This is a genomic window from Mycobacterium asiaticum, assembly GCF_001673315.1.
Classification (GTDB): Bacteria; Actinomycetota; Actinomycetes; order Mycobacteriales; family Mycobacteriaceae; genus Mycobacterium; species Mycobacterium asiaticum_B.
Genome location: NZ_LZLQ01000012.1, coordinates 1 through 57,671, shown reverse-complemented (window position 1 = coordinate 57,671; position 57,671 = coordinate 1). Strand labels below are relative to the sequence as shown.

Genomic DNA, 57,671 nt, shown 5'->3' with positions numbered 1-57,671 from the left:
CGCACCGGCAGCGGTGGCGGGAACGCGAGCCGGAGCTAGCCTCACCGAACCGGCCGCAGGCCCCGGTGGTGCCGGTCCTGTCATCGGCGGGAACCGAAACGCAGACGCCGCGGCACAACTGGGCCGCGGCAGCCGCCGGTGAGGCCTCGCACGTCGTCGTTGACGGCGCTATCGACTGCGCGATCGACCACGAGAAGGGCTCGATGAAGGGCCCCATCGAGGAATACGGCGCTCAGGCCGCGAGTGGGTCGGTGGTTGCCGCCGCAGGTGCATTGTTTGCCGGTGGAGGTGCCGCAGAGGCCGCCGAGGCAATCCTGGCCGGGGTGCCGAAAGCCGCGCATGTCGGCCGGGAGGCCTTTGCGACCACCCTCGGCCGCGGTCTGGCCAACGCCGGCCTGCTGCTGCTCGACCCGGGCGCGCTACGCCGGTTGGACCGGGTGAAGGTGGTGGTCATCGACGGTGCCGCACTGCGCGGCGACCACCGCGCGGTCTTGAATGCGTGGGGCGAAGAACCTGGCTGGGACGATGACCGCGTCTACGAGGTCGCCGACGCGTTGCTGCACGGCGAGGAGGCGCCCGAACCCGATCCAGACGAGTTGCCGGCCACCGGGGCACGGCTGAAATGGCTTCGCCCGCAAGGCCCTTCAGCGACGCCGGCGCAGGGGTTGGAGCACGCCGACCTGGTTTGTGACGGTCGGCGGGTCGGTCACGTGGACGTCGGGTGGGAGGTCGACCCGTACGCGATTCCGCTGCTGCAGACCGCCCACCGCACCGGCGCCCGAGTGGTCCTGCGCCACGTGGCCGGCACCGAAGACCTCTCCGCCAGCGTCGGTTCGACGCATCCGCCAGGCACGCCGCTACTGCAACTGGTGCGGGACTTGAGAACCGACCGTGGGCCAGTTCTGCTCATCACCGCACTGCACCGCGACTTCGCGTCGACCGACACGCTAGCCGCGCTGGCTATCGCTGACGTCGGCGTCGCCCTCGACGACCCCCGTGCGGCCACACCCTGGGCCGCCGACATCATCACCGGTACCGATCTGGCCGCCGCGGTACGAATCCTGTGCGCGCTACCGGTGGCCCGCGCGACCAGCGAATCCTCGGTTCATCTGGCCCAGGGTGGCACCACGCTGGCCGGTCTGCTCCTGGTCACCGGTGAAGACAACCGAAGCAGCAACCCGGCGACGTTCCGTCGCTGGCTCAACCCGGTCAACACCGCTGCGGCCACGGCGCTGTTGTCGGGATCCTTCTCGGCTCTCCGAGTGCTGCGGCTGCCCAGTCCAACGCCACAGCCACTTACCGCCTGGCACGCATTGGACCCCGAAATCGTCTACTCGCGGCTGGCCGGCGGCAAGCGCCCGTTGGCGGTCGAGTCGGCCACTCCGACCTGGCGGCGCCGGCTTGACGACCTGTCGTATGAACCGGTGGTAGCGCCGCTACGGGGTCCAGTGCAGGCATTGGGACGGTTGGCAGGCGCGACCCGCGTGGAGTTGCGCGATCCGCTGACGCCGATCCTTGCCGTGGGTGCGGCAGCGTCGGCGATCGTCGGCAGCAATGTGGACGCGCTGCTCGTGGCGGGGGTGATGGGCGTCAACGCACTTACTGGCGGGGTGCAACGCCTGCGCGCCGAGGCCGCGGCCGCGGAATTGTTCGCCGAGCAGGACCAGCTGGTGCGTCGCGTCGTGGTGCCGGCAGTGGCGACGACACGACGCCGACTGGACGCCGCCCGCAAAGCCACCCGCACCGCGACCGTGTCGGCCAAGAAGCTGCGGCCCGGCGATGTGATCGACCTGGCCGCGCCCGAGGTGGTGCCGGCCGATGCCCGCCTGTTGGTCGCCGAGGACCTCGAGGTGGACGAGTCGTTCCTGACTGGCGAATCGCTGCCGGTCGACAAGCAAGTCGATCCCGTCGCGGTGAACGACCACGAGCGGGCATCGATGCTGTTCGAGGGCAGCACGATCGTTGCGGGACGGGCGCGCGCCATCGTGGTGGCCACCGGGGTCGGCACCGCCGCCCAGCGGGCGATCTCGGCCGTCGCCAACGTCGAGACATCCGCCGGGGTGCAGGCCCGGCTGCGGGAGCTGACCAGCAAGGTGCTGCCCCTGACCTTGGCCGGCGGCGCGGCCGTCACCGGTCTGGCGCTGCTGCGTCGCGCCTCGCTTCGGCAGGCGGTGGCTGACGGCGTCGCGATCGCGGTCGCGGCCGTACCAGAGGGCTTGCCGCTGGTGGCGACACTGTCACAACTGGCCGCGGCACAGCGGCTGACCGCACGCGGAGTGCTGGTACGTTCCCCGCGCACCATTGAGGCCCTGGGCCGGGTGGACACCATTTGTTTCGACAAAACCGGCACCCTCACCGAGAACCGGCTGCGGGTAGTGCGGGCCGTACCCAGGGCCAACGACCCGCAGGGCCCGTTCCCCGGCCCGGCGGATCCGCCGGCCATCGCGGTGCTGCAGGCGGCCGCGCGGGCGTCGACGCAGCCCCACGACGGCGAAGGACACGCGCACGCGACCGACGAGGCAATCATCACGGCTGCGATTTCGCTTGATGCCGAAGCTGATTCGGTGTGGACGGTGCTCGCCGAGGTGCCGTTCGAGTCCAGCCGCGGGTACGCAGCGTCGATCGGTAGCGATACCACCGACACCAAGCCGGTGCTGATGGTCAAGGGCGCACCGGAGACGATCCTGCCCCGTTGTCACTTCGCCGATCCAGATGCCGAGCGGCAGCATGCCGAGTCGCTGGTGCACGCCCTTGCCGAGGAAGGGTTGCGCGTGCTTGCCGTGGCACGCCGCATTTGGGAGCAGGGCACCGCGGAAGAAGACACCGACGCCGACGCGGTTGACGCCGCCGCACACGACCTCGAACTGATCGGCTACGTGGGGTTGGCGGACACCGCGCGGGTCTCGTCGCGACCCCTGATCGAGGCGTTGGTCGAGGCCGAGCGCAACGTTGTGCTGATCACCGGCGACCACCCCGTGACGGCGCGCGCGATTGCCCGGCAACTCGGGCTACCTGAGGATGTGCGCGTGGTGACCGGTGCCGAGCTGGCCAGCCTCGACGAGGAGGGGCACGCCAAGCTCGCCGCCGACGTGCAGGTCTTCGCGCGGGTCAGCCCGGAGCAGAAGGTGCAGATCGTGGCGGCGCTGCAGCGCTGCGGGCGGGTCACCGCCATGGTGGGCGACGGTGCGAACGACGCCGCCGCCATCCGGATGGCCGATGTGGGAATTGGCGTCAGTGGCCGCGGGTCGTCTGCGGCTCGCAGCGCCGCCGACATCGTGTTGACCGACGACGACCTGGGTGTGCTCATCGACGCGCTGGTCGAGGGCCGCAACATGTGGGCGGGAGTGCGCGACGCGGTCACCATCCTGGTCGGCGGCAACGTGGGTGAAGTGCTCTTCACCATTCTTGGGACAGCCTTCGGCCAGGGTCGCGCACCGGTGGGCACCCGCCAGTTGCTGCTGGTGAACCTGCTCACCGACATGTTCCCGGCGCTGGCCGTCGCCGTTACCTCGCAGTACGACGACCCCGAAGACGACGAGGACCTGACCGGTGAAGAGGTGGACGAGGCGCGCCGGGTGCGCCAACTCGAGGTGCTGACTCAGCCGAAGCCGTCGCTGGGCGATTCGCTGATGCGTGACATCGTGAACCGCGGCGTGGTCACGGCCGCCGGTGCCACCACGGCCTGGGCCATCGGCCGGTGGACTCCCGGCACCGAACGGCGCACGGCGACAATGGGTCTGGCCGCACTGGTGACAACCCAGCTGGCCCAGACGTTGCTGACCCGCAGGCACAGCCCGCTGGTGGTCGCAACGGCGCTGGGCAGTGCGGGAGTCCTGGTCGGCATCATCCAAACACCGGTCGTGAGCCAGTTTTTCGGTTGCACACCATTGGGGCCGGTCGCCTGGACCGGCGTGGTGGGCGCAACCGCGGGAACGACGGCGATCTCGGTCTTGGCACCGCAATGGTTGACCAAGGCGGTCAGCGCCGTGACGCCTGACCCGGACGAAGAAGCCGAGGATTCCTAGCTTTTCGCTCAGCCGGAAAGTTCGCGGCGCACCACCTTGCCCGCCGGATTGCGCGGGATGCTGGCAACGATGTTGATATCTCTGGGCTGCTCGAAGCGAGAAACCTTGCCTTTCAAGTATTCTCGCAGCGTCGGCGGATCGGCTTCGCTGTCCGGACGGAGTACGACATAGGCCGCCAGTCGACGGCCGAACTGTTCGTCGTGGACACCGACGACGGCATTCTCGGCAACGTCGGGATGGCCGGCCAGAGCGTTCTCCAGTGCCCGTGGATAAACGTTCTCTCCACCGGAGACGATCATGTCGTCTTCGCGGCCGACGATGTACAACCGGCCCTCCTCGTCCAGGTAGCCCATATCCCCGGTGCTGGTCATACCGGCGATGACGGTCTTTCCGCCCCCGCCGGTGTAGCCGTCCGAGGACAGTCCCCCGCCCACGAACACGCGTCCGGTGACCCGTGGCCCGACCGGTCTGCCGTTTCGGTTGAAGATGCGTACCGGGCACCCTGCGACGGGTCTGCCCACCGTCTCGGGGAATCGACGAAGTTCCGCTGGTGTGGCGAGCGAACCGATACCGACTTCGGTGGAACCGTACAGGTTGTACAGCACGTCACCGTAGGCATCCATGAATCGCCGGGCCAGACCGGGATCCAGTCGGTCGCCACTGGATATCACAACTTGCAACGACGCCAACGGGTTTCGGGCCCGCACCCGCTGCGGCAGGTCCAGCATGCGGGCCAGCATGATCGGCACCGCACTCATCGCCTCTGCCCGGTGCAGGGACGCCTGCGCGAGCACCGCTTCGGCGTCGAAGCGCCGACGGGTCAGCACCGTCCCGCCCAGGGCGATGGCCAGCATCAGGATGCCGAATCCCAACCCGTGAAACATGGGTGCCGCCAGCGCGATTCGAGATCCCACGCGCAGTCCGGTGCGTGCCAGCAGCGTCATGCTGACCCCAATGCCCGAACTCATCCGGGGTGTCCGCGGGACACCTTTGGGGATTCCGGTGGTCCCCGAAGTCAGCAGCACCATTCGCCCCGACGGTGCGACCCGCGGCCGAGGCCGGTCTTCTCGCGGCCGCACGGATTGCGGATCGATGAGCTGCATCGGCTCGTCGGTTCGGCCGAGCTGTTCGGTGAACTCGTTGTCGCAGAAAATCGTTCGGATTTGGTGGGTACCTAGCGCTCCGGTGAGCGCGTCGGCGCGGAATTCGGTGTTGACCAATACCACGTCGGCACCCACCAACGCTGTGGCGAACACCGCGGCCACGAAATTGCGTCCGTTGCGGCACATCACGCCTACCGGCTGCCCGGCCCGTACGCCGGCCTCGAGCAATTCGCCGGCAAGCGATTCGGTCAACGCCTGCAGCTCGTGATAGCGCAGCGCGCCGTCGTCGTCGATGATGGCCGTCCGGTCCGGCCAGCGTGCCGCCGAGACGGCCAGCACCGTGAACAGATTCGTGCCGCCCCGGCAGATCTCGCGGGCCAGGCGAAGTGCCGCCGCGGGACTCGGCGGTCCCAGCAGTCCCGACGACAGCACCGCGCTGGCGGTTGTGCCGACTACACCGTCGGTCACGATCGTTTACCGCCGGATTCGGAGACCAGCTGTCTGTGCCAGAGTCGAGCGGCGCGCTCGGCCGGTCCGGCCAGCAGCACCGAGGCCAGTTCCGCCGGCCCCAGCCAGGGCGGCTCGATGGTGCGCGGGCGATTGATGATCGCCTTGGCGACTGCGTCGGCGGCCTCGTCCGGCGTCAGGGCCGGAAGCCGGTTTAACAGTGGGGTGGGCTCGATCATGCGGGTCCGAACCAGTGCGAAGTAGACCGTCGAGACGTCGATGCCGTCACCGTGCAACTCCGGTGCGACGCTGCGCAACCAGCGGTCAAACGCCCCCTTGGATGCTTGGTAGGCGCCCCACTGCGGACCCGGCGCCACACGCACGCCCACACTCGACACGTTCACCAGGTGCCCGCGGCCGGCCTCCCGCATGGTCGGGAGCAACCCGAGCAACAGCCAGATCGGGCCAAGGTAGTTGATGTCGATGGTGCGCTGGAAGTCGTGCGGGCGGTCGTACTGGTCGTGCAGGGACCGCCGCAGCGACTTGCCCGCGTTGCTCACCACGATGTCCAGCGCGCCGTGATTCTCGTTAATCTGCTTCGTCAACTCGCTGACGGCGGCCTCGTCGCTGAGATCAGCCGGGTAGACGACCGCCGCTCCCCCGCCGGCGTTGATCGAGGCTGCCACGTCGTCGAGGCGTTCAGCCGAACGGGCCACGATCAGCACCCTTGCGCCGGCCGCGGCCAACTTGCGTGCGGTCGCCTCACCGATCCCGTACGAAGCTCCGGTCACCAGCACGGTCTTGCCGGAAACGGCATTGCGCAGCTTGTCGGGGTCGGATTCGCGCGCCGGATTCACAAACCTGCTGGTAGCCGCATCAATCGCCTGCAATACCGGATTCATTGACGCGTCCTCGATTGACGGTGGGTACTGTCTGACCCTTATCTTGTACCCACGTGACCCACGGTCACAACGGTGGGTGAGATGCGCCGATGAAGTTCGGTATTCGCCCTAGGTGGATCCGCGTGAATCCGCACTGTGCTGGACCGCAACCGGGCGAAACCCCGAAAGCGGTTTACACCTGCTTCCCCTCACCGCGGTGGCCGGAGAATTCGCCGGTCGAGTCCGGCATCTCGTGGCACGGGTCCTGATGCCAGTCGCCGAATGGGTCGTCATAGCTGTTCCAGCTATTCGGATCCAACATTTCGGTGTCGGTGAGCAGGGCGTCGCGCAAAGCAGCCGTCACGTCGGCGGGGTCGGCACCGCACACCAGCACCGTCATTGCGGTGTGGCGGTCGCCGTAACGGTATTCCCACATCAGTTCGGCGAAGAGTCGCCGTTCCGGATCAGCACGATTCACCTCCACGGCAGTCATGGCTGCCAACCACTTGCCCGCTGAGGCGACCCGGAGGCCGCCGCCGGCCGATTCGAGCCACATGACCTGATCGGGCCGGTTGGCGAGCCACAACCGGCCGCGGGTTCGTACCACTCCGTCCAGCAACAGGTCCACCGCAGCATGGAGGCGCTCCGGATGAAAGGGGCGGCGCGCGTTGAACTCGACGATCTGGACGTTTCCGTCGCCCACCAGTGGGGGCAGTCCGGCTAGCAGCGGTGCGTGCGGGTGATCGCTGCGCCCTCGGCGCGAATGTTTATCCAAATTCGCCAGCGCCAGCTCGATTCGCTCAGTGCCGACCGTGATTCGCGCCCGGGGAGCCAGGCGGCGCAGGACCGCCAGCGTGACGGGCTCCGGATGGCTGAGCACCAGCAGGTCAGCGAACTCAGCCTGGCCGACGGCCGCTTGAGCCACCGTGCGGCCGTCGGCCAGGGTGCCGTCACTCAGCGCTTGGGCCAGCCATTTGGTGGAGTCCACGCACGTCACCACGCCGGTGACACGCACATCAAGAGCAGCCGGGCCGTCGGCATAGCCGGGGCCGATTCGCACCGGAACGTGATTGACCGCCCAGCAGATCGGTTCGGGTTCCAGCCACTGCGCCAAGTGCACGACGATGCGGTCCACGTTCGAGCGTCGATGCAGCTTGCGCAGCAAAACCAGTAGGTCGTTCCGGATGGTGCAGGGAATGCAGCCGCGTGCCAACTCCAGGGCGTCTTCGGCGGTTTCCAGCTCACCACGGTCCAGGGTGGTGATCGTCCGCTGCACTATGTGGCCGTCGAAGTGGTGCTTGACCACTACCGTTCCGGGCTGCCTCAACAGCAGCCGGGTCACTTCGTCGGTAGCGCCTTGACCGGACACCACGAGCACGGGAGTCGCCATCACTCACCCCTTATTGAAAATGATTGTCATTAAGCTGAGTTCAGGTTACAGTTCCGGGCAGTGGTTGTCGAAAATGATTTCCATTAAGTCAACGGGGGGTTGTCATGTCAGCGCGGTGCCAAGTCACCGGCCGCACTGTGGGATTCGGCCACGCGGTGTCCCACTCACACCACCGGACGCGGCGTAGCTGGTCACCTAACGTGCAGCGCAAGACCTATTATCTGCCGTCGGAGCATCGCCGGATCTCGTTGCGAGTGAGCGCCAAAGGCATCAAGGTCATCGACCGCGACGGAATCGAGGCCGTGGTCGCACGTTTGAGAAAAACCGGTGCGCGCATCTGATGTCCCGCAACGAGATTCGGCCCATCGTCAGGCTGCGCTCCACCGCCGGAACGGGTTACACCTACGTCACCCGCAAGAACCGTCGAAACGACCCCGACCGCCTCACACTCACCAAGTACGACCCGGTGATACGTCGGCACGTGGAGTTCCGCGAGGAGCGTTGAAGTCGTCGTTACCGCGGCCGGTTGTGCAGCCTGCGCGGGTCGACCCCGACACGCGCCCACGCGTCGGCGGCCCAACTGGCGTAGATCATCCGCACCGGCAGTCGGTTGATCAGTGGGTTCAGCGCCCTCATGAAGGCAGCGAATCGCTGGAATCGCCTTTCTCGCCTGTCATCCCATCGCAGGTCACACACCTCGCGCATCTGCGGCGGGCATGTTCCGACGATGATCAGACGGGCATAGGCGTTCAATGGGGCGGTCAGCACCCGCCAGATCGCCTTGGGGATCTTGCGCGGGCCCGGGATTCCCTTGCGGATGTAGCCGGTGCCGTAGAGCACCGTCTTGTGCGGGATGAACCGTTCGAGCATGCCGTCCCAATAGGCGACGAACTCGTCGTACGTCTGCGGTTGGCCCCGGTCACTGACGCCATAAAGGCTGTACCAGATCTTGCTCTCGGCGAAGATCTGCTCCTTCTCCGCATGTGAGAGTCGCCGGATGAACATGTCGGCGTTGTAGATGACCTGGTCGACGAATGTGGCGTGCGCCCAGTAGAACAACTCCGGGTTCAGGGCGTGATACCGCGAGCCATCGCTCACGGTGCCTTTGATCGGCCGGTGAAAGTCCCGCACCGTGCGGCCCCACTTGTGCGGATCCTTCGAGTACACGGTCTTCATCAAGGGCGGTGCGGTCCGCTTGGCCCGGCCGAGGGTGTCGCTGAAGACCACTGAGTGATCGAGCACGCCCTGCGCGAGTTGTTCGATGCAGTTCTCGGTGCCTGCGACACGCTGAAACCCGAAGAGTTGGGTGCGGTAGTCGCCGTAGAACTTCCAGATCAGCGAATCCGGACCCAGCACCGGCGCCTCGTCGGCGACCTCGTCCACCACTATCGGCGTCGCTTCCCGCACGCCGGTGTCGAAACCCAGTTCAGCCGTCATTACCAACTCCTCACAGCGCAGCCGGCCGCGTGTGAATCAGAGAAACAAAATCGTGTCTTTGTGTCATACCCTAGCATTATTGGGCGCACTGTGCCGTGGGGGTCGTGGATCGATGAAGAACCGGGAGAGCAACCCCGTCGCAGATCTCGACAGCACCATCCTGGACACCGCTCGGATGGTGTTCGAGACCTACGGAGTGCGTCGCGCCAATATCGAGGACGTAGCCGCCCGCGCCGGCGTCAGCCGCAGCACGATCTACCGGCGATTCCCGACCAAAGACGAGCTCTTCGAAGCCGTGGTGCGCCGTGAGGCCGGACTCTTCTTCACCACGTTGGCTCAGGCAACCAGCGGGCGGACCCCCGCAGAGGCCGTGGTCGAAGCGTTCACTCTGGGCGTGCGTCTCATCGAAGACTCGCCGCTGTACTCGCGGATCGCCGAAAGCGAGCCGGAACTTTTCGGCATGTTCTCCCGCTCGCACGTGTTCCCCATCGGCCAGTTCGCCGACGGTATTGCGCACACTCTGCGGCGCTGTGGTGCCGACATGGACGATGCGGATCTGGCCAACGTCGCAGACATCTTGCTCAGAGTCGCCGTCGGAATCATCGTGTTTCCCACCGAGCGTCTCGACACGTCCAATCAGCAAGCCGTCCGGGACTACGCGGCGCGCTACCTGGTCCCGATCATTGACAGCCAGTCCCCAGGTCACGCAAGTACCGTGGTCAGGACCGATGAATGACGCGTCAGCCATTGCAGAATCGATGTCGCCGCACGTGCTACGCGACTACGCGCTGCTCGCCGACGGCGAGCGGGGAGTCGTCGTCGGGCCGCGTGGCGACTATTGCTGGTTGTGCCTTCCGCGCTGGGACAGCCCGGCGGTGTTCAGTTCGTTGCTGGGCGGGCGCGGCGCTTACATCGTTTGCCCGTCAGGCACCGGATTCGTGTGGGGCGGTCATTACGAGCAGCGGTCCCTGATCTGGCGATCGCGGTGGGTGACCACTGACGGCATCGTCGAATGCCGAGAGGCGTTGGCGTTTCCCGGGGATCGGCACAAGGCGGTATTGCTGCGCCGCATCATCGCGCTGGACAAGCCGGCAGAAGTACGGGTCGCGCTGGACCTGCGGGCGGACTTCGGCGCCGAGCCGATGCGCGATCTGCACCTTGGCGACGGCATCTGGACTGGGCAGTGTGGGCCACACCGATTTCGGTGGACGGGAGCGCACGACGCGCGGCCGCGCGAAGACGGATCGCTGCACGCCACCGTGCAAGTGGTTCCGGGACAGGTCCGCGACCTGGTGCTGGAGTGCTCGGATCATGAGTTGGGCACTGAGCCAGTGCGGGCGGAAGATGCCTGGCGACAAACCGAAACGGCATGGCACGACGCGGTTCCGCCTGTCTCCGACACGCTGGCCGATGTCGATGCCGAGCTTGCGTACGCGGTGCTTCGCGGTTTGACGAGCGACGGTGGGGGGATGGTTGCGGCGGCGACGATGTCGCTGCCGGAGCGGGCGGAACAGGGTCGCAACTACGACTACCGGTATTGCTGGATCCGCGACCAGTGTTACGCCGGGCAGGCGGTGGCCGCGGCCGGTGCCTACCCGTTGCTCGACGATGCGGTTCGCTTTGTCAGCGAGCGGGTCTTGGCCGACGGACCCAGACTCGAGCCGGCCTACTCGGTGGACGGTAGCGCGGTGCCGCGGGAACAGGATCTGGAGCTGCCGGGATATCCCGGCGCCGCGGTCAAGCAGGGCAACTGGGTCACCGATCAGTTCCAGCTTGACGCGTGCGGAGAAGCACTGCTCCTGTTGGCGGCAGCAGCGCGCCTCGAGCGCCTCGACAACGATCACTGGCGCGCGGTGCAGACGCTGGTGCAGACCATCAAGGACCGCTGGCACGAGCCCGACGCGGGGATCTGGGAGTTGGACGACCAGCATTGGGCACACTCCCGATTGACGTGCGCAGCGGGATTACGCGGTATCAGCGAACTGGCACCGGCGGCTGAGAGTTCGGAATGGCAGCAGCTGGCCGACCGGCTGGTCTCCAGCACCGCTTCGGACTGTTTACATCCGCAAGGCAGATGGCAACGCGCGCCTAATGATTCGCGGGTTGACGCGGCGCTGCTCATCCCGTCGATCCGAGGCGCGGTGCCGGCCGACGATCCACGCACCGTCGGCACCCTCGAAGCGGTACGCGCCGAGTTGGGGCGGCACGGGTTCGTCTACCGCTTTCAGCCTGACGATCGGCCGTTGGGTGAGGCGGAAGGGGCGTTCCTGTTGTGCGGCTTCCTGATGTCGTTAGCCGATCACCAGCAGGGCAACACGATCCAGGCGGTGCGATGGTTCGAGCGTAATCGCACTGCGTGCGGGTCGCCGGGACTGTTCGCCGAGGAATTCGACATCACGCAGCGTCAACTTCGCGGCAACCTACCGCAGGCATTCGTCCACGCGCTGTTGTTCGAAGCGGCACATCGGCTCGCCGATGGCAAGGGCGGACCCATCGGCACCGGAACCGGCCGCACGGCGACCGCGGGGCGTTTGTCCCAGCACTCCGGAGGTATCTAGCACTCGTGGCCGGTTTGGTCGGACGACTATGGCTCCGCATTTGGCAGGGCCTGCTGTCGTCTCGATTACTCACTTTCGACGGATGGCTGGCGTTTGACCTGCCCCGGACGGTGACCACGATCGGCGAAATCCTGTTGATCGGCTTGGCCACCGTCCACGTCTACTTTCTTGCCACCGAGCCGACATTGCCCGGATACTTCGTCGGCTATGCCCTGGCACTGATCGCCGGTTGCCTGATCGCCGCAGTCGCGCTCATTGCGACATTCAATGATTCTGTGCCCCAACGTGGTTGGTACCTGGGCAGTGCCGTCTGCATCATCTTCCTCGGGCTATACCTGCTCAGCCGCCTGATCGCGCTACCCGGACTCCGTTCGTTGACCGGCCGATGGGACGTGGCACCTGCGACATTGGCGATGGCTATGGCTGCAGCCTTTGTCGCCGTCCACACCACCGTTCTCTCCGGGGTCAACGTGGCTTATCCGCGCCGGCAAGGCTGGCCTGACTGAACGGATCATTTTCGCGATGACAACTCTGGATTATCCAGCGTGGCTGCGCATCGAGCACTGGCTCAACGTGCTGTTCGTGACACTGATCATTCGCAGCGGCATCGAAATTCTTGCCACGCACCCCAAGTTGTACTGGCGCGACGACAGCAAACCCGGCACCGAGTGGGCGCGCTTCACCCGTAAGGTCATGCCCCGCGACCGCCTGTACGACACACTCGACGAAGAAGAGAGCTACCACCCACTCGTTGCGTTGCCAGGCCGCGCCCAATTGGGCATGGGCCGCCATTGGCACTTCTTCGCCGTGATCGGCTGGATCCTGCTGGGCATTTCCTATGTCGTTCTGCTCTTCGCTACCGGCCAATGGCACCGGTACTGGCCGGCGTCCTGGTCGATCTTTCCCGAGGCCTGGAACGACATCGTCACCTATTTGAGTTTCAATCTGCCGCCGCTGCTGCCGGGCGAACCACTCGACGCCATCCAGAAGCTGACGTATGCCGCGGTCATCTTCGTGCTCGCGCCGTTCCAGATCCTCACCGGCGCTGCGCAATCCCCGGCAATCGCGGCGCGATTCCCGTGGTACGTGCGAATGTGGGGCGGTCGCCAATGGGCCCGCAGTCTGCACTTTCTGGGCCTGATCGCCTTCGTCGTCTTCATCGTGATCCATCTCTCGATGGTCTTCTTCTGGGGGTGGGGGTCGCTGACCGCCTTGATGATCTTCGGCTCGGTGCGCAACACCACGATGGCCACGGCGCTTTCACTGCTTATCATCGCGGTGATCGTCGCAGTCCACGCCGCCGCGACGATGTGGAGTCTTCGCAAACCCCGGTCGGTACAGCGCGTGCTGGGTGCCGTGGTTAATGTGGCGCGGCGGATTTTGCTGCGTCCGTTGGATTCTCGGCAGGACTACGCTGTCGAGAAAATCTCCGAAACCCATCGCGTCAACGGTAAACCTCCGGCCAGCACCGAATACAAGGTGATGGCGGTCCACAATTTCGTCGATTGGCGGTTGCGGGTCGGCGGTCTGGTGGAGAACCCGGTGACCCTGGACCTGGCTGCGCTGCGTGCCCTCGCCGACCGGCAATCACAGCGAGTCATGCACCACTGTGTGCAGGGCTGGACCAGCATCGGCGAGTGGAGCGGCATTCCACTGGCGCAACTGGCGGACTTGGTGCGACCCCTGCCGCAGGCGAAATACGTTTGTTTCCTGACGATGCAGGACAACGACCGAGACGAGCCCGCATCCCATGGCGGCGGACAGTTCTATGAAGTCATGGATCTCGAACTCGTCTACAAGCCCCAGACGCTGCTGGCCTACGCGATCAACGGTCAACCCCTGCCCATCCAACACGGCGCGCCGTTGCGGCTACGGGTCGAAACACAAGTCGGTTTCAAGATGGCCAAATGGATCAACCAGATCGAGTTCGTCAACAGCTACGCCGGGATCGGCAAAGGCGCCGGGGGCTGGCGTGAGGACAACGTGTACTACGACAAGAACGTGGAGATCTGAAATGGCCACCGATGTGATGGTCCGGCCCGAACTGATCGAGATGAGCGATGTTTCCCGACAACGTGTTTCAGAGCAGATCGAGGCCAAGGGCGGTTACTGCGCAAGCTGCGGCGGTACGGAGTTCGACATCGGGCATGCGTTGTATCTTGGTTTCCTGTTCCTCAACGAGGACAGCGACGCCTACATGGTCGCGTTGACATGCCGCAACACCGCGTGCGAAAAGCCGCGCAGCGGGATCGTGCTTCATCAGGACGAGTTTCTGGCTCCCGGCGCCGGAGCCTCTGCGAGTTAAGTTGCGGCCGCGCGGATTTCGGGCTGCGCGAGGTTGAACCTGCTGATCGGCGCGGAAAGCGCGCGTAGCTCGGCACAGAGCGACTCGAACTTTCGCTGACCGACTTCGTCGAGCATGTTCAACGAGCTGAAGTGCACCAGCCGTGGCAGGCGTCCGGCGAGCGCGGTGCCCCACCTGATGCTGAAGTCGTAGATTTCGCCGTCGCTCACCGCATCACGCTGGCCAAGTCGCTTGAGCGCCTCGATCTGTTCACCGAGGAACTCCAGGTCGTCGTCGATGTTCACCGACACTTGGCTTTCCTCCTCACAGGCGCGGCTTAGCAACGCTGATCGCATATTTGGCGCCCTGCAGCGTGAGGTACACGCGGTGCGGGCCCACCGCCAAACCCGACAACGGCGCGGACTGCAACGGACCGGGCGGCAGGCCCGCACGATAGTCGGTGACATGGATTATCGGGATCGTCCGGGTGGGATAGCCGGTGAAGCTGGCCGTCTTGAGCACCACCAACTGACGATCGGTTGCGGCGTAGATGCGGGTCTCGTCAGTGCCGAGCGCACGCACCGGTGCTGGCAACCTGGTCTGAGCCAGCACTTCCAATCCCGTTCCGCCACGGCGCGAATCGATCGCATACAACACGTCGTCGTCACGGCGCGCAACGTAACTGCGGGTCACCTTGGTCCCATCCCCCGCCGAGATCGCAACGTCCATAGCCATTGAACCGCGCTCGTCGGGAGGCGACGACGAACCCTTGTAGTAACGGATTCCCGATCCGCCGTACACGTGGTAGTCGATCGAGCGTCCGCGGTTGGCGCCGTCGATGGTGTCCGCCTGAGTACTGAGGGACGCGGTGGCAAGTTTCCGGTACCCGTACTCCTCGACGGGTGTCACTGAAGACCCATCCGCGGACAGCGCGAGCAGCACGCTCATGCCGGCGTCTTCGGACAGATACGCCGGGGCCGGACCGGCATCGACGTACTCCACCGGTTGCAAACTCTGCAGATCAACGACCGCGACCTTGCCGCGCTGCGGTTGGGGCACGAAAACCTGTCCGTCGTCCTTGCGGCTGATTTGGAGGTTGCGCCCGGTTGCCAGCGGCGGGGAGAACCGTATCCGGGTGTCGTGCGAGTCAGCGGGATCCGATACCTCGACGAGTCGCTGATCGTCGGTCAGCGCAACGAGCGTGTCCCGACGGTATGACCACACGGGTGCATGCAGCACGGCTTCGGTGGGTGTCAGCACCACCTCGGGTGCCGTTTCCAGCGACTCTCCCGATGCCGAACATCCCCCGACGAGCATCCCGCTCACCGCTACACAGCACCACTGGGGCCACCGGGACCGCCGGCGCAGGCGGTTGCGCCGCGTCGCCGTGCTGGTCACGATGGCTCGGAGAATTTTGCGCGGGCTGCGGTGAACGCGCGAGTGCCCTGCAGTAGGGCTGCACGGTCCTCGTCATCCATTTGTCCCACAACGGATTTCAGCGCATTCTTACGGAGCGTGAGCAATTCCCGCAGCACCGACCGGCCGCTGGAAGTCAGTTCGAGCACGGTGGCACGGCGGTTCACCGGGGAGACTGCTCGGGTGATCCAGCCGGCCTCGGCGAGCCGATCACTGAGCCGGCTAGCCGTGGACGGGAGCAGGTCGAGGTCGTCGCCGAGTTCGGTAACCAAGCTCGGTCCCAGCCTTTCCAGCGACTGCAGCGCGTGCAGCGCTTGCAGACTGATCTTTTTCTCCATTTGCTCGAGCACCTCGACGTTCACCTCGAGAAACCCGCGCGTCGCCAATTCCAGCTCGGCAGCAAACTGGTCGAACTCCCCAGCGGCTGCGCCGATACGGTTCTTGTTCCGCGGTGAGGCCATCCCGCTCCTTTCGTAGGTGCACAATACATCCCGAATTCAGGAATTGCACTGGGAATATACTGTGTATCGCACATCGTGCGCGACGCACGAACTTGGGGTATCGTGCGGAAGATGGTGGACAACGCCGGAAAGGAGCATTCATGACGAATTCCCGCACCGTCGTGGTCACCGGAGCAAGCGCCGGCATCGGCCGGGCGAGCGCACGACTCTTCGGTGCTCATGGCGACCGGGTCGGCTTGCTGGCTCGCGGCTCAGCGGGTCTGGACGCCGCGGCCAAAGACATCCAGAACGCCGGTGGGCAAGCCTTGGCGATTCCCACCGACGTGGCCGACCACCGAGCGGTGGAAGCCGCCGCCGAGCAAGTCGAACGCACCTTCGGCCCTGTCGACGTGTGGGTCAACGTTGCGTTCACATCGGTGTTCGCGCCGTTTCATGAGATCAGGCCTGAGGAGTACCGGCGGGTGACGGAGGTGAGTTATCTCGGATTCGTGCACGGGACCATGACCGCCTTGCAGCGTATGCGCGAGCGTGACGCCGGCACGATTGTGCAAGTCGGCTCCGCGTTGGGCGCCAGGGCAATTCCGCTGCAATCGGCGTACTGCGGAGCCAAGCACGCAATCAACGGATTCACCGAGTCGGTCCGGACCGAGCTCATGCACGAAGGCAGCAACATCCACATCACTGTGGTGCAGATGCCTGCGGTCAATACTCCGCAGTTTTCGTGGGTGCTGTCTCGGCTGCCGCGTCATCCGCAGCCGGTCCCGCCGATCTACCAGCCCGAGGTCGCGGCCCGGGCAGTGGTGTTCGCCGCAAACCACCCCAAACGCAAGCAGTACTGGGTGGGCGCGAGTACCGCGGCCACGATCGTAGGCCAGCGGCTTATGCCGGCACTGCTGGATCGGTATCTGGCCAAAACTGGGTACTCCTCGCAGCAGACGGAAGAGTCGGTCAGCCCCGACCGTCCGCACAACCTCTGGGAGCCGCGTGACAACGAGGCCGGCAGCGATCATGGCGCACACGGGATCTTCGACGACAAAGCGGTCGGTCGCGCGCCGCAACTGTGGCTCTCCGAACACGCCCGGACACTGGCCGGGGCGGGTGTCGCAGCCGCCGCTGCCACCGCAGCGGTCATGTTGCGGCGGCTGCCGATGTCTTCATCGACCGCGGGGGGACCGCACGCCGGTGGAGGATCCCGGTGACAGCACCGATCAGATTTCTGGAAGTACTTCGCGGCGGCTGGGGTGCAACGCTGTTGACCGCGCCCGAATTCGTTCTGGGACGGTTGCACAGGGTTCGCGTCGACCGCAAAGCCGTCGTTGTCACCCGGATCCTGGGCGCGCGCCATCTGTTTCAGTCCGCCATGTCCGGAATCCGCCCCAGCCCCGAAGTCATCGCCGCCGGCACCTGGGTCGACGGAGTCCATGCGCTCACCGCTTTCGGTCTGGCCGCCGCCGACCGGTACCGCAGGCGGGCCGCACTGATCGACGCCGCCGTAGCCGCGGTGTGGGCGTCGCTCGGGGCACACGACCTGGTCAGCGGATCCACCCCGCCACCAGATCGCCAGCGTCGTCGCGACCAGCTCGCGGGACTGATCCTGCCGCGGTTGCCCGGCGGTCAGTACTTGTGGGCCCGTGCCGAACAGTCAAGGGGCCAGTTCGCGAATTCGAAAGTTGGTGCTTAGCAAGCCATGTCAACCGATCGTTACCCAATGATTGGCCCAGCTAGCAGGAGTGTGATGAACAGTGTCTGAAACAGTTGGGGATTTCTTGTTGTCCCGACTTCGGGAATGGGACGTCCAACAGGTATTCGGGTTTCCCGGCGACGGCATCAACGGTCTGCTGGCCGCGTGGGAGCGGGCCGGGGACAAACCGCAGTTCGTGCAGGCCCGGCACGAGGAGATGGCCGCATTTCAGGCGGTCGGCTTCGCCAAGTTCTCCGGCGGCTTCGGGGTGTGCGTGGCCACCAGCGGCCCGGGGGCAGTACACCTGCTCAACGGTCTCTACGACGCCAAGCTCGACCACGTGCCGGTGGTCGCGATCGTCGGACAGACCGAACAGTCGGCGATGGGCGGCTCCTATCAGCAGGAAATAGACCTGATCAGCCTGTTCAAGGATGTATGCAGTGAGTACATCCAAATGTGCACGGTGCCAAAACAATTGCCGAACCTGATCGACCGGGCCATTCGGATCGCGTTGAGCGAGGGGTGCCCCACCTGCATCATCATCCCCTCCGACGTGTTCGAGATGAAGTACGAACCGCCAGAACACGCCTTCAAGCAGGTCCCCTCCAGCCTGGGGCTCAGCCCCGCGCGGATGGCACCCGACGACACTGCGGTCCGTGCGGCGGCCGATCTGCTCAACGCCGGTGAGCGGGTCGCGATGCTGGTGGGTCAGGGTGCCCGTGGATGTGTCGAGGAACTGACACAGGTCGCCGACCTGCTCGGTGCTGGCGCGGCAAAGGCGTTGCTGGGTAAAGACGTCCTGCCCGATGACCTGCCATGGGTGACCGGATCGATCGGACTGCTGGGCACGACAGCCAGCTGGCACCTGATGATGGAGTGCGACACGCTGCTCACCGTCGGATCCAATTTCCCCTACACCCAGTTCCTGCCGAAACTCGACCAGGCTCGCGCAGTGCAGATAGACAAGTCCGGCAAGTGGATCGGTATGCGGTACCCATACGAACTCAACGTGGTCGGGGACGCTAAAGCCACCCTGCAGGCCCTCATTCCGCTGCTGCAGCGCAAGTCCGACCGTAGCTGGCGGGAGAAGATCGAGAAGCATGTCGAGAAGTGGTGGAACACCGCGCAGCGGCGAGCGATGACCGATGCCGATCCACTCAACCCGATGCGGATCTTCTACGAACTGTCGACGCGGATGCCCGCCAACGCGATCATCGCCGCCGACTCGGGCTCAGCGGCGAACTGGTATGCCCGGCACCTGAAATTCACTGCGGGCGTGCGGGGCTCACTGTCGGGCACACTAGCCACCATGGGGCCCGGGGTGCCATACGTAATCGGCGCGAAATGGGCCCACCCCGACCGTCCCAGTATCGCCTTCGTCGGTGACGGAGCGATGCAGATGAACGGCATGGCCGAACTGATCACCATCTCCAGGTACTGGCGGCAGTGGACCGATCCGAGGCTGATCATCGCCGTCCTGCACAACAACGACCTCAACCAGGTCACCTGGGAGATGCGGGCGATGGAGAACTCACCCAAATTCACGGCGTCCCAATCGCTTCCGGACGTGGATTACGCGGGGTTTGCCCGCAGCTTGAGTCTGCACGGCGAAAACATCGACCAGGCGGGGCAATTGGGCCCTGCGTGGGAGCGCGCCCTGGCGGCCGACCGTCCGACCGTACTGGATGTTCGTTGCGATCCCGACGTCCCGCCCATCCCGCCGCATGCCACCTTCGAACAGGCCAAGTCGCTGGCCAAATCGGTGCTGGGTGGCGACGAGGATGCGGCGGGGTTCATCAAACAGGGAGTCAAGCAGAAAGTGCAGCAGTATCTACCCGGCGAGAAGAAGGATCGATCATGAACGTGATTGACACTGCGCTGCACGACATTCGGACCGGCCGTTTCGAGCGCACCCTCTCGGCGCTCACCGCGGCGGGTGCGGCGGTCACTGCGGGCGAGATCTACCTGTCCCACGACGGCGCCAGCTTCGGCAACAAGATGATGTGGTGGCCGGTCTTCGTGCTGCCGACCGCGATACCGGCCGGCGTAGCCGGGTTCTTCTCGCGTCGGGCGGCCAGAACCGTGCTGCCGGCAACGAGCGCGGCGATCGTGGTGAACGGCGTCCAGGGCACCTATCTGCACTGGCGTGGCATCGCGCAACGTCCCGGCGGCCTCACGAAGTACAACATGGAGTCCGGTCCGCCGGCGTTCGCACCGTTGTTGGCCTCGCTTGTAGGCGCGATGGGACTGCTGGCGGCCCTGTTGCGGCGGGAGGACCTTCCGCTGCCGGGCCAAGGGAGTCGTTGATGCCGTTCCGTCCTCCCAATCAGCATGCGATCACCCCGCAGGGACAAGGCCGGTTCCCCGGCTTCGACGTGCTTGACCAAGCTCACGTATGGGACGACGTGACGGCGGGCGTCGTGTTGGCGCGCCTGGCGCTGCCGAACATGTTGGCGTTCTTCACCGCACACGAAGTCGGCATCGCCGCACCGATGCTGGATCTGCTGCTCGGTCAGGACTGCGATCCGCGGGTGCCGGTACTGGCGCTCATCGACACTCGCCTGGCGACCGCGGAAACCGACGGCTGGCACTACGACGACATGCCCGAAGACGGGCAGGCCTGGCGCGAAACGCTCGCTCACCTCGACGAGGGCGCACACACTCGACACGGCGCGGGGTATGCCGAACTCGGCGAGTCGGATCAGGCCCGGCTACTGCAGGATGTGCAGGACCTGTCCGACCGGGGCGAATCATGGCACGGGTTCGTCGCCAAGCACGCGTGGAGTCTCTGGACGAGATATGCCACCACCGCGTTCTATTCCCACCCCTGGGCGTGGAACGAGATCGGGTTCAGCGGACCGGCGTACCCGCGCGGCTATCTGAACCCCGGGATCAATACGCGGGAAAAGTGGGAGGTCGCCGATCACCACGAGGCCGACCCGGTGCCATTCGCCGAACGCGTGGAACGGGCCCGCAAAGCCGACGACGATCTGTCCGGCAGGAACAACGGTGAGTGACTACCGCGCTATCCGATCGCGCAACGAATCCGCCTGGCTCATCCCCAACGACGGCTCGCGGACCAATCACCGGCTGCGCGCCGATATGCGGCGCTACCCCGAAGACGATGAGGTCGACGTCGTCATCGTGGGAGCCGGAGCCGGGGGCGGTACCCTGGCGCAGCGGTTGGCCCGAAAGGGTTGGCGCACTGTTGTATTGGACGCCGGCCCGTTCTGGGATCCCGACACCGACTGGGTCAGCGACGAGCGCGGTTCGCACGTGCTGTTCTGGTCCGAACCGCGCCAGATCGGCGGTGAGGATCCAGTTCCATTGGGTTCCAACAACTCCGGGCGCGGGGTTGGCGGCTCGATGGTGCACTTTGCCGGCTATACCCCGCGGTTCCACCCCTCGGACTTCCGCACCTTCAGCAGTGACGGCGTAGGGGCTGACTGGCCCATCGATTACGCCACCCTGCGTCCCTACTACGAACAGATCGAAGCAGAACTGCCGGTCGCGGGAGAGGACTGGCCGTGGGGGGACCCGCACACGTACCCGCACCGGCCCCACCCGGTCAGCGGCAACGGCCGGGTCTTCCTCAAAGGCGCGACCGCGCTGGGCATCCCGATGCGGGTGGGTCCGGTCGCAATTCCCAACGGCCGGTTCGGGAATCGGCCGCACTGCATCTACCGGGGATTCTGCTTGCAGGGCTGCAAGGTCAATGCCAAAGCAAGCCCGCTGATCACCCACATTCCCGATGCACTCGCCCACGGAGCCGAGATCCGGCCCGACTGCCATGTGTCGCGGGTACTGGTCGACGATCGCACCGGCCGGGCCACTGGCGTCGAGTACTTCCACGCCGGGGTCGTCCGTCGACAACGAGCCGCCGCCGTCGTCGTCGCCGGCTATTCGATCGAAACCCCACGGCTGCTGCTACTTTCGGCCACCAACCGCTACCAGCAGGGACTGGGCAACGAGCACGATCAACTCGGCCGTTACTTGATGGTACAGGGGGCGCCCCAGGTCGCAGGGCGCTTCAACGACGAGATCCGAATGTACAAAGCCCCGCCTCCCGAGGCCAGCACCGAGGAGTTCTACGAGACCGACCCGACCAAGCCATATAAGCGCGGGTGGTCCATTCAAACCGTCAGCCCGTTGCCGATCACCTGGTCTGAGCACGTCGCCGCCCAGGGGCATTGGGGCACCACACTGCGCGAATACATGCGCGACTACGTCCACTGGGCCACCCTGGGGGCACTGTGTGAACTGTTGCCGCAGGCTCGCAATCGGGTCACGCTCGCCGATGAAACCGATCGCCACGGTCTTTCGGTGGCGCATTTCTCCTATTCACAATGCGACAACGACAAACAACTCATCAAGGCTGCCGCTTCGGTCATGGAGGACATCCTGCGTGCGGCCGGAGCAGAGGAAGTCATCACCATCGAACGCCACGCGCACCTGGTCGGCGGAGCCCGGATGGCCGCGCGCGCCGAGGACGGGGTGGTCGACGCGCAGCACCGGGTGTTCGGCGTCGAGCGTCTCTATGTCGTCGACGGCAGCACCATGCCCACTCAGGGCTCTGCCAACCCGGCGTTGACCATCATGGCGCTGGCCGCGCGTGCCGCCGATCTGATGAATGAGCATGCCCGGGGGCGGGCGGAGCGGCACGAAAGATCACTCGCATGAGCCGACCGACCGCCACCGTCGAGCGCATCGACGTCGAGGTCTACACGGTCGACACCGAGACGCCCGAGGCCGACGGCACGTTCGAGTGGGACGCCACCACGGCCGTCGTCGTGCACGCGCATTCCGGTCACACCGCCGGGCTGGGCTGGACCTACAGTTCACCGGTTGCCGCGGACCTCATCTCCGAACACCTCGCCACAGTGGTCACTGGCGGCGATATCGACGACATCACCGGCGCCTGGGAGGCGATGCGCCGCAGTTGCCGCAACTTCGGCACCCGCGGCCTGGTGATGCAGGCCATCAGCGCGGTCGATATGGCGCTTTGGGATCTCAAGGCCCGGCTGCGCGCCGAACCGCTTTCCGCGCTGCTGGGACAGGCCCGCCCAGATGTCCCGGTCTACGGCTCCGGCGGCTTCACCACCCTGGACGAGGCCCAACTCGGTGAACAGGTGCGGGATTGGCATTCGGCCGGATGCACCGCGATGAAGATCAAGATCGGTCAGGACTGGGGATCCGACGTCACCCGCGATCTACAACGAGTACGGCAGCTGCGTGACCTCGCCGGTGACGGGGTCGCGTTGATGGTCGATGCCAACGGTGGCTACACCGTCGGGCAGGCTCGCCGCGTCGGCGCCGCACTCGACGATCTCGGCGTTGTCTGGTTCGAGGAGCCGGTCAGCAGCGACGACATCGAGGGGCTCGGCATCCTGCGACACGCCATGGGCTGCGATGTGGCGGCCGGCGAGTACGTGTCCGACCTGTACGAAGCCCGTCATCTCGCACCCGTGGTGGACTGCCTGCAGCTAGATGCCACCCGGTGCGGTGGCTATACCGGTTGGCTGGCCGCCGCGGGGATCGCCGCTTCCTACAACCTGCAGGTCTCCGGCCACTGCGCGCCGGCACTGCACGCTCCCGTGGCAGCGGCAGTCCCCAACCTGCGCCACATCGAATACTTCGTCGACCATGTCCGTCTCGAGCAGACGCTGTTCGACGGAGTGCCGGCCGCGACGAAGGGGGTGCTGATCCCGAACAACACCTCCCCCGGCAACGGCGTCACAGTCGCCGCCCGCGCCGCACAGTACCGAAAGCACGCGCTATCGGGGTCGCATCACTAATCTGTAGCCGTGGCGCAGGTGCCCTGGAACATCCGGACCCGCTATGCCACCTGCGGCGAGATCGACATCGCCTACCAGGTGTTCGGCGATGGTCCGATCGACCTATTGGTGCTACCCGGACCATCCATCCCGATCGATACCGTCGACTCCGAACCGTCGATGTACCGCTTCCACCGGCGGTTGGCGTCCTTCGCCCGGGTGATTCGGTACGACCAGCGAGGTATCGGTCTCTCCTCTCGCGTTTCGCTGGACTCGATCGGCCCGCGGGTCTGGGCCAGGGACGCGATCGCCGTGATGAATGCCGTCGGGTGTGAGCGGGCGACCATCCTGGCTCCCGGGTTCACCTCGATGACCGCTCTGGTGGTGGCGGCGGACTACCCGGAGCGGGTGGCCAGCCTCGTCATCGTCAACGGCGCCGCACGCACGTTGCGTGCGCCGGACTACCCGATCGGTCACGAGGTCGGCGAAGCCGATCCGTACACCACCATCGCGATCGAACCGGACGCGGTCGAGCGGGGCTTCGACATTCTGAGCATCATCGCTCCGACCGTCGCGAACGACAACGCGTTCCGCACCTGGTGGGATATGGCCGGGAACCGGGCGGCGTCGCCGAGCATGGCCCGCGCGATCATCGGCGCCGTACGAACGGCCGACGTACGCGACACCTTGGCCCGGGTCAGCGCGCCGACCCTGATCCTGCATCGCGACAACCGCAGGTTCAGCCCGCTTGCACACGGCCAGTACCTCGCCGAGCACATCGCCGGATCACGGTTGGTCGAACTGCCGGGCGAGGACACGTTGTACTGGGTGGGCGACACCGGCCCGATGCTGGATGAGATCGAAGAATTCGTCACCGGCGTGCGCGGCGGCGGAGACGCCGAGCGGGTGCTCACCACCATTGTGTTCACCGACATCGTCGGCTCGACCGAGCGGGCTGCCCAGCTTGGTGACCACCGGTGGCGGGACCTGCTGGACAACCACGACGCCATCGTTCGGCACGAAATCCAGCGCTTCGGTGGTCGCGAGGTCAACACCGCCGGCGACGGCTTCGTGGCCACATTTTCCAGTCCGAGCGCCTCGCTCGCCTGCAGCGACGCACTCATCGACGCGATCCGCGCGCTGGGCATCGAAATCCGGATCGGCATCCACGCGGGCGAGGTCGAGGTGCGCGGAACCGACGTTGCGGGGATGGCCGTGCACATCGCCGCGCGCGTCGCGGCACTCGCCGCTGCCAGCGAGGTGCTGGTTTCCTCGACGGTGCGCGACATCGTCACCGGCTCCCGGCACCGTTTCACCAGTCGCGGCGAATGCGACCTCAAGGGTGTTCCCGGGCAGTGGCAGCTCTGCGCGCTGGTGCGGGAGCACGCCACCGTGCGGTCCTAGCCGGCAGCCGGGTCGAACACCGCTTGTACGCTGGCAGTATCCGATCTGCTGACCTGAGGAGGGCTGTGGCGACTCCGCTTGTGGAGGAATCAGACCTCGGCTCCGTTCGGCGGGTCCGGCTGGACGTATCCGGCATGTCGTGTGCCGCGTGCGCGAGCCGGGTCGAGACCAAGCTCAACAAGGTGCCCGGGGTACGGGCGTCGGTGAACTTCGCCACCCGCGTCGCAACCATCGACGCCGTCGGCGTCGCCGACGACGAACTGTGCGATGCGGTGGCAAACGCCGGATATCAGGCGTCCCCGCACAGCGAATCGAACGCCGCGGCAACACAGGCCCGAGACCCCGATGCGCAGTACGCCCGCAGCCTGCTGCGGCGCCTGCTGGTCGCGGCGGTGCTTTTCGTGCCCCTGGCGGACCTGTCCAGCATGTTGGCGATCGTGCCCAGCGCCAGGTTCCCGGGCTGGGGCTATGTGTTGGCCGCGCTCGCGGCGCCTATCGTGACCTGGGCCGCCTGGCCCTTCCACTCGGTCGCGTTACGCAATGCGCGCCACCGCACAGCCTCCATGGAGACCCTGATATCGGTCGGCATCGTGGCCGCCACCGGCTGGTCGTTGGCGACGGTCTTCAGGCCGGAACAACCGCGCGAAACCACCGGAGTCTGGCAGGCGATCCTGCACAGCGACGCGATCTATCTCGAGGTCGCGGCCGGCGTCACCGTCTTCGTCCTGGCCGGTCGTTACTTTGAAGCCCGCGCCAAGTCCAAGGCCGGCGGAGCGCTGCGCGCCCTGGCGGCACTCGGCGCGAAAAGCGTGACCGTCCTGCTGCCCGACGGGACGGAGCTGGTGCTACCCGCCGGTGAGCTGAAGAAGCGTCAGCGCTTCGTCACCCGGCCCGGCGAAACCATTGCCGCCGACGGGGTCGTCATCGAAGGAACCGCAGCCGTCGACACCAGCACCATGACCGGCGAGGTCAAGCCGGTGCGTGCTCATCCCGACACAGCCGTCGTCGGTGGCACGGTGGTGTTGGACGGCCGCCTCGTCATCGAGGCAACCGCGGTCGGCGCCGACACCCAATTCGCCGGCATGGTCCGGCTGGTCGAAGAAGCCCAGGCGCAGAAAGCCCGGGCCCAGCGCCTCGCCGACCGTATCTCGGCGGTGTTCGTACCGACCGTCTTCGCCATCGCGCTGCTCGCCGGGGCAGCCTGGCTGATCGGCGGCGCCGACGCGGATCGTGCCTTCTCGGTGACGCTCGGAGTGTTGGTGATCGCCTGCCCCTGCGCCCTGGGCCTCGCCACTCCGACCGCAATGATGGTGGCGTCCGGGCGGGGGGCGCAGCTGGGCATTTTCATCAAGGGTTACCGCGCGCTGGAGACCGTGCATGGCATCGACACCGTGGTGTTCGACAAGACCGGTACCTTGACCGTCGGGCAACTGACGGTCAGCGCGGTGACGACGACCGACGGACGCGCCCGCGACGAAGTCCTGGCACTGGCCTCCGCCGTCGAAGCCGCTTCCGAACATGCGGTCGCGACGGCGATCGTGGCCGCGTCGCCAGACCCTGCCCCGGTCGACGAGTTTGTGGCGGTAGCGGGCTGCGGTGTCTCCGGCGTCGTCAACGGGCACCAGGTCGAGGTCGGCAAGCCGTCCTGGGTCACCCGGACCGCACCTGGTGGTGCCGCGTTGGACGCGGCCCGGCAGCAAGGCGAGAGTCGCGGTGAGACAGTGGTTTTCGTCTCAGTGGATGGAGTTGCGTGCGCGGCCGTCGCGATCGCCGACACCGTGAAGGACTCGGCCGCCGCAGCCGTCGCCGCCCTGCACCGTCGCGGGTTGTCAACGGTGTTGCTCACCGGCGACAACCGGGCCGCGGCCGACACCGTTGCGGCTCAGGTCGGCATCGACACCGTCGTCGCCGATGTCTTGCCCGAAGGCAAGGTCGAAGTCATCCGGGGGCTGCGCGCCGAAGGCAGGACCGTCGCGATGGTGGGCGACGGCATCAACGACGGTCCCGCGTTGGCCTGCGCCGACTTGGGTTTGGCGATCGGCCGGGGAACCGACGTCGCGATCGGCGCCGCCGACATCATCCTGGTGCGCGACAATCTCGACATCGTTCCGCAGTCCCTGGATCTGGCGCGGGCCACCATGCGCACCATCCGGATGAACATGCTCTGGGCGTTCGGCTACAACGTCGCAGCCATACCTGTGGCCGCCGCCGGCTTGCTCAATCCGCTGATCGCGGGTGCCGCGATGGCATTCTCGTCGTTCTTCGTCGTCTCAAACAGCCTGCGATTGCGGAACTTTGGGCCGGCATCCGTTCGCCGAGTGTGAATTTCGCGACGCAACACGCCGATTGGGCGTCGCGAGAATCACATTCGGCGCGGTGATACACCCCCGATAGGATAACGCGTATGGCTGAACAGACATTTTCGGTGACCGGCTTGCACTGCCAGGGTTGCGTGGAGACCATCACCACCGCGCTGACGGCACTGAAGCCGGTGACCGCGGTCAGCATCGACCTGGACACCGAAAGCGCCTCCGCCGTGCACGTTTCGTCCACTACCGGCCTCACGGCCGAACAGGTCCAGACAGCACTCAAGGGCGAGGGCAACTTCACCGTGGTCGGTTGATCACCGCCGCATTCGTGACAATTCCCGCAGCATCGCGTTGTATGCCTCGAGTTCATCGTCGGCATAGTCGCTGTCGGAGTGTCGATCACTGCGCGACGCGACCTTGCGGTCCTGACGAGCCCACTGCGACACCAACGCCACGATGACGATGATGATCGGCACTTCCGTGAGGCTCCATGCGATTCCGCCGCCGAGGTGCTGATCGTCGATGATGCTGGGCAGCCAGGGAAGATCGACCGAGCGATAGAACGTGGCGCCCACCGGCGATGCCATGGTCATCAGGGCGATGCCGAAGAAGGCGTGAAAAGGCATCACCGCGAACAGCAATCCGATCCGTCCCGGGTACGGAAGCCGGCGCGGCCCTGGGTCGATGCCGATGATCGCCCAGTAGAAGAGGTATCCGACCAGCAGGAAGTGGATCGCCATGAACTCATGGCCCCAGTGGTAACGAACGAACGTGTCGAAAAGCGGTGTGAAATACACGATGTAGGGCGACCCGACGAAGAGCACGAACGCGATGATCGGGTTGGACAAGATGCTGGTGATCCGCGAGTGGAGCAGCCAGGTCAACCACTCCCGCGGTCCGGGTGGCTGCCGGTCACCGGCGGCCGGAAGCACCCGCAGCGCCAGCGTGACGGGCCCGCCAAGGACCAGCAACACCGGAATGAACATGTTCAACGTCATGTGTTCTGCCATGTGGATGCTGAACATCGCCGACCCGTAGGCCCGTAATCCGGAACTGCTGGTGAATACCAATGCGGCGCAGCCGATCAGCCACGCCACCAGCCTGCCGGCCGGCCACGAATTGCCGTTGCGCCGAAGGATGACGTAGCCCGCCGAATACATGGCCGCCAGCACCAGCCCCGCCGTTCCCAGCAAACTGTCGAATCTCCACGAAGTCAGCGTGTTCGCCACGGTCGGTGGATTCGGCAGCTGATAGCCCAGGAAGACGTCCCAGCTGGTGAACCGATGAGCAAGGAATCGGGGGGCGACCTGTACCGCCGTCGCGGCGAGAGCAGCCATAGCCGCGACTGTCGCCAGCATGGCGATCACGCTGTAAGCGCTTGCGCGCAGCGGTCTGACGAACAGTCCCCAACAGTCACTCAGCCACACCGCGGTCAACAGGGCTCCCGCGGCCAGACCGAGATGGGCAAAGTCCGAACCGAGCGTCACGCCCGGAACCAGCAGGTACAGCAGAAGCGCGCCGTACCCGACCGCCAGAGCGCCGCAGAACACCTGCAGTATCTGCACGGCGCGGGTCGGTGTCGTCGCGGTGAGCGCGGTGGCCGTCTTGAGCCCGGTCAAGGCGGACACCGCTATCGCGAAAACAATCGCCGCACTGGTCGAGTAGTCGTGATCGGGTCCCTGGCCCGCATTGCCGGTCACCGCGGGCGCGACGACGGCGATCACGGTGGGGACCAGTAGTACCGCGTGTCCGAGCCAACGCGTGTTCAAGCGCAATGTCAGCGCGATGGGCACGCCCAGAACCGCCACCACGATCCATGCGCCCGCGGTCTCGGAGACGCCGATGGCGTCGGACAGTGCCCCGCTGCGCAACAAGTCCCCCGGGCCCACCCCGACGTCGTGCGCGGCTTGGATCACCACCATCGCCGCGGCAGCAGGCGGCCAGACCAGGGAAGCTCGCTCGGCTACCAGATGGATGCGAAACGCCGCTGCATCGAGCAACCCGTCCGGCTCCGGCCGCGACGTCATCACAACCAGCAGCAGCGCACCCAGGCAGACCGCACCCAGCAACGACGTGACGAAGTACCCCACGGGCGCGGCGGCGCTGACGAACGCGCCGGGAAACGGATTGCGGGCCTCGGCGTAGCGACGGGTTCCGGATAGTGATCCATAGCTGGCGAGGACGACCGCGAGCAGCACGAACCAGCCCGCCAACGGTGCCCTGCGCAAAATCAGCGATCGGGCAACCCGGGCGGCCGATGGCGTCTCAGTGCTCGGCCCGTCAGTCCCCACCCCTGCAGCTTACGACCGTGCGTCGTAGTCGTCTGTCGGCCGGAGCGCCTAGTGTTCGGTGACTGTGATTGAAGATCTGCCGCTGCGGTGGGTTGTCACCGGTCTGTTTCTGCTCAGCGCCGTTGGCTTCGCGCTCGTCATCGACCGCCGGTCCTGGACCTCGGTCGTGAGCTACGGGCTGCACCTGACCATGGCGATCGCGATGGCCGTGATGGCTTGGCCACAGGGGCTCGGGTTGCCCCCGACGCCCGCGGAAGCGTTCTTCCTGGCCGGGGCCCTGTGGTTCGGGATCCTTGCCGTCCTGGCTACCCGCATGGCCGGGATGCGTTTGGTGCGTGGTTACCACGCCCTGAAGATGCTGGCGATGGCCTGGATGTACGCCGTCGTTCACCATGAGCCGCTGCCCGACGAAATGCACGCTGACCACCATCACCACCACATGCCGGATGTCTCGATGCCGGACATGGGGGTAGCTCCTGCGGAGGCGCCGACCCAGGATTGGCCGGGCTGGGTCGACGTCGGCAACTGGATCTGGGCGCTGCTGTTCGCGCTCGCCGCCGCGGCCTGGGGGTATCGCCTCGTCACACAGCGGCGCGCGGGCCGGCGCAGGCGGTCCCGGGCCTGGCGCAGAACGCTGGGCACCGCGCTACAGATAACGATGGCCGCGGGAACGGCGATCATGTTCGGGGCGCTGCTGGCGCCGGCCTGAGGCGTTCGACGGAACTTTTCCGACCGTCCAGCGACTAACTGCGCAGACGCTCAGTAGATTGGGCCCGGTCGGCAGGCCGCGAAGGAGATGCCAGTGCAGACCCAGCAACCCGTCGTCGGGGCGCCGACGGGTTCAGTGCATCCCGAGCGCCATCCCAAACGGCCGTTCATCGCCAGGATGATCCACGCGCTGGCGGTGCCGATCATCCTGTTCTGGGTTGTCGTCGTCGTGCTGCTCAGCGTGCTCGTTCCGTCGCTCGAGAAGGTGGGCCAGGAGCGATCGGTGTCGTTGAGTCCGAAGGACGCGCCGTCGCTGATAGCCCTGAACCGCATCGGTCACGTCTTCAAGGAAGGCGAGACCGACAGCGTCGCGATGGTCGTCCTGGAAGGTGACAAGCCCCTGGGCGACGACGCCCACAAGTTCTACGACCTGATGATCCGCAAGCTGCGCGCGGACAAGACCCACGTGCTGAGCATCCAGGACTTTTGGGGCGACCCACTCACCGCGGCAGGCGCGCAGAGTAGCGACGGCAAGGCCGTCACCGTCCAGGTCAACCTCGCCGGCAATCAAGGCGAATTGCTCGCCAACGAATCCGTCGACGCGGTCCGCAAGATCGTGAACGAGACGCCCCCGCCACCCGGGCTTAAGGCCTACGTCACCGGCGGCGCTGCACTGGCCGCCGATCTGCATTCCAGCGGTGACAAATCCATGGCCAAAGTCACCCTGACCACCGTCGCGGTGATCCTGATCATGCTGCTGTTCGTCTATCGATCGCCGATCACCGTTTTTCTGCTGCTGGTGACCGTTGGCGTGCAACTGTCCGCGGCCCGCGGAATCGTCGCGTTGCTCGGTCACAGCGAACTGATCGGGCTGTCCACGTTTGCGGTCAGCCTGCTCACTTCGCTGGCGATCGCGGCCGGTACGGACTACGGAATCTTCATCATCGGTCGCTACCAGGAGGCCCGTCAGGCCGGGGAAGACCGGGAATCGGCGTTCTACACCATGTATCGGGGGACGGCGCACGTCATCCTGGGCTCTGGCCTGACGATCGCGGGCGCGACGTTCTGCCTGAGCTTCACCCGGATGCCCTACTTCCAAACCCTCGGTGTTCCCTGCGCGGTCGGAATGCTGACCGCTGTCGTCGTGGCACTGACGCTTGGACCGGCCGTGTTGATCGTCGGGGGCCGGTTCGGCTTCTTCGACCCCAAGCGTCTGCTGCAGGTTCGCGGCTGGCGCCGGGTGGGGACAGTGGTGGTCCGCTGGCCGCTGCCCGTGCTGGCGGCCACCTTCGCCGTCGCCATGGTCGGGTTGCTGACGCTGCCGGGCTACAAACCCAGCTACGACGACCAGGCATATCTACCCACCTTCATCCCCGCCAATGAAGGCTTCGCGGCGGCGAATCGGCACTTCTCCCAGGCCCGCATGAAGCCCGAGATCGTGATGATCGAATCCGATCACGACATGCGCAACCCGGCGGACTTCCTGGTCCTGGACAGACTGGCCAAGGGCATCTTCCGGGTGCCGGGCATCTCCCGCGTCCAGGCCATCACCCGGCCCGACGGAACCGCCATGGAACACACCACGATTCCGTTCCAGATCAGCATGTCCAACGCCGGTCAGGTGCAGACCATGAAATACCAGCGCGACCGGATGAACGACATGCTGACCCAAGCCGACGAGATGGCCAAGACTATTTCGCTGATGCAGCGGATGTACTCGCTGATGACGCAACTGGTGGGCACCACCCACAAAATGGTGCAGGACACGGTGGAGATGCAGGAGATCACCAACGAGCTGCGCGATCACATCGCGGACTTCGACGACTTCTGGCGCCCGGTCCGCAGTTACTTCTATTGGGAGAAGCACTGTTTCGACATCCCGATCTGCTGGTCACTCAGGTCGATCTTCGACGGGTTGGACGGGTTGGACGCCATCGACGAGCGACTGAACACTCTGGTGGGCGATATCAAGACCCTGGACCAGCTGATGCCGCAGATGCTGACCACCTTCCCGCCGATGATCGAGACGATGGAGAGCATGCGGGTCATGATGCTCACCATGCACAGCACCATGTCCGGCATCTTCGACCAGATGGACGAGATGAGCGAGAACGCCAACGCGATGGGCAAGGCGTTCGACGCCGCGAAGAACGACGACTCGTTCTACTTGCCGCCGGAGGTGTTCAAGAACAAGGACTTTCAGCGCGCGATGAACTCGTTCCTGTCATCTGACGGGCACGCGGCCCGCTTTATCGTTCTGCATCGCAGTGATCCGGCCTCCGAGGACGGCATCGCCAGTATCGATGCATTGCACACCGCGGCCGAGGAGTCGCTCAAGGGAACACCGCTGGAGGACGCCAAGATCTATGTGGCCGGCATGGGTGCCGTCTTCAAGGACATCTCCGAGGGCGCCAAGTGGGACTTGGTGATAGCCGGGATATCGTCGCTGTGCCTGATTTTCATCATCATGCTGATCCTCACCCGCGCGTTCATCGCCGCAGCGGTGATCGTGGGGACGGTGGCGATTTCGCTCGGTGCGTCGTTCGGATTGTCGGTATTGGTCTGGCAGCACATTCTCGGTATTCCGTTGCACTGGTTGGTGATCGCGATGTCGGTGATCGTGCTGTTGGCGGTGGGATCGGATTACAACCTGCTGCTGGTCTCCCGGTTCAAACAGGAGATCCACGCCGGACTCAACACCGGAATCATCCGATCCATGGGCGGCACTGGGAAGGTGGTGACCAACGCGGGCCTGGTGTTCGCCTTCACGATGGGCGCCATGATCGTCGGTGACGCGCGGATGATCGGACAGGTTGGCACCACCATTGGATTGGGCCTGTTGTTCGACACGTTGATTGTGCGGGCGTTGATGACGCCGTCCATCGCCGCATTGCTCGGCCGGTGGTTCTGGTGGCCGATCAATGTGCGGTCACGGCCCGCCCGCCCGCGGGTGCCCTCGGTGATCGCCGCAGGCCACTAGGCTCGAGATTGAGACGCGCGGTGGTGACGTCCTTTAGCCGCGTCGGCCGAACCAACGCGTCAGACAACTGGAACTGTAACCGCCGCGCCGAGCAGCGTCCGCAACGACGTTGGCGGAGCAGCGATTTCAGCTAGGCGTTCGACCTGCAGTGCGACGGTCGGGGAATCGGTCAGGTACTCCCGGTAGGAGCGCTCACCCAGCATCATGCCCAGACTGACCCAAGCATCCACCACCGACCACCTCCGCGGATTCTCGCCAGCCCAGTCGCTTTGATCCAGCCGCGTCTTCCACTCCTCGATATCGGTTTCAGCACAAACGAATTCGCTGAAAAGCTGGGCATACGTCACCGCTTCGGCGCGTAACACGGTGATGCCGCGCCCCAGCGCGGCCGGTGCACCCACCTCCGGCAGCAAGCGCAATATGGCGTGTGCGGCGGCTCGTCCGGTGGTGACCTCTTCGGACAGAGTCACGGCCGGGTAGGCGCGCAACGCGAGGCAGGCATCCAGCACCGAAACCAGAACGTCTGCGCTGTCCCGTAATTGATAGTCCAGACCGAGCACACGGGGCAATCGCACGACGGTGAAGTCGAGCGCGTCCGGAGCAGCGGTCACCACCAACTCGGCCATCGATTTCGAGGCCGCATAGGGATACGGCGCGGCACCGGGGTCGATGACCTCTGCCTTGCTGACGTTCGCGTTGACGACATAGGTCGACAGATGCACCAGTCGGGCGCCGTGAGTTACGCAAGACTGCACCATTGCGCTTACAAGATTCACGTTCGCCGAGCGCAGGTCCCGGTAGGGCACGACCACGTTGGTGTTTCCGATGCAATTCACGACGGTGCGGGCACGCGTGTCGCGGATCAACGCATCGATTTCCTCGGGATCGGGGTGAGCAGACAGACGCCGAACGCGGACGCCGGCGATGGTTTGCAACCCGATCCAGGGTTCCCGGTCGGGCTGTTCGGATCTCATGGCGAAAACCACCTCCGGACAGGGGGTTTCGGACTGTTTCAGATCAAGGACCGCCTGGGCGAATCCGGTGCCGAGCACCCCGGATGCACCGAGCACGAGGATTGCGTCTCGCCGCGAGAATGCGCCCGGCGCCGTCGGCAGATCGCGGACTTGCAGCGCGCCGAGGTCACCGGCTATCTCAGCCGCGGTGGCGGCATCCATCCATCCGTTAGCGGTTGTCGCCTGCACCAGGTTGGCGGCGGTGTCGGCGCTGATCAGATCCAGGATGGTGAGGTGACGATTCAGGTATCTCCGGGTATCCGGCAGGATTCTGATCAGGTCCAGTGAACCGATTCCCGCGTCGAGTAAGGAGGAATCCGTCCCCAGGGACATCCCCAGCAGTCGACTCCAGAGGTGGGCGAGGCCGGCGGCTCTCCCGCCGGTCGCGGCGTCCATCGGTTGCACGGTAGCCAGTTTCCCGCTGTCCACCTTCCCGCTGGGCTTTCGCGGGATTTTCGCCACGCCCACAACGAAAAACGCGGACACTCCGAGTGCGGACAGGACGGCCCTGATGCGGGCGGCCGTCACAGTGTCGTCGGCGTGCTGCCGGGTGCGTGAGGTTTCGAACCAGACCCCCAAACGTCCGTCGTGCAACTCGACGGCGGCATCCGACACCGCGGTATCCGCCCAGATGCGTCCGGCCACTTCCGCGATGTCCACCCTTTTGCCGGCGATCTTGACGACAGCGTCTCTGCGTCCGGCGAAGGCCGGGTAGCCGTCGGCGTCGACGGTGACACGGTCTGCGGTGGCAAACACCCGCTGTGGCAACCCATCCGGGGCCACCACGGTTCCGAAGCCGCCGCCGTCGATCCCGAGATAGCCGTGCGACACCAGCCCGCCAACGACGACGACCTCCCCGAACGCAACGACCATCGAATCGGCTACCAGCGGCCGGCCGACCCGGAGCCGGTCACCGACCCTCGCGGTGTTCTCATCGCTGATGACCGGCAAGTAGCTTGCCACCACGGTGGTTTCGGTGGGTCCGTAGGTCGAGATGAGCGAGATTTGCCGTTCGCCGGAAGGCGCGATCCATTTCTCGACGAGGCTGGCGCGGATGGCTTCGCCGCCGATGACGATTTGCCGGACCGCAGAACTGCGGATCCTGTCGACCGCCTCGTCGTCCTCGGACAATACCTGCCACACGGCGGTCGGCAGGTCTACCACGGTGACGCTCTTGGCAACCAGATCTGTTGTCAACAGCTCGAAATCACCGCTTTTCATGGCCGCCGACCGGGCTAACCGGGATCCGCAGGCGGTGGCACCGAAGATCTCCTCGACACTGATGTCCGATGTCAACGGCGCGCATTGAAGCACGGTGTCCGATGGCCCCCACCCGTATGCCGCTTTGACCGCGGCGCAGAACAAGGCGAGCGACCCGTGGGTGACACGGACGAGCTTGGGTTGCCCGGTGGTTCCCGAGGTGGGCATGACGTACGCCGTCCTGGCCGCGAGCGTCGCATCCTGCGTTACCTGTTCGATGCGCTCGAGGGCAAGCTTCCGGTCGCCCTCGACCTCGGCAAGCCTGACGGCAGCAACGTCGACCACGCGGGCCGAGGCACCACCGATGTGCTCAGCAATTGCGCTGGCTCGCAGCGGAATCTCGGCGGAGGTTTGGCAGGCGCTGTAACCGCAGCCGGCCAGGTGGCATGCAAGCAGCAGATCGATAGTCTTATCGGTGTCGTCGTCGGTGAACACCACCACATCCCCTGGGACGGCGCCACTGTGCACCAGCCACGCAATCCAGGAGTACACGGTGGGGCGGCGCGCCAGCAGGCCGCCAACTCCCCCTGCCGCGTCCCGGAACCAGGCGGCTGACGTCGAGGGCGCGACAACCTCTGGTGTCGCATCGCCCAGCGCTCCTGACGACGCGATCCCGCGCCACTCGCCGACCGTTCTGGCCAGCGGCTCATCCCACAGCCTGGCCATCGACTCCAGTGCCGCCGCAATCCGTGCGGCAACCCCGCGCGGTGCCGATCCTTCGGGCAGATCCGCGCGGTCCCAGATGGCCAGATTCAGCGTGCGATTGGCTTCATCCAACACGCTGGCCACGGTCATGCCCTCGACTGGCCCGATGTGGGTCGCGACCGGTGCATCCACCAGGAACGGGCGCAGTCCCGGCGCACACGCCTCGCGGATGAAGTTGAGCGTCAACGCGGGGACGTGCGATGTCCGGTTGATCGCCAGATACATTCGCCGGTAATGCTCTTCGCGCAGCCAACGACGGCGCACCGCCTTGACGTAGCTCCGGTCGAGGGATCGTACGACGTCGTGCACCGATGCGAACGGGGCGAACTGGACGGGGTGTGCGACGGAGTTGACCAGACACGTCGCGACCGCCAGGTCCGGGTCGCCGAACCGGTTGTCCACGGCGTGGACCACCAGGCTGTCGGTGCTCTGCCGAATGCTGGAGTACACCGCCACGGCCGCCGTGGCTACCAACACGTTGAGGGGGCACTGTTTCGTCTCCGACAGCCGTATGATTGCCTCGAAGGCGGTGCCGGACAGGGTCACTGACTCCTGCAGGGCTCCCATTGCCGCGGCGCCGGGCGTGTCCTGCGGTATGTGGTGGTGGGTGCCGTGGCGCGCTTGGTCGGTGAGCTCACGCTGCGCCGCGGCGGCAAGCCGGTGCAGCGACTCCTCGACTTTGACCTGCTCCCGCCCGTGGGCCGCGGCCAATTTGGTCAAACCAGTTGTGATACAGGCGTTGTCGTCACCGGCGTGCAGGTGGCGCGCCAGATCGGCTTCGATGATCCCGGTGGCGCCGCCGTCGAGCAGAATGTGGTGGGAGTACACGTCGAGGCCGGTGACGTCGCCGCTCGGCCCTATCCACACCGTGTAGCGGATCAAAGCCTTGTCCAGGATGCCCGACGACCAGGTGCCTGTCAGCTCGTCGATGTCGCTCTCGAATGAAGGGGGTTCAGCCGACCGCACTCGCACGATGTCACCGAACTGCAGGCGCGGCACCAAGACCGGATAATCGGGGCCAGGTTGGAGGACACATAGCTGAACCGGGTTTTCCAGAATCGTGATGCGCAGGGCAGCCAGGAATCCAGTCAAAGGCAACGGGTGCAAGCGATAGGTCTTACCGATCAGATACAGCGCGGGATCGCCATCCTGCAGTACCCCGTTGTAGAGGTTCTGCTGTGACCTGCTCAACGCGATTGGCGCGGTCACTCGAATTCCCCGTACTTCTTCAGCTCGACGACCCAACCTTCGATCGAAAGGTTTTCCGCCAGTTTGGCCGGCACCTCGGATTCCCGGTCCACCCCCAGTTGTTTCATCAACAGCACGAATCGAACCGAATCCAGGCCGAGGTCTCTCAGATCGGTGGCGTCGCCGTTAATCAGATCCGCTTGGTCGATGTAAAGCACGTCGCAGACGGCCGCGATGATTCTCTCCCGCAACATCTCAACCACGAGCGCACACTCCGGCCGGGTCCGAATTCACCGTCGCGGCCAACGAAGTCCGCATCACCTTGCCGGACTGGGTACGTGGAATGTCGGAGACGACAGCGATAGTCGATGGCCGCGCAGCCGACTCCGATTCCTGACGAAACCGGGCTGCAATGGCCTGCTTCAGTTTTCGCGCCTCAGACTCGTCCAGGTTGCCGGATGGGACGACAGCCAAACCCACCAGCGCCCCGAACTCCGGGTCGCTGATTTCGTAGCAAGCGGCCTCGCGTACACCCGGCACGCCCTCGGCAATGCGATCCACCTCGTCAGGTGCAACGTTCACCCCACCGGAGATGATCATCTCCGTGGACCGGCCTTTGATGTAGAAGAAACCGTCCGCGCGACGCTCCAGCAGGTCCCCGGTATTCACCCAGCCGTCCACCAGGACCTCCCGTGTCCGCTCGGGATTGTTCCAGTAACCCAACATGTTTGCCGGCGACTTGATCCACAGCGTGCCGAATGAGGCGGCGTGGCCGTTCGAATCCAACAGACGAACATCGACTCCGGGGTAAGGCCGACCCACGGCACCTTCCTCGATCTTGCTGATCGAGCCGTCATCGGTCGGTAAACACAAAGCGGTGCAGCCCGTTTCGCTGAGGCCGTAAACCTGCGCGGTCCGAATACCCATGGCCTCGATTGATCGCACATCGGCTGCGATCGCTCGCGAACCGCCATACCCGACCAGTCGCAGCGACGGAACCTTCGCGTCGGCGGACTTCAGTTCGGCGATCAGCTTGGACAGCAGGGTCGGGACCAGACAGGTGGTCGCCACCTCGTTGGCGTTGAGGATCTCCACCAGGGATGTCGTGTTCTCACCCCCGGTCACGCACAGGCCCCCGCGCATCAGGCAGGTCAAGATCCACCACAGTCCACCGATATGCGTCGCCGGCAGCGGCGAATAGGTGGTCTCACCGTCCACCCAGGTCACCCAGTTCAAACCGGCATCCCGCAGAATGTCCGGAATCGCCAGAAAGGTTCGGTTGGCCAGCAACACGGCTTTGGGCTCGCCGGTCGTGCCGCTGGTGAAGATCATCGCCAGCGGATCGTCAGCAGTCTGCTCAAGGACCGGGGCGTCGGGGTCCGGAGCGGGTTCGGCTGTCATCACACCGGCGGTCACATCGACGGAGATCGCCGGAACGGATCGAAGACCCTGCGGAAGCTCCGAACACCCCATCCGACTGCCGGGCGCGACGAGAATCGCACTCGGGGTAGTGATCTGACCAAACCGATCGATGGTTGCCGGCGGCAGATTGCCATCGGCCATGACGGCGATCGCCCCGACCTTCGCACACGCCAACACCGACAGGTAGGTCTCGGGCCCGTTGTCCGAAACGACCAGCACCCGGCCTCCCGCCGTAACCGAGGCCGCACGAAGAGCCCTGGCAAGCCTGTTCACCTCGGTGACGAGTTCGCCGTATCGGATCGTGCTCTGACCGTTGCACCGACGCAGCGCGATTGCCTCGGGTCGCTGCCGCGCCTGCGAGAGCACCCGCATCAGCACGGTGGGCGGTAAGTGCGTCATGACTGTAACTTCTTTCCTGCCAGTGCGTTACGGGATGTTGAGCGCCGCTAGTTCGACTTCGGCGATAGCCGCCCCGCCGTACTCGTCCCAGAATTCGATGACACACGGGACCGAGAGATAGCGCAGCGAGCGTTCCATCACCTTGAAGTTCTGACACAGCAAGCGCGCCGAGAACTTCTGGGCATGGATCGGCCTCTTGAAACGCGACGAGGTGTTCTTGATCAGCATGCTGGGCAGTTGCAGGTCGAAGTAATCCGAAATCGACCAGCCGCGCAGGACCGGGATCTCTTCGTTGAGAACGGCCGGAGCGAATGCGCAGTAGGCGAGTTGGTTGAAACACATCACCAACTCCACCGCGTTGAAATGGCCCGTGCTGCGGATGTAGGCAGGCTCGCTGATGCTGAAATTCCCATAGGCGAGAACCGAATCGGCGGTCGCCTTGTACGACGCGTCGATAAGGTAGCGGCACCCTTTGTAGGCGTACGGTTCGAGCACCCTGGCGAGCAGATGCTCCTCGATGGGGCCGGTGTCGCTGATATCCGCGAATTCAGCGCGACTCTGTGTGGACGGGGACAAAATGATGGTGCTCATACTGCGTATCCTGGTGTTTTGAGTCCGTCCAGCATGGTCAGACGGTGAGTGGTCAGATGGCCGTTGGCGGTCCCGTGCTTCGCACGGTGCATGAGGACGCGGTTGTCCCACAGGATGATGTCGCCGACTTCGTAATGCTGGGTGTGAATGAATGGTGACGAGTACTCAGTGTCGAGTTGGCCCGTGGCTTCCATCAGTTCCTGCAAGATGCTCGGGTCCAGCACGTTGCCGTCCTTGTCCTCGATCTTGGTGGTACCCGTCGCGCAGATGTAGAGGATCTCTTCGCCCGTGTGCGGGTGCCTGATCACCGTCGGCCACTGGATGGGCGGTGTGGTCCGGTTGATCTCGTCCCATACTTCTCCGATGGGCCTGTAGATGTCGCGTGGGCGAATCTTGATGTGGCGCCGAGGATCATGGGTGCTGTGGGTCCCCCGGACCGGGTCCTGTGTGGCGGCCGGCAGCGACGCCCACACCTTGGCGAGATCGATGAAGTAGGTTCCGCGGTCGTGTCCGGGCACCGTCAAGGGCAACACCATGGAGAACGCGAAGGGTTCCGGCATGAACATGTAGTCGATATGCCAGAAGGCTCCGGTCTTCGGAACACCCTGCCCCTCCTCCGTGGAAGAAACAAAGATCTCCGGGTGGTCCTTGTGGTGATACAACGGCTCGTAATACGGGACGATTTCACCGACCAGTCTGCCGAGCGTGATGAATTCCTCCGGGGAGGGATGTACGTCCTTCAGGACGACCAGCTTGTGTGTGTAAACGATGTCCCGAATTTCTTCGGTCGATATGTGCTCGAGGTTTTGTGGGTCCAGGCCGGTCACCTGGGCTCCCAGGCCCTCACCTTTCACGTTGAGCGTCATGGATTCTGTCCTCTGGTAGTTGAGTCGGCGTTCGGCCTCGCGGCGCGAAGATGTCTTGTGCGTCAACAGTTGTCGTGATGCAATCCCCCTTGGCGAGACCGGTGAGACCGGCGTGCCTGTGGCACCGGCTCAGCGTCGTCAATGTCTGTCAATGTCGTCGTCAGTGTCGTTGTTAATGGGAGAAACCTGCCACCACCTGCTTGACGTATTCTTGGCGCGTTCTTGGCGGATCCTTGGGGGCACCGGATGGTTCCACGTCATTGGCATCCCGCCGCTTCGTCGCGATGGGTGGCCCAGTCGGCGGGCAGCAACGGGACGGTTGTGCACGTTCCGCCCGCTGACCGCTGCGCCAATCCGATTGGGGCACTGGGCATCATCGCCGCAGCGCCGGTCAGGCCGAGCGGGCCGGCGCCGTGTTCGCTTTCTGTCGTCGCGGCGTATTCGTTGGCGAAAGTACCGGGAGCGCTGTCGAGGGACGCGTGCAGGAATTCGTCCCTAAAGCCGCGTGCCCCAGCGGTGTGCCGGCGTCGCTTACGGGCGCCGGCGCGGGCGGCGACGGCCAATTGTGTTGTGCCGGAGGCTCCTAACGTATCCGCGGCGGTATCGGTCGCGGTGGCTGCGGCTCTCGGCCCGGAGCCGACACCGGGCGGGGCAATGCCCGGCACCGCGTAACTCAGACCGGCCGCAGGTGAAGCAGCGGTGCCCGATGTCGCAGCGGGAGCTGCGCTGGTGGGGGTACTGGTGTGCGGGGCACCACCCGCACCCGTCGTCGCTGCGGGTGCGGTCGCGGCACTCGGGTTCGGCTCGATCCGGGATGCCGGGCTGTGCTCTGCGGGCAGTGGTGCCGGGCCGGGCGCGGGGTCTGCCAGAACGGGGAAGTTGAGCGCGTTAAGCGCAGCGAGAGCACTGAGCGCCGGAGTGAAAAATGGCAGCAGCAGAAGCGAATACGAGGCGTAGTAGGGGTACCACAGGAGGTCGTAGAGCAACAATGCAATGACGGCCAACACAAGTGTGGTGGTCGGACTGAAGCCGAACCCCTGGAAGAATTCCAGGAAATATTTGTAGGGATCGGCGAGCAGATCCGTCAGGTCCTTGAACAGCGGTCCGACCGAGCCCAACAAATTGGGTTGAGCGTCCTGCACATTTTCGGTCGTGGTCAGGATGGGCGGAGCCGGTTGCAGGGTCGGCGCCGCCGAGCGAACGGCGTCGACGGTGCCCTGGTAGACGGCCATGGTATCGGCGGCTTGCACCCACAACCTGGCGTAGTCGGCTTCGTTCAGGGCGATCGGGATGGTGTTGACGCCGAAGAAATTCGTGGCGATAAGGACGCCGTGGGTGGCGTGGTTTGCGGCCAGTTCCGCCAGGGTCGGCATGGTGGCGACGGCGCTGGTGTAGGCGGCAGCGGCCGTCTCGTGCTGCACAGCGGCCAGAGCGCTGTCCAACGCGGCTTGCTCCAGCCAGGCCAAATAGGGGCCGTGTGCCGCAACGTATTCGGTGACGCCGACACCCTGCCAGGTACTGGCCTGCACCTGGGTCAACAACATGAACAACTCGGCGGCGGCATCCTCGTAGTGCTTGCTGAGTGCCTGCCATTGCGCAGCGGCAGCAATCAGCGATCCAGGCCCACTCCCCGCGTTCAACAGTGCCGAATGCACCTCCGGAGGCATCGCCATCCATATCGGGCCTGTCAGGCTGCCACCTCCCGGAGATCGAGTACGCGACGGCATGGGCTGAGGTCGCTCGGTCGTGGTGAGGTAGTCGTCCAGGAAAGGCGGAAAGTTCCCACACCCGGCAAAGAGCCGAGCAAACCCGCGATCAGTACAGTCGGAGCCATGCCGACCGTCGACGGCCGTCATCTTGACGGCATTTCGGAGACCGCGCTGCTCACGCTGCATCAGCGGGCAACCGAGGCCGCTCGCCCCGACGGCATCATCGATGACCCGATGGCAATCGAACTTCGGGACAGCATCGACTACGACTACGACCATTTCGGCCGTACCCACCAGGCAACTGCGCTGCGCGCCTTGGCTTTCGACGATGCCGCCGGTAAGTTCCTGGCCGCTCATCCACGCGGAACGGTGGTCGCCCTGGCCGAGGGCCTGCAAACGAGCTTCTGGCGCGTCGACAACGGGCAACTGGCCTGGTTGTCGGTGGACCTCGCGCCGATAGTGCAATTGCGCCGGCAATTGCTCCCGACATCGGACCGGCTGCGGTATTGCGCCCAATCCGCTCTCGATTACTCGTGGATGGATCTGGTCGACGACACCCACGGAGTGTTGATCACCGCCGAGGGGTTGTTCCAGTACCTGCAGCGCACCGCGGTTTTCGACTTGATCCAGCACTGCGCCAGCCGATTTCCTCGCGGACAGCTGGTCTTCGACAGCGTCCCGTGGCTGTTGAGTGTGTATTCGCGACGCCGCGGGTTCAAGCTCAGCGAGCACTACACGGCGCCGCCGATGCCGTTCTGGTTCACTGCGGACCACTATCCGGAACTGCGGGCCGTCCCCGGCATCCGGTCGGTGCGTGAACTGCCGGCGCCGCCGGGCCGCGGTTTGTTGCTGCGCAGAGTAATTCCCCTGGCTTACAAGCTTTCTGCCCTCAGCCGGTTGCGTGCTCCGACGACACTCGTGGAGTTCGCCTAGACGGCGTGCCAGGTTGCCGGGAACATCTGACCGGTATTGCGCGACTATAGATGTATGGATTGTGAGGTGGCCCGCGAAGCGCTGTCGGCCCGACTCGATGGCGAACGCGAACCAGTGCCCTCATCGCGGGTCGACGAGCACCTCGCCGAATGCGCGCTGTGCCGGGACTGGCTTGACCAGGTAACCGACCAAGCCGACCTGCTGCGCCGGTTGGTGCAGTCCCGACCCGTCATCACCCCGCTCGGCCCGTTCGGACCCGGGCCGTCGAAGCGGCGTCGGGCACGGATGAGTTGGCAGCGATGGGCACTGTTGGGTGTCGGACTGGCTCAGTTGGCGCTGGCAGGCGCCCAGGGGCTCGGTGTGAGCCTGGGACTGGCCCACCCACACGGCGCCGCCCCGGCCGGCCACCTGCTCAACGAATCGACGTCGTGGTCGTTCGCACTCGCGGTCGTGATGATCGTCGCGGCCTGGTGGCCGCGTGCCGCGGCCGGTCTGGCCGCTGTGTTGGCGGTATATGCCGGCGTGCTGACGGTGTACGTGGTCGTGGATTCGCTGTCCGGGGCCGTCACGACCGCCCGGGCACTGACCCACCTTCCGGTGTTGATCGGTGCGGTCCTGGCAACCACGGTGTGGCGCAGCGGTGACGCATCCGGGCCGACGCCATCCAGTGCCGCCTCGGAGCCCGACATCGTCTTACCTCAGAACGCATCCCGGGGGCGGCGGCGCGGTCATTTGTGGCCGACGGATGGTTCGGCCGCATAGCTGGACGCCACCGCAGCGCTCCGGTCGCCACCGAAGTTGCGCAGTCGCAAGCTGTTCGAGACGACGAAGAACGACGAGAACGCCATCGCGGCACCGGCGATAAGAGGGTTGAGCAGCCCCGCGGCGGCGATCGGGATCGCCGCAACGTTGTAACCGAACGCCCAAGCCATATTGATCTTGATGGTGCGCATCGTTGCGGCGGCGAGGTCCAGCGCCAGCGGCACGACTTCGAGATCGTCCCGCACCAGGATGATGTCGGCGGCGCCGATCGCCACGTCAGTACCGCGTCCGATGGCCATGCCGAGGTCGGCGCAAGCCAGCGCCGGTCCGTCGTTAATACCGTCGCCCACCATGGCAACCACACGCCCGTGTTCCCGCAGCTGCTCGATGACGTCGACCTTGCCTTCGGGCAGGATGTCGGCGATCACCTCGTCGATCCCGACGCTCGCAGCCACCGCGGCCGCCGTCGCCGGGTTGTCGCCGGTGAGCAGCACCGTGCGGAGGCCGCGTCCGTGCAGGGCGGCGACCGCGTCTGCCGCCGACTCCTTCACCGTGTCTCCGACCGCGACAACTCCGCACGCCTGGCTGTCGACCTCGACGAAAACCGCTGTATCGCCGCGGTATTCGGCGTCGCGTCGTGCCGCGGCCAACGCGGACTCTTGGGAATTGATCCAGGACGGCTTACCGACCCGCACGGACCGGCCGGATACGGTGCCGACGACGCCGCGGCCGGGCACGGCACGGAAGTCAGCGACCGCACGTCGCGGCGCGGACGCCGCGACGATCGCAAGTCCGACAGCGTGTTCGGAAGCTGCCTCCACGGTGGCCGCCAAGTCGAGAACCTCATCGGCGGTCCAGCCACGCGCAGCGGTAACGGAACTGACGGTCAACTGACCCGTCGTCAGGGTGCCGGTCTTGTCGAACACGACTGTGTCGACCGCACGGGTGGCCTCCAACGATTGATGGCCTTTGAGGAAGATGCCGAGTTGGGCGCCGCGGCCGGACGCGACCATCATCGCGGTCGGGGTCGCCAGCCCCAGCGCACACGGGCAGGCGATGACGAGCACGGCCAACGCAGCTGAGAACGCCCGGTCAGCGCCACCGCCGGCGGCCAGCCATCCCAGCGCGGTGAGCGCCGCCACACCGAAGACGCACGGAACGAACACCGAAGCGATCCGGTCCGCGAGTCGCTGGGCGTCGGCCCGCTGTGCCTGCGCCTGCTCCACCAACCGCACCATGCCGGCGAACTGGGTGTCCGCACCGACCGCGGCCGCCTCGACGATCAGCCTGCCGTCGAGTACCGCAGTACCGCCGATGACGTTCGAACCGGGATCGACCCGGACCGGTTTTGCCTCGCCGGTCATCGCGCTCATGTCCACCGCGGCGGAGCCTTCGACGACGAGGCCATCCGCGGCGATCGTCTGACCCGGACGCACGACGAAGCGCTGCTGCTCCTTCAGTTCGTCGGCCGGGATCACCGTTTCAGACCCGTCGGCCCCCAGGACCGCGACGTTCTTGGCGCTCAGCGCGGCCAGGGCTCGCAGCGCGCTACCGGCCTTGGACTTCGCGCGGGCTTCGAAATACCGCCCTGCCAGGACGAATACCGTGACACCCGCGGCGACTTCGAAGTAAATCGCATCGCTGCCAAGCAATGCTTGCCATACGCCCCTGCGGTCGGTCGACGGGGGTGCGCCGAAAGCGGTGTGCAGCGACCAGATGGTGGCGGCGGTGATACCGACCGATATCAAAGTCTCCATCGATGCGCCGCCGTGCATGGCGTTGCGCAGTGCAACGCGGTGAAACGGCCATGCCGCCCACCCCACCACCGGCAGGGCCAGCACGGTGAGCAGCCACGCCCAGCCGGTGAAACGCGACCCCGGCATCACCGCGAACATCACCGAGAAGTGCGCCAACGGCACGAAGAACACCGCGGCTACCGCCAACCGGGTGAACAGGTAGCGGGCATGATCGGCGTCCGGATCGCCCGCTTGGTCGCTGCCGGCCCGGCGCGGCTCGGCCTGGTAACCCGCTCGTCGCACCGCGTCGCACAGTTCGGCGGCCGTGGTGCCCTCGCCGGCCTCGATCGTGGCGACCCGGGTGGCGAAATTGACGGAGGCCCGAACGCCGGGCAGCTTGTTGAGCGTCGATTTCACCTTGTGCGCGCAGGCAACGCAGGACATGCCGGTGATCTCGAGTTGTATCAGCTGCGGACGCCCGGGCTGCGCTTCGGTTACCGCCGTCACCATTGCCCCACCGCCGACATGCTGTCTCCTCCAACCCCGCTGAACGTTCTACAGATGAGTCGTTACAGCCCGCTTATTAGTTCCCCGTCCGCCGAGGGCGGTCATGGCCTACTCTCTACAACCGTGGCGACAGGTGACGACGACGACCAAATTACCCAACTCGCCAAGTCCGCAGGCCGGGGTGACCGAGTAGCGCTGACGCAGTTCATCCAGGCCACCCAGCGCGATGTGTGGCGAATGGTTGCCTACCTGGCTGACCCGGCGAGTGCCGACGACCTGACTCAAGAGACGTTTCTCCGGGCGATCGGCGCCCTTCCGCGCTTCGCCGGTCGTTCCAGCGCGCGCACCTGGCTGCTGTCGATTGCCCGGCGGGTCGTCGTCGACCAGATTCGGCACAACTCGAGCCGGCCCCGGACCACCCACGTGGTCGATCTCGACGCCGCGGTGGGGGCCGCACGGCGCGGCAGCCGGATCGAGAACATGGTGGAGGTCCGTCTGTTGATCGACGGCCTGGAACCGCAACGCCGCGAGGCGCTGGTCTTCACCCAGATCCTGGGTCTGTCCTACGCCGAGGCGGCGGAGATCAGCGGCTGCCCGATCGGCACCGTTCGGTCTCGCGTCGCACGAGCCCGCGACGATCTACTGCGTGCGGCCGACGAAGGTGACCGCACCGGGTAGCTCAATCGCGTCTGACACCCGGATGATTGCGGGCCAGGAACGGGAGTAGCAGCTCCGGTGGCGCGACCCGGAACAACCCGGACGAGATGCGGTTGGCCCATCCGGGGACGACGACGGCCTTGCCTGCGTCCAATCCGTCGATTCCGGCCTGCGCCACCTGATCGGCGGGCTTCCACATCACCTTGGGCAACGCCGACTCGGCTTCCTCTTTGGTGAAACCGGCTGCCTCGCCGAAGCCGGTGTCCACCGGTCCGGGGCACAGCGCTGTCACTGATACGCCGGTTCCCCGCAGCTCACCGCGCAGGCTGTGGGAGTAGGACAACACGAACGCCTTGGCGGCTCCGTAGGCTGCCTGCCCGGGCAGCGGCCCGAATGCCGCCACCGATGCCACGTTGAGGATTGCGCCCCGGCGCCGGCTGACCATGCCGGGCAGGAATCTGCTGCACAAATCGACCACCGCGGCCACGTCGACCTCGACGAGGTTGAGCTCGTCTTCCGGAACCGATTTCGCGACAACGCCGAGCGTGGACAGGCCGGCGTTGTTGATCAGGATGTCGGGAGTCAGACCGAGGTCGCCGATCCGGTCCAGCAGGCTCGCCCGGGCCGCCCGGTCGGAGAGGTCCGTTGGCAGTGGACGGGCTTTGGGACCCAACCGTTCGGCGATTTCACCCAGCCGGTCGGCGCTGCGCGCCACCAGGACCACTTGATATCCACGCTGAGTGAGGATCCGGGCGAGTTGTTCGCCAATTCCGGAGGACGCGCCAGTGACGACGGCCGCGCGGTCATTTCCTGCTGGTGGGAGAGCCATGGGGTGAACGTACCCGCACCTGCCCTGCCTCCGCGATGGCCGCGAGCCGGTCCAGCGAGGCGCGTAACCGATCGGGTGTGGTCGAGCGGGCGCGGTCCAGACGGTGGGGTCGCTCAACGCTGTCCAGTCACCTATCCGGCTCGTAGCGCCTCGACCGGTCCAGACAGTGCGGCCTTGACCTGTCGGGTGAGTTCGTCGGCCAGGACCTCCCCGTCGCCGTGTTCGACACCGTCGAGGATGTCGCGAGCGACGTGTCGCGGGTCGTTTTTGGGCGCATTGAGGTCGGCGATCATGTCCGTGTCGGTGTAGCCGAGGTGGACTCCGGTGACCAGCGTGCCCTGCTTCTCCAACTCTGCGCGCAACGAGTTGGTGACCGACCAGAACGCGGCTTTAGAGGCGCCGTACGCACCGAAACCGCCCATCCAGGACAGCACTGAGTGGATGTCCACCAGCGCGCCACCGCCGTTCTTCGCCAGGATCGGGGCGAACGCGCGGGCCACCTGCAGCGCACCGAAGACGTTGGTCTCGAAGATCGAGCGGATTTCGTCCATCTCGTCGGTGAGCAGGTTGTGCCCGCCTGCGATGCCGGCGTTGTTGACCACAATCTGAGCGTCGGATGCTGCTTCAGCCAGTGCGGCAACGGAATTCGCATCGGTGACATCAAGGGGCAAGCCCACCACGCGCGGGTCGGCGTTTTCGCGGGGCTGTCGTGCAGTGGCATATACCTTGGCGGCGCCGCGCTCTAGCAATTCGTCCACGATGGCCTTGCCGAGCCCGCGTTGTCCACCGGTGACCACCGCCGTCGCCCCCTGAATCTTGACCATGACCACTTCTCCCTGACGTAGGTAAACAACCTTTACCTCTGTCACCGTAATTGCGTGAGTCGACATAGGCAAGTAGTCTTTGGATATGTCTTCGTGGTACGCGTCACAGCGCTACGGGCTTGAATCGGCGCCCGGCGGATTGGGATTGGTGCAGGACTTCCTCAACACCGTGCGCATCGGAAGCTACGGGCCGGACCTGCTGACCGACCTCGAGCTTGCCCGCCGCTGGGCAACGAGCGCGGTCGAGAGTTGGTCGGCCGTCAATGGTGTCGACGCGAGCCCGCCTGTCTTGAACCAGGCCGATCTGACCAGGCTGCAAGCCCTGCGCGAGACAATCGCGAAGTTGGTCGCCGGCGATCCCGTCACGTCGGGTAGCGCATCGGTTTCGGCATCTTTCGCCGTCTCGGAGAGCGGGGATGTGCGTCTTGAACCCGTTGGCAGCGGCTGGCGCTGGCTCGCATCGGCGCTATGGACAGAAATCCTGTTGAGTCAGCAGGCCAACACCTGGCGGCGAGTCAAGCGTTGCCACAGCCCCCATTGTGATTCGACCTTTTACGACAGGTCGAAGAACAACAGCGGCGTTTGGCATGACGTGAAGACATGCGGCAACGCCGCGAATCTGCGGGCCTCTCGAGCACGTCGACGTGCTTCAGCGAACCAAACCGATCGGTAGGGGAATCAGCAGCGCTCGACACCGCGCTGCATAACGCGGACGCCGCTCACCGGCCGGGGGGATTCAAGAACGGTTCGGTGAGTCAGATGCAACGCATGGCAAGCACGCGGCTTGATGGGCACGACGACGTCAGAGTCGCTGCGACTCTCGTCTATCGAATTCGGAAAGTTCATCACGTCGTTCGGTCCTCCGTCGGTGCGACCTTCGGCCTCTGTCGAAGTGCACAGTTCAGTCGCTTGGCCCACATCTACCCATGCGGTGTGTGTACGAACCGCCCACGGGGTGAACAACATGGAAACCGCCCTGTGCATTCCGACACAGCCCAACGTGTTGCATCGGGTACGTCACAGCCGCGCCGGACCGCTTCGCGGAGGCGCAATAGAGCAGCGCGAGCTTAGTTGTCGCCGACGCCACACCTATCAAGCTGCCGTCATCGCCGCGCGCTCGAGGTCGAGCAACTGTTCGCCGTGCAGTTCTTCGTCATAGGCCTTCCGGCCCCCACGGATCCCGAACAGCCGCTTGGAAATCACGAGATACAGCACCGCTGCGACATTGATCGTCAGGGTTACCACCCTGGTCGTCGTGACGCCCTTGAGTAGGTCGTGAATCTCCAACGGCAGGAACACGGAGGTGGCCACCACCGCGAAGTACTCTCCCCAGCGTTTCAGCAGCCAGAGACCAATACCCTCGACCACCTGCAGGACGGCGTAGGCGGCGAGCAGACAAGTAATCAAGGCCAGCGTGGACGGCTTTGCGGCCAAAGCCTTTTCCAGCTCGTGAATAGCCGACATTTGATCAACCTTGAATCCGGCAGCGCGGAAGATCGGCAGATCGCGGTCGAGCGTCGCCTGGATGGCACCGCGGGACCCACGAAACGTCCATACCGCCCAGGCGGCAAGGCCGAGGATCACGGCCCGCCCCAGTCGTTCGATGCTCAGCGCACGGATGATGATGGCCTGCCGTAATGCCTTGCCGCGCATGATCAACGGTGCATCTTCGGGACGTCCGCGACCGTGCGGTTCCCCCAGCGCAAAGTCACCGCAACGCAGGCAGCGCCACACCTCGCCGAGTTTGGTGTTGGCGCTGAGCCGCTCGGCCAGCGCCTCGTCGTCGGGCGCGTAGGTGGCATGGCCGGCCACTGCGCACGTGACCAGCTCCCACCGATTGACTCCGCGGTTCTCGTTCTTGGCCACGTGCGCTCCTTCGGGCGGATTTGACGCCGATCATCAACGCAAGCAGCAAACCATGCAAGGGGACGCGTGACTACGGGGCGTCAGAATCCAACGGCGCTGCGCGGCCGTGCGACCGTTGGATTGACCGCGCCGAGCAACCTGGTCAGATCGGTGACGGGGTGCTCGTCGAGGTGCTCGACCGCATCGACTATCTGGGTGCGCAACGCACCGTCGCAGAACGGCTCGGCCAGCCAGTGAAACTTCTCGACGACACGCTCCCACGACAGGGGTTGGGTGGGCGAACCTTCGTAATCGGACTGTTGGTGGGCGAATTCCCTTCCATCGCGGGTCTTTACATACACGCGGACACCAGTGCGATGCGGATAGCCCGCCGTGAGGTCCGCGGCCGGCGTGACATCAATCCTGTTCAGCAGTTGCTGGACGTCGTCGCGGCGGACCCGCGGGCTCTCGAGTTGTTCGGGACCCACACCACCGTCGAGTAGAGCGACGGCGCTCAGATACTTGAGGTTGTAGTCGGCTTGTTCCTTGGTCGTTGGATGGTTTTTGTCGCCATACGCTCCGCCGCCGGCGATGTCATAAGCGCTCTGGATGACTTCGATCTGCACTGCGTCCACATCCGGTCCGCGCAGATCCTGGTCGGTACGGATTGCCAGCAGGGCGTCGATGACCACCTGCCCGTGGATCAGCGCACAATACTTCTTGAGGTAAGTCTGTTCGACGGCAGTGAGTTCGCGGTCGCCGGTACGGAAATCGATGGTTTGCCCGAAGAGCTGCGCCAGACCCTGCGGACCCTCGAATAGCGTCCGCGGCCCCGAGACTCCCCGGCCCGCCAACATAGTCGCGTAGACCGCGCGCATACCGGTCATCGCCGGGGAGATGCCCTTCCAGTTGGAGACCGGCTCGGTATGCACCGCCGCGAGCGACACGTTGTCCACCGCCGACGCCGCAATGGCGTCAGCGGTCTTGCCGGCATCGAGTCCCAGCAGTTTGGCCGAACCCGCCGCCACTGACATCGCAAGCTGCAGTGCATGATTGAGACCGCGGGCCATGACCGGGACTATTGCGCTGAACCGGCACTGGACTTCATACGCGACCGCGAGTGCGAGAAGAAAGTCCGAGCCGGCGGCTTCGAGATGTTCGGCAACAGCCAGGACCGCTCCCAGATTGTCGGCGGGATGACACAGCCCGCCCGGCGTCAGATAGGTATCGAGCAGATCGGGATAGCGCACCAGTACCGCGTTGAAGAAAGCGGCCTGATCCACCGACGCACGGCCACCCCCGACCAGCGTGGCGGTGGGCCGGCCGCTGAATTCATCGACGTGCGCGCGAATGGCGGGGATGAGATCACCGTCCAGCGCACCGACGGCGCAGGCGACACTGTCCAGGACGTTGCGCTTGAGCAACTTTCGCGCCTGACTGGTGAGATCGGACTGTGCCGCGGCGACGACGAATTCGGCCAAGTCGTCCACAACGTAGTCCGGCGCCATGGCAATGACAACGGAACTTTGTCCCGAACTATTTCGGCGGGCCTCATTGCGACAGCACGCCGGCTTTCGACGCAAGTGCCGCCTCTTCGACCAGTCGTTGGCCGATCGACCGGATCTGGCGTGCCGTCAATGCGCAGAGCGGGTGCGAGGCAACGATGAGCGCAACGTGATTGCGCTGGTCGAACACCGGTGCGGCGATGGTGACCACCGATTGCTTCGCCCGACCGTTCACCTCGTCGAAAAATGCTCCGCTGGAAGTGAATTCGACCAGCAGCTGGTCCATGATCTGACGCACCGAAGCCGGCATTTTGTCATTTTGCAGACTGCCCACCAACTGAATGGCCTGCGCCAGGGCGGGGGTGGTGCAGTCGACGTCAAAGCCTCGCTTTCGAGTTCGCGCCAGCACACCTTCCAACCGGCGGGCGCGGTCTGCGTCGGAACCGGCACCACGCCTGATCCATTCGCGCTGTCCCTCCGCGGTATCCCACGCTGCGAGGGCCACGCCGAACGGCGGCGCGTACGGGATGCGGTCGCCGGGCAACCCGGACGGCTCCGTGGCGGAGTCACCCTCGAATGCGGTGATCACCAGGAAGTCTTCGAATCGCTCAACCACTGAACCGGGGTAACCTACTGCCTCGGATACCCGGAGTGCCGCCGCACGTGCGGCGTGCGCGAGTGGCCGCGCGGTATCGGTTCGCGCCGCCACCACGGCCAGTGCCGGACCCAGGGCGAAGGTTTTGGTGACAGGATCTCGGCTGGCCCAGCCTCGGTCACACAGAGTCTTGAGGATCGCGTGCGCGGTCGCCTGGGTGAGTTCGAGTTCGCGCACGACGTCGGAAAAGCGCAACTGCTTACTGCCCGAGCGGGCCAGCAACTCAACGACGTCGAGGACTCGGCCGGTCGGCGCTGACGTCGCTCCGCGAATGGGTTGACTCCTTGGCGCTGGGGTTCATACAGTCATTCCGAACATTCGAGATCATATCTCAATTATTCGAGAAAGAAGGCCGAGTGTGCGCGCTGTGGTACTACGCGACGGCGAGCTGCACGTGCGCGACGTTGCGGACCCCCAGGCGGGGCCGGGTGAGTTGTTGTTGCGGACCCTGAGCACCGCCATCTGCGCATCGGACGTGCACTTCATGGATCATCCGGAACTCGGAATCGACGACCCGACCGGCCGCTCGCTGTACGACGCGGACCAAGACATCGTGCTCGGCCACGAGTTCGTCGGCGAGGTGGTCGGATCGGGTCCCGGCTGTTCGGATGAGTTCGCAATCGGTTCGCGGGTGACCGCAATGCCCGTGCGTCTGGTGGACGGAGGTGCTGGCGGGCTGCGAATCATCGGTCAGCACCCCGAGGCTCCGGGCAGTTTCGCCGAACTCCTGGTGATTTCAGCAGCCGCCGCCAAGCTGGTGACCGGTGACGTCTCAGCCGATGCCGTCTCACTCACCGATGCATTCGCCGTGGGCGAATTCTACGTGCGTTCGGCCGGGCTTGCGCCCGGTGAAATACCGATCGTCGTCGGCGCGGGCGCGGTAGGGCTTTCCGCGGTGGCCGCTTTGGCCAGCCGAGGCATCGCGCCGATCGTCGTCGCGGACTACAAAGCCGACCGGCGTGAGTTGGCACGCGACGGCTTCGGCGCACACGTCCTGGTGGACCCCGCCGAATCGTCGGTTTTCGATGCATTCCGTGCCGTTCGATCGCAACGTGGCTTACCCGGTCCGGCAGTGATTTTCGAATGCGTTGGCGCCGCCGGGCTGATCCAGGCACTCGTCGAGTCCGCCGAAATGGGCACCCGGATCTACTGCGCGGGTGGCTGGTACACCGGCGACACGCTGGATATCACGACGGCTACCCGTCAGGGCGTCACCATCCAATTCGGTGGCGGGCCCCATCCGCAGGACTGGTATGGCACGCTCGACGCGATCATCTCGGGACGACTAAATCCGATGCCCAGTGTGGGCAAGATCATCACCCTCGACGAAGTCCCAGACGCACTCGAACTCGCGCGTCGATCGGATGGTCCACCGCGAATCGTCGTCCACCCCAACGGAGACGCGACATGAGCGAACGTGAAGACCGGCAAGACATCGCCGACTTGCTGGTGCGCTATGCCACCGGGATCGACCGACGCGATTGGACATTGTTCCGAACCGTGTTCACCGACGACTGCGAGTTGGACTACGGCGAGATCGGGTCATGGCGAGGCGTCGACTCGGTGACCGAGTTCATGCAGCTGGCCCATGCTATGGCGGGGTACACGCTGCACCGGTTGAGCAATATCGCGGTCACCGTCGAGGGCGACCGGGCCGGAGCCCGTACCTACATCGACGGCTTGATCATGGCTGCCGACAACAACGGCGGTGTCAATGCCGTCGGTTTCTACGATGACGAAATCATCCGAACAACCGAAGGATGGCGAATCGCGAAGCGGCAGTTCACTTCGGTGCGGGTAGTGGCAGTCAGCTAGGAGGGGTCGGTGACGTTCACAGCGAAGTACGGTCCCTGGGCGCTGGTGGCCGGCGCCTCCGATGGGGTGGGCGCCGCCTTCGCGAAGGGGCTGGCCGAGCGCGGCGTCAATGTCGTCCTGGTGGCGCGTCGGCAGTCGGTGCTCAATCAGGTTGCTGACGAGATCGGAGCGGCGACCGCAGCTCAAACACGGGTCCTCGCAATTGATCTCGTGGACCCCGATGCGCACCTTCGCATTGCCGAGGCAACCAGCGACCTGCAGATCGGCTTTCTCGTCTACTGCGCCGGGGCTGATCCCAACTTCAAACCGTTCCTGGCCACTCCGGTTGAGGCCGCACAGGCAATGGTGCAACGCAACTGCGTGGTGCCCATGCAGTTATGCCATCATTTCGCTTCCGCGATGGTGCAAAGGGGGCGGGGCGGAATCGTGATCTTCGGGTCCGGAGCGGGGTTCGCCGGTGGCCCGAACATGGTTGCATACGCGGCCTCCAAAGCATTCGACATGGTTTTCGCCGAAGCGCTTTGGGCCGAGTTGCACGACAGGGGCGTCGACGTACTCGGCCTTATCCTCGGTAAAACCAACACGCCGGCCCTACGTGAACTCGAGTACAGCCGTGGGCAGATCACTTCGCTCGACGAGGTTCCCCCGGGTGCCGTGCCGGTCGACGACGTCATCGCCGAAGCGTTCGAGAACCTGACCAATGGGCCGACCTGGATCGTCGGCGAAGACTTGCGCGCCGCGATGCAGATGCTTGGCTCGCTGACCCGGAATCAGGCAGTCGGACTCATCTCACAGGCCAGCGCCGCGGCGATGGGGTCCATTGACTGATCCCTGTTCACGTCCCTGGTCGCGTCGCTATTCACGAGGGCGGCTCTCATGACCGGGGCGACCCGCGGTGCGCCGCTGTTCTTTCATCCGCGCTTCCAGCAAGTGCCGAACGCCGCCCTGCAATTCGTCTCGGACCCGCCGCTCGTGGTCCCGGAACGGTGACCAGTAGTTGTCATCGAAATCCTCGACGATCTGAAAGGTCCATCGGCCGTACAGGACGTTGCGGCCAACCAGTTCGGTCTCCAGACGGTCCGCGACCGCGCTGTGTCCTGCGTCGCGCAGCTTGTCGCACGCTTCGCCGAGTAACAGGTCGGCGTGGCCCATCAATTGGTGAAATGAGTACAACTCACCGCGGGCGCGTTCGACGTATTCCAAAGCCTCCGATAACCCACCGACGGCCGCGACCGTCGCCTCATCGACATCCGGAGAGTCTTCTGGCGTCATGGCGTCCGTATGCCCGAGTTACTGCGGCTTTACGCATCAGCCCGGCGCCCGCCAGGTGATCAGGACACGGCCGTAGCGCAAACGGCGCAGGCGCGCGTCGGGCAGTACCGCTCCCAGGTGGGCGCGCAGTTGCGAAAACGTGTCCGGCGGCGGCCATTTGATCGGAGCGGTGTGTTCCCACTTTCCTTTGACCCGGTTGACGACGAGGCACGCCACAGACGACAACAGGTGCCACCAAGCCGTTCGTATCGAAAATCGGACGAAGGTCACCGCGGCCAGCGTGCCGCCGGGCCGCACGAGGCCGGCCAGTCGCGTCAATGCGGCCCGGGTGTCGTCGATGTGGTGCAAGAAGGCGTTGGAAACGACGGCATCGAACCGGGCCAACTCGGTGGTCATGACGTCGCCGAGCATCCACTGCACCTCGGCGTCGGGAAACCGCGACATCGCACGTCGCAACACGGGTGCGTCCGCGTCCAAGGCGGTGACTGCCGGTATCCGTTCGGCGAGCCGAGCCGCGAGAAAGCCGTCGCCGCACCCGACGTCGAGAACTGTCCGAGCGCTGCTGGGCACCAACGCATCGACCAGGACGTTGTAGTGGATGTTGATGTTCCACGGTTGATCGGCCGACACTGTATCCAAAGTAACCCCGAAGTGCTCGTGGCTCGGCATCGATGATGGGATAGCGGGGTGACAGCGCATCGGGAAGTGCTGGCGGTGATCGGCGTCGGCGGAATGGGCCAGGCGATCGCCCGTCGGCTCGGATCGTCCAAGACGGTGCTGTTGGCAGACAACAACGAAGCGGTCCTGGCTTCGGTCGCGCAATCTCTCGCCGCCGACGGCTATCACGTCGAGAGCCGGCAAGTCGATGTCGCTTCACGGGATTCGGTTCACGCGCTGGCAAAGTTCGCGGCCTCGCTGGGCAACGTGACGCAACTGGCGCACACCGCCGGCCTGTCCCCGGCCCAAGCGTCCGCCGAGGCAATCCTGGCAGTCGACCTGCTCGGCGTCGCGCTGGTGCTAGAGGAGTTCGGCGAGGTCATTGCGCCGGGCGGGGCCGGCGTGGTGATCGCCAGCATGGCAGGCCACCTTTTCCCACCCCTGACTGCCGACCAGGAAAAGGCCCTGGCCCACCATCCGCCCGAGGCTCTGCTGACGCTCGATTTCCTGAGCAATGTCACCGAGCCGAATTTTGCGTATCCAATCGCGAAGCAGGCCAATCAGATTCGGGTTCGTGGCGCCAGTTCCCACTGGGGACGGCGCGGTGCGCGGATCAACTCCCTCAGTCCCGGCATCATTTCTACGCCGATGGGACAGCAGGAGCTGGCGTCCCCGGTCGGGGACGGCATGCGAGCCATGATCGCCATGTCCGGAACCGGCCGCATCGGGACGCCCGACGATATCGCCGCCGCGACCGCTTTTCTGCTCGGCCCCGACGCAACATTCATCACCGGGACCGACCTCTTGGTCGACGGCGGCGTGACAGCGGCGTTGAAGGCCGGTAATCCGTAACGGGTCAGCATCCTCGTTTGCAGGTCAGCATCCTCGTTTCCAGGTCAGCATCCGCGTTTCCAGGTCACCGAACGTTGAACTCGTGCAACGTCTGACTCGTGCCCTCGCTGAGCGTGACGTAGCCCTGGCCGTCGGGATGGAAGGCAATCGCTTCGCCCTGCTGTTCGCTAGCCATCAGGCCTTCCACCCCTTGCTGGCTGAAAGGTGACCACGAACTGCTCCCCGGCGCGCGGTTCCACAGCAGTACGTCGTCGTAGGTCCGGATGGCCAATTGCGTGCCGTCGGGCGAGAAGTCCGCGCTGGTGACGAGTTGCTCCTGGGCATCCGACAGATCCAGGGTGGCGACCTGGGTCAGCGTACGGCTGGCACTGCTGCTACCGGCGCTGGTCCACCCGCTGTCCGGAGTTGAGTAAACCCGGGAGATGTCACCGTCGGTCTTTTCGATGAGCAGCATGTTGTGGTTGATCGGATCGACGGCCAGCGCCTCCGAATTGAGTTTCTCCCCACCGGGATACGCCAC

Annotated in this window: 49 protein-coding genes and 2 pseudogenes (1 of these 51 running past the window's edge); 28 read left to right on the top strand and 23 right to left on the bottom strand. The window is 65.2% G+C overall.

Annotation, left to right across the window (positions count from 1 at the left end; translation table 11 throughout):
* Positions 1 to 4,025: the 3' portion of a cation-translocating P-type ATPase gene (locus tag A5636_RS01250; protein WP_065156887.1), read on the top strand. 820 nt of this gene lie to the left of the window's left edge; only the last 4,025 of its 4,845 coding nucleotides appear in the window; its start codon lies off the left edge, out of view; its stop codon occupies positions 4,023 to 4,025.
* 8 nt (positions 4,026 to 4,033) lie between these two features.
* Here the strand turns inward: A5636_RS01250 and A5636_RS01245 are convergent, their stop codons facing one another.
* The 3 genes from A5636_RS01245 to mrf form a co-directional block, all read right to left on the bottom strand.
* Positions 4,034 to 5,599 carry an AMP-binding protein gene (locus tag A5636_RS01245; protein ID WP_065156886.1) on the bottom strand — a complete coding sequence of 522 codons (1,566 nt, stop codon included), beginning with the start codon at positions 5,597 to 5,599 and terminating at the stop codon, positions 4,034 to 4,036.
* Positions 5,593 to 6,477 (bottom strand): SDR family NAD(P)-dependent oxidoreductase, encoded by an 885-nt coding sequence (locus tag A5636_RS01240; protein WP_065156885.1) that lies wholly within the window; start codon positions 6,475 to 6,477, stop codon positions 5,593 to 5,595. The genes A5636_RS01245 and A5636_RS01240 overlap by 7 nt, the downstream gene beginning before the upstream one ends.
* Positions 6,478 to 6,649: 172 nt before the next feature.
* Positions 6,650 to 7,846 carry a ribosome hibernation factor-recruiting GTPase MRF gene (gene mrf, locus A5636_RS01235; RefSeq protein ID WP_065156884.1) on the bottom strand — a complete coding sequence of 399 codons (1,197 nt, stop codon included), beginning with the start codon at positions 7,844 to 7,846 and terminating at the stop codon, positions 6,650 to 6,652.
* A 104-nt stretch (positions 7,847 to 7,950) separates the two neighbouring features.
* Between mrf and rpmB the strand changes: the two genes are divergently transcribed.
* Positions 7,951 to 8,187, top strand: coding sequence for a 50S ribosomal protein L28 (rpmB, locus tag A5636_RS01230; protein ID WP_065156883.1), 237 nt, complete (start codon positions 7,951 to 7,953; stop codon positions 8,185 to 8,187).
* Complete coding sequence (gene rpmG, locus A5636_RS01225; RefSeq protein ID WP_065156882.1) at positions 8,187 to 8,351, top strand: 50S ribosomal protein L33; 165 nt, start codon at positions 8,187 to 8,189, stop codon at positions 8,349 to 8,351. The genes rpmB and rpmG overlap by 1 nt, the downstream gene beginning before the upstream one ends.
* Positions 8,352 to 8,359: 8 nt before the next feature.
* Here rpmG and A5636_RS01220 read toward each other — a convergent pair whose 3' ends face one another.
* Entirely contained in the window at positions 8,360 to 9,283 is a 924-nt protein-coding gene (locus A5636_RS01220; protein ID WP_065156881.1) for an oxygenase MpaB family protein, read from the bottom strand.
* 112 nt (positions 9,284 to 9,395) lie between these two features.
* On the opposite strand from A5636_RS01220, the gene A5636_RS01215 reads away from it, so the two are divergent.
* From A5636_RS01215 to A5636_RS01195, 5 genes are read left to right on the top strand one after another with little or no spacing between them, the layout of a single operon-like run.
* The gene (locus A5636_RS01215; RefSeq protein ID WP_065156880.1) at positions 9,396 to 10,019 is read left to right on the top strand and encodes a TetR/AcrR family transcriptional regulator; all 624 of its coding nucleotides are present in this window, start codon (positions 9,396 to 9,398) and stop codon (positions 10,017 to 10,019) included.
* Positions 10,012 to 11,841: a glycoside hydrolase family 15 protein gene (locus A5636_RS01210; protein ID WP_065156879.1), complete on the top strand. Its 1,830-nt coding sequence runs from the start codon at positions 10,012 to 10,014 to the stop codon at positions 11,839 to 11,841. The genes A5636_RS01215 and A5636_RS01210 overlap by 8 nt, the downstream gene beginning before the upstream one ends.
* A 5-nt stretch (positions 11,842 to 11,846) precedes the next feature.
* On the top strand, positions 11,847 to 12,347 hold the full coding sequence (locus tag A5636_RS01205; protein ID WP_065156878.1) for an oxidoreductase: 501 nt from the start codon (positions 11,847 to 11,849) through the stop codon (positions 12,345 to 12,347).
* A gap of 16 nt (positions 12,348 to 12,363) precedes the next feature.
* Positions 12,364 to 13,854 carry a molybdopterin-dependent oxidoreductase gene (locus A5636_RS01200; RefSeq protein WP_065156877.1) on the top strand — a complete coding sequence of 497 codons (1,491 nt, stop codon included), beginning with the start codon at positions 12,364 to 12,366 and terminating at the stop codon, positions 13,852 to 13,854.
* 1 nt (position 13,855) lies between these two features.
* On the top strand, positions 13,856 to 14,146 hold the full coding sequence (locus tag A5636_RS01195) for a hypothetical protein (protein ID WP_065156876.1): 291 nt from the start codon (positions 13,856 to 13,858) through the stop codon (positions 14,144 to 14,146).
* Here A5636_RS01195 and A5636_RS01190 read toward each other — a convergent pair.
* The 3 genes from A5636_RS01190 to A5636_RS01180 all read right to left on the bottom strand — a co-directional run bounded on the left by A5636_RS01190 (position 14,143) and on the right by A5636_RS01180 (position 16,002).
* Complete coding sequence (locus A5636_RS01190; RefSeq protein WP_253900443.1) at positions 14,143 to 14,436, bottom strand: hypothetical protein; 294 nt, start codon at positions 14,434 to 14,436, stop codon at positions 14,143 to 14,145. The two genes, A5636_RS01195 and A5636_RS01190, sit on opposite strands and share 4 nt — an antisense overlap.
* Before the next feature lie 13 nt (positions 14,437 to 14,449).
* Complete coding sequence (locus A5636_RS01185; protein WP_155763489.1) at positions 14,450 to 15,442, bottom strand: hypothetical protein; 993 nt, start codon at positions 15,440 to 15,442, stop codon at positions 14,450 to 14,452.
* A 77-nt stretch (positions 15,443 to 15,519) separates the two neighbouring features.
* Positions 15,520 to 16,002 (bottom strand): MarR family winged helix-turn-helix transcriptional regulator, encoded by a 483-nt coding sequence (locus A5636_RS01180; RefSeq protein WP_065156873.1) that lies wholly within the window; start codon positions 16,000 to 16,002, stop codon positions 15,520 to 15,522.
* A 140-nt stretch (positions 16,003 to 16,142) separates the two neighbouring features.
* Here A5636_RS01180 and A5636_RS01175 point away from each other — a divergent pair, with 140 nt between their 5' ends.
* From A5636_RS01175 to A5636_RS01130, 10 genes are all read left to right on the top strand, one after another.
* On the top strand, positions 16,143 to 17,201 hold the full coding sequence (locus A5636_RS01175) for an SDR family oxidoreductase (RefSeq protein WP_065156872.1): 1,059 nt from the start codon (positions 16,143 to 16,145) through the stop codon (positions 17,199 to 17,201).
* Positions 17,198 to 17,683 (top strand): hypothetical protein, encoded by a 486-nt coding sequence (locus tag A5636_RS01170; RefSeq protein ID WP_253900442.1) that lies wholly within the window; start codon positions 17,198 to 17,200, stop codon positions 17,681 to 17,683. Before A5636_RS01175 ends, A5636_RS01170 begins: the two co-directional genes overlap by 4 nt.
* Positions 17,684 to 17,744: 61 nt before the next feature.
* Positions 17,745 to 19,544: a thiamine pyrophosphate-requiring protein gene (locus tag A5636_RS01165; RefSeq protein WP_065156871.1), complete on the top strand. Its 1,800-nt coding sequence runs from the start codon at positions 17,745 to 17,747 to the stop codon at positions 19,542 to 19,544.
* The gene (locus A5636_RS01160; protein WP_081287526.1) at positions 19,541 to 19,990 is read left to right on the top strand and encodes a hypothetical protein; all 450 of its coding nucleotides are present in this window, start codon (positions 19,541 to 19,543) and stop codon (positions 19,988 to 19,990) included. The genes A5636_RS01165 and A5636_RS01160 overlap by 4 nt, the downstream gene beginning before the upstream one ends.
* A complete protein-coding gene (locus tag A5636_RS01155; RefSeq protein WP_065156870.1) occupies positions 19,990 to 20,700 on the top strand; it encodes a gluconate 2-dehydrogenase subunit 3 family protein in 711 nt (236 codons plus the stop codon). The genes A5636_RS01160 and A5636_RS01155 overlap by 1 nt, the downstream gene beginning before the upstream one ends.
* Before the next feature lie 85 nt (positions 20,701 to 20,785).
* Positions 20,786 to 22,363, top strand: a complete 1,578-nt coding sequence (locus tag A5636_RS01150; protein ID WP_155763488.1) for a GMC family oxidoreductase — start codon at positions 20,786 to 20,788, stop codon at positions 22,361 to 22,363.
* Positions 22,360 to 23,478, top strand: coding sequence for an enolase C-terminal domain-like protein (locus A5636_RS01145; protein WP_065156868.1), 1,119 nt, complete (start codon positions 22,360 to 22,362; stop codon positions 23,476 to 23,478). Before A5636_RS01150 ends, A5636_RS01145 begins: the two co-directional genes overlap by 4 nt.
* A 9-nt stretch (positions 23,479 to 23,487) precedes the next feature.
* Positions 23,488 to 24,861, top strand: a complete 1,374-nt coding sequence (locus A5636_RS01140) for an adenylate/guanylate cyclase domain-containing protein (RefSeq protein ID WP_065156867.1) — start codon at positions 23,488 to 23,490, stop codon at positions 24,859 to 24,861.
* A 65-nt stretch (positions 24,862 to 24,926) separates the two neighbouring features.
* Complete coding sequence (locus A5636_RS01135; protein WP_065156866.1) at positions 24,927 to 27,185, top strand: heavy metal translocating P-type ATPase; 2,259 nt, start codon at positions 24,927 to 24,929, stop codon at positions 27,183 to 27,185.
* Between the two features lie 80 nt (positions 27,186 to 27,265).
* Positions 27,266 to 27,484, top strand: coding sequence for a heavy-metal-associated domain-containing protein (locus A5636_RS01130; RefSeq protein ID WP_065156865.1), 219 nt, complete (start codon positions 27,266 to 27,268; stop codon positions 27,482 to 27,484).
* Here the strand turns inward: A5636_RS01130 and A5636_RS01125 are convergent, their stop codons facing one another.
* Positions 27,485 to 29,398, bottom strand: coding sequence for a cytochrome c oxidase assembly protein (locus tag A5636_RS01125; RefSeq protein ID WP_437339783.1), 1,914 nt, complete (start codon positions 29,396 to 29,398; stop codon positions 27,485 to 27,487).
* Positions 29,399 to 29,525: 127 nt separating this feature from the next.
* Here A5636_RS01125 and A5636_RS01120 point away from each other — a divergent pair, with 127 nt between their 5' ends.
* Entirely contained in the window at positions 29,526 to 30,170 is a 645-nt protein-coding gene (locus A5636_RS01120) for a DUF5134 domain-containing protein (RefSeq protein WP_065156863.1), read from the top strand.
* A gap of 87 nt (positions 30,171 to 30,257) precedes the next feature.
* Positions 30,258 to 33,149, top strand: coding sequence for an RND family transporter (locus tag A5636_RS01115; RefSeq protein WP_065156862.1), 2,892 nt, complete (start codon positions 30,258 to 30,260; stop codon positions 33,147 to 33,149).
* Positions 33,150 to 33,208: 59 nt separating this feature from the next.
* Here A5636_RS01115 and A5636_RS01110 read toward each other — a convergent pair whose 3' ends face one another.
* The 6 genes from A5636_RS01110 to A5636_RS01085 all read right to left on the bottom strand — a co-directional run bounded on the left by A5636_RS01110 (position 33,209) and on the right by A5636_RS01085 (position 42,266).
* Positions 33,209 to 37,336: an AMP-binding protein gene (locus tag A5636_RS01110; RefSeq protein ID WP_253900441.1), complete on the bottom strand. Its 4,128-nt coding sequence runs from the start codon at positions 37,334 to 37,336 to the stop codon at positions 33,209 to 33,211.
* The gene (locus A5636_RS01105; RefSeq protein ID WP_081287528.1) at positions 37,333 to 37,566 is read right to left on the bottom strand and encodes an acyl carrier protein; all 234 of its coding nucleotides are present in this window, start codon (positions 37,564 to 37,566) and stop codon (positions 37,333 to 37,335) included. The genes A5636_RS01110 and A5636_RS01105 overlap by 4 nt, the downstream gene beginning before the upstream one ends.
* A 4-nt stretch (positions 37,567 to 37,570) precedes the next feature.
* The gene (fadD10, locus tag A5636_RS01100; RefSeq protein ID WP_065156860.1) at positions 37,571 to 39,136 is read right to left on the bottom strand and encodes a fatty acid--CoA ligase FadD10; all 1,566 of its coding nucleotides are present in this window, start codon (positions 39,134 to 39,136) and stop codon (positions 37,571 to 37,573) included.
* A 27-nt stretch (positions 39,137 to 39,163) separates the two neighbouring features.
* Entirely contained in the window at positions 39,164 to 39,727 is a 564-nt protein-coding gene (locus tag A5636_RS01095; RefSeq protein ID WP_065156859.1) for an FcoT family thioesterase, read from the bottom strand.
* Entirely contained in the window at positions 39,724 to 40,593 is an 870-nt protein-coding gene (gene scoE, locus A5636_RS01090; RefSeq protein ID WP_065156858.1) for a (3R)-3-[(carboxymethyl)amino]fatty acid oxygenase/decarboxylase, read from the bottom strand. The genes A5636_RS01095 and scoE overlap by 4 nt, the downstream gene beginning before the upstream one ends.
* Before the next feature lie 257 nt (positions 40,594 to 40,850).
* Positions 40,851 to 42,266, bottom strand: coding sequence for a PPE family protein (locus A5636_RS01085; RefSeq protein WP_065156857.1), 1,416 nt, complete (start codon positions 42,264 to 42,266; stop codon positions 40,851 to 40,853).
* Positions 42,267 to 42,425: 159 nt separating this feature from the next.
* On the opposite strand from A5636_RS01085, the gene A5636_RS01080 reads away from it, so the two are divergent.
* Positions 42,426 to 43,235, top strand: a complete 810-nt coding sequence (locus A5636_RS01080; RefSeq protein WP_065156856.1) for a class I SAM-dependent methyltransferase — start codon at positions 42,426 to 42,428, stop codon at positions 43,233 to 43,235.
* A 54-nt stretch (positions 43,236 to 43,289) separates the two neighbouring features.
* Positions 43,290 to 43,997 (top strand): zf-HC2 domain-containing protein, encoded by a 708-nt coding sequence (locus A5636_RS01075; RefSeq protein ID WP_065156855.1) that lies wholly within the window; start codon positions 43,290 to 43,292, stop codon positions 43,995 to 43,997.
* Here the strand turns inward: A5636_RS01075 and A5636_RS01070 are convergent.
* A pseudogene (locus A5636_RS01070) lies at positions 43,929 to 46,243 on the bottom strand (heavy metal translocating P-type ATPase). The gene A5636_RS01075 and the pseudogene A5636_RS01070 overlap by 69 nt on opposite strands.
* Before the next feature lie 120 nt (positions 46,244 to 46,363).
* Here A5636_RS01070 and sigC point away from each other — a divergent pair.
* Positions 46,364 to 46,918, top strand: coding sequence for an RNA polymerase sigma factor SigC (gene sigC, locus A5636_RS01065; RefSeq protein ID WP_065156854.1), 555 nt, complete (start codon positions 46,364 to 46,366; stop codon positions 46,916 to 46,918).
* 1 nt (position 46,919) lies between these two features.
* Here sigC and A5636_RS01060 read toward each other — a convergent pair whose 3' ends face one another.
* Positions 46,920 to 47,726 (bottom strand): SDR family NAD(P)-dependent oxidoreductase, encoded by an 807-nt coding sequence (locus tag A5636_RS01060; protein ID WP_065156853.1) that lies wholly within the window; start codon positions 47,724 to 47,726, stop codon positions 46,920 to 46,922.
* A gap of 131 nt (positions 47,727 to 47,857) precedes the next feature.
* Positions 47,858 to 48,550 (bottom strand): SDR family oxidoreductase, encoded by a 693-nt coding sequence (locus tag A5636_RS01055; RefSeq protein WP_065156892.1) that lies wholly within the window; start codon positions 48,548 to 48,550, stop codon positions 47,858 to 47,860.
* Between the two features lie 85 nt (positions 48,551 to 48,635).
* Here A5636_RS01055 and A5636_RS01050 point away from each other — a divergent pair, with 85 nt between their 5' ends.
* On the top strand, positions 48,636 to 49,223 hold the full coding sequence (locus A5636_RS01050) for a CGNR zinc finger domain-containing protein (RefSeq protein ID WP_253900439.1): 588 nt from the start codon (positions 48,636 to 48,638) through the stop codon (positions 49,221 to 49,223).
* A 419-nt stretch (positions 49,224 to 49,642) separates the two neighbouring features.
* Here A5636_RS01050 and A5636_RS01045 read toward each other — a convergent pair whose 3' ends face one another.
* From A5636_RS01045 to A5636_RS01035, 3 genes are all read right to left on the bottom strand, one after another.
* The gene (locus tag A5636_RS01045) at positions 49,643 to 50,416 is read right to left on the bottom strand and encodes a DUF2127 domain-containing protein (protein WP_065156852.1); all 774 of its coding nucleotides are present in this window, start codon (positions 50,414 to 50,416) and stop codon (positions 49,643 to 49,645) included.
* 80 nt (positions 50,417 to 50,496) lie between these two features.
* Positions 50,497 to 51,903, bottom strand: coding sequence for an MmgE/PrpD family protein (locus A5636_RS01040; RefSeq protein WP_065156851.1), 1,407 nt, complete (start codon positions 51,901 to 51,903; stop codon positions 50,497 to 50,499).
* Positions 51,904 to 51,946: 43 nt separating this feature from the next.
* A complete protein-coding gene (locus tag A5636_RS01035) occupies positions 51,947 to 52,828 on the bottom strand; it encodes a helix-turn-helix domain-containing protein (protein WP_065156850.1) in 882 nt (293 codons plus the stop codon).
* A gap of 94 nt (positions 52,829 to 52,922) precedes the next feature.
* On the opposite strand from A5636_RS01035, the gene A5636_RS01030 reads away from it, so the two are divergent.
* The 3 genes from A5636_RS01030 to A5636_RS01020 are packed head-to-tail and all read left to right on the top strand — an operon-like array spanning position 52,923 to position 55,198.
* Positions 52,923 to 53,966, top strand: coding sequence for a zinc-binding dehydrogenase (locus A5636_RS01030; protein WP_065156890.1), 1,044 nt, complete (start codon positions 52,923 to 52,925; stop codon positions 53,964 to 53,966).
* Positions 53,963 to 54,370, top strand: a complete 408-nt coding sequence (locus A5636_RS01025) for a nuclear transport factor 2 family protein (RefSeq protein ID WP_065156849.1) — start codon at positions 53,963 to 53,965, stop codon at positions 54,368 to 54,370. Before A5636_RS01030 ends, A5636_RS01025 begins: the two co-directional genes overlap by 4 nt.
* Before the next feature lie 9 nt (positions 54,371 to 54,379).
* Entirely contained in the window at positions 54,380 to 55,198 is an 819-nt protein-coding gene (locus A5636_RS01020; RefSeq protein ID WP_065156848.1) for an SDR family NAD(P)-dependent oxidoreductase, read from the top strand.
* 27 nt (positions 55,199 to 55,225) lie between these two features.
* Here A5636_RS01020 and A5636_RS01015 read toward each other — a convergent pair whose 3' ends face one another.
* Together A5636_RS01015 and A5636_RS01010 are read right to left on the bottom strand one after the other, a co-directional pair.
* A complete protein-coding gene (locus A5636_RS01015; RefSeq protein WP_065156847.1) occupies positions 55,226 to 55,642 on the bottom strand; it encodes a hypothetical protein in 417 nt (138 codons plus the stop codon).
* 36 nt (positions 55,643 to 55,678) lie between these two features.
* A complete protein-coding gene (locus A5636_RS01010) occupies positions 55,679 to 56,311 on the bottom strand; it encodes a class I SAM-dependent methyltransferase (RefSeq protein ID WP_065156846.1) in 633 nt (210 codons plus the stop codon).
* An 18-nt stretch (positions 56,312 to 56,329) separates the two neighbouring features.
* Here A5636_RS01010 and A5636_RS01005 point away from each other — a divergent pair, with 18 nt between their 5' ends.
* Entirely contained in the window at positions 56,330 to 57,151 is an 822-nt protein-coding gene (locus A5636_RS01005; protein WP_216638799.1) for an SDR family oxidoreductase, read from the top strand.
* Between the two features lie 64 nt (positions 57,152 to 57,215).
* Here A5636_RS01005 and A5636_RS26365 read toward each other — a convergent pair.
* Positions 57,216 to 57,671 (bottom strand): annotated as a pseudogene (locus A5636_RS26365) (PE family protein); the annotation flags it as partial.

Coding starts and splice junctions, on each gene's coding strand:
- A5636_RS01180 (WP_065156873.1), bottom strand. CDS start 16,002: ATGGCCTCACCGCGGAACAAGAACCGTATCGGCGCAGCCGCTGGGGAG.
- A5636_RS01185 (WP_155763489.1), bottom strand. CDS start 15,442: ATGCTCGTCGGGGGATGTTCGGCATCGGGAGAGTCGCTGGAAACGGCA.
- A5636_RS01060 (WP_065156853.1), bottom strand. CDS start 47,726: ATGGCTCTCCCACCAGCAGGAAATGACCGCGCGGCCGTCGTCACTGGC.
- scoE (WP_065156858.1), bottom strand. CDS start 40,593: ATGACGCTCAACGTGAAAGGTGAGGGCCTGGGAGCCCAGGTGACCGGC.
- A5636_RS01175 (WP_065156872.1), top strand. CDS start 16,143: ATGACGAATTCCCGCACCGTCGTGGTCACCGGAGCAAGCGCCGGCATC.
- mrf (WP_065156884.1), bottom strand. CDS start 7,846: ATGGCGACTCCCGTGCTCGTGGTGTCCGGTCAAGGCGCTACCGACGAA.
- A5636_RS01015 (WP_065156847.1), bottom strand. CDS start 55,642: ATGACGCCAGAAGACTCTCCGGATGTCGATGAGGCGACGGTCGCGGCC.
- A5636_RS01150 (WP_155763488.1), top strand. CDS start 20,786: ATGCGGCGCTACCCCGAAGACGATGAGGTCGACGTCGTCATCGTGGGA.
- A5636_RS01195 (WP_065156876.1), top strand. CDS start 13,856: ATGGCCACCGATGTGATGGTCCGGCCCGAACTGATCGAGATGAGCGAT.
- A5636_RS01145 (WP_065156868.1), top strand. CDS start 22,360: ATGAGCCGACCGACCGCCACCGTCGAGCGCATCGACGTCGAGGTCTAC.
- A5636_RS01210 (WP_065156879.1), top strand. CDS start 10,012: ATGAATGACGCGTCAGCCATTGCAGAATCGATGTCGCCGCACGTGCTA.
- fadD10 (WP_065156860.1), bottom strand. CDS start 39,136: ATGACGCACTTACCGCCCACCGTGCTGATGCGGGTGCTCTCGCAGGCG.
- A5636_RS01160 (WP_081287526.1), top strand. CDS start 19,541: ATGAACGTGATTGACACTGCGCTGCACGACATTCGGACCGGCCGTTTC.
- A5636_RS01220 (WP_065156881.1), bottom strand. CDS start 9,283: ATGACGGCTGAACTGGGTTTCGACACCGGCGTGCGGGAAGCGACGCCG.
- rpmB (WP_065156883.1), top strand. CDS start 7,951: ATGTCAGCGCGGTGCCAAGTCACCGGCCGCACTGTGGGATTCGGCCAC.
- A5636_RS01130 (WP_065156865.1), top strand. CDS start 27,266: ATGGCTGAACAGACATTTTCGGTGACCGGCTTGCACTGCCAGGGTTGC.
- A5636_RS01050 (WP_253900439.1), top strand. CDS start 48,636: ATGTCTTCGTGGTACGCGTCACAGCGCTACGGGCTTGAATCGGCGCCC.
- A5636_RS01040 (WP_065156851.1), bottom strand. CDS start 51,903: ATGGCGCCGGACTACGTTGTGGACGACTTGGCCGAATTCGTCGTCGCC.
- A5636_RS01095 (WP_065156859.1), bottom strand. CDS start 39,727: ATGAGCACCATCATTTTGTCCCCGTCCACACAGAGTCGCGCTGAATTC.
- A5636_RS01200 (WP_065156877.1), top strand. CDS start 12,364: ATGACAACTCTGGATTATCCAGCGTGGCTGCGCATCGAGCACTGGCTC.
- rpmG (WP_065156882.1), top strand. CDS start 8,187: ATGTCCCGCAACGAGATTCGGCCCATCGTCAGGCTGCGCTCCACCGCC.
- A5636_RS01010 (WP_065156846.1), bottom strand. CDS start 56,311: ATGCCGAGCCACGAGCACTTCGGGGTTACTTTGGATACAGTGTCGGCC.
- A5636_RS01240 (WP_065156885.1), bottom strand. CDS start 6,477: ATGAATCCGGTATTGCAGGCGATTGATGCGGCTACCAGCAGGTTTGTG.
- A5636_RS01080 (WP_065156856.1), top strand. CDS start 42,426: ATGCCGACCGTCGACGGCCGTCATCTTGACGGCATTTCGGAGACCGCG.
- A5636_RS01155 (WP_065156870.1), top strand. CDS start 19,990: ATGCCGTTCCGTCCTCCCAATCAGCATGCGATCACCCCGCAGGGACAA.
- A5636_RS01025 (WP_065156849.1), top strand. CDS start 53,963: ATGAGCGAACGTGAAGACCGGCAAGACATCGCCGACTTGCTGGTGCGC.
- A5636_RS01055 (WP_065156892.1), bottom strand. CDS start 48,550: ATGGTCAAGATTCAGGGGGCGACGGCGGTGGTCACCGGTGGACAACGC.
- A5636_RS01115 (WP_065156862.1), top strand. CDS start 30,258: ATGCCAGTGCAGACCCAGCAACCCGTCGTCGGGGCGCCGACGGGTTCA.
- A5636_RS01075 (WP_065156855.1), top strand. CDS start 43,290: ATGGATTGTGAGGTGGCCCGCGAAGCGCTGTCGGCCCGACTCGATGGC.
- A5636_RS01215 (WP_065156880.1), top strand. CDS start 9,396: ATGAAGAACCGGGAGAGCAACCCCGTCGCAGATCTCGACAGCACCATC.
- A5636_RS01085 (WP_065156857.1), bottom strand. CDS start 42,266: ATGGCGATGCCTCCGGAGGTGCATTCGGCACTGTTGAACGCGGGGAGT.